We start from the raw sequence: 52,369 nt of genomic DNA, 5'->3' as shown, positions 1-52,369 counted from the left end.
TTTGCTAAGTAGAGAGATGACGTGCCATCTAAGTATTGCTTAGCAATGATACATTTTAGCTCTCGGCTATATTTGGACATAAAAAGACCCCCAATAATTGGTGTCCAACTATTGGGGGTCAGTTCATCATTAGGGGCTTTTTTGTACCTTGAATCTAATTTCTTATTCCTTACTTCTACAGCAGAACACCTTCCGCCTAGTCCTCTCGTCGATACTGATAAGACCACTCATACCTTATGGTTATTATCAATGGAACTTGTTTGAGGTCACACGCACAAAACCACAAATAATGTATGGTAATGACATAGATCTAATAATATTAATAATATTGTATTACTTAATTTTAATTGTTGATAACTCGCGTGTGCGAAAGGTAAAGGTAGGACTTAGGTATGATTCAAATCGTTATTGATGGGAAATATCGAATCGTCGAGCAAGGACAAACCGTTCTTGAGGCGGCAAAAACATGTGGTTTAGAGATCCCATCTTTATGTGGTTTGAACAAAACAGCGGATAAAGTACCGTGTGACTTGTGTGTTGTTGAAGTTGATGGCGTTGGTGTCACTCGTTCTTGTGAGCTTGAAGTGTCTAATGGATTGAATATTACCACCCAGTCAAAACAGTTAACGATTCATCGGCAAGACGCGTTGAACCGCATCATGACCGATCATTACGCCGATTGTGAAGCGCCATGCCAAACAGCGTGTCCTGCTGGGGTCGATATCCAATCTTATCTGCATCATATTGCTCAAAATGATCACATCAAAGCGATAGAGGTCATCAAAAAGACACTACCAATGCCCCTTTCGATTGGTCGAGTATGTCCTGCTTTCTGTGAAACGGAATGTCGTCGCAACTTGGTCGATGAATCCATCGCGATTCGTCAACTCAAACGACACGCTGCCGACGCAGATTTAGCTGCTCAAGAGAGCTACATGCCAACTAAGAAACCAATCAAAGGCAAGAGTATTGCGATTGTTGGTAGTGGCCCCGGTGGTCTTACGGCAGGTTATTACCTATCTAACGAAGGCTACGATGTCAGTGTTTATGAGTCGATGCCCAAAGCGGGAGGTTGGCTGCGTTACGGTATCCCTGAATATCGCTTACCTAAGTCGATTCTAGATAAAGAAATCGAACTGATGTGTCGTAATGGGATGTCGGTAGAGTGTGATAAAAAACTCGGTGTTGATTTTACACTGTCTGATTTGAGTAACGATTTTGATGCGGTTTGCTTAGCGGTTGGTGCATCGCAAGCAGTTGAAATGAATTATCCGGGCAGCGAGCTTGGCGGTTGTTATCTAGGCGTCGATTACCTGAAAGATTACGTGACCGACCAACAGTATGTCACTGGTAAAAAGGTTGCAGTGATCGGTGGCGGGAATACCGCGATTGACTGTGCTCGAACCGCAGTTCGTGATGGTGCGGATACCACGCTGATTTATCGTCGTACTCGAGATGAGATGCCAGCAGAAGATTACGAAATCGAAGAAGCTGAGCATGAAGGTGTGAAGTTCCATTTCTTAACCAACCCGGCAGAAAACATAGCCGATGAAAATGGTCATGTATCAGAAATACGATTAGAGCGTATGGCTTTGGGTCCGGCTGATGCTTCAGGTCGTCGCAGCCCTAAACCAACAGGCGAATTCTTTGTTGAAGCGTTTGATACGGTTATTGCTGCCGTGTCGCAAAAGCCGGATCTGAGCTTTATGGACAATGAAGCGATTGATATTCCTCTTACTCGTTGGAATACCGCTGATGCCGATCCGCAAACCATGCATACAGGTACTGGCAATATCTTTAGTATTGGTGATTTCCGACGCGGCCCTGCAACCGCAGTGGAAGCGGTGGGGGATGGGCGCATTGCTGCACAGGCGATTGATCGGTTCTTTCATGGCGATATGGATAACATTCCGGTTAAACCGTTTAATTCAAGAAAGCACAAGCAGCTCAAAGCGGTGGATCCTGAGCAATACAAATCCATACAGCGTATGGCGCGTAAGATCATGCCAGAGCTAACACCCGAGCAGCGTGAACAAAGCTTCGACGAAGTAGAAACAGGATTTGATAATGCCGATGCAATTGCGGAAGCAGCAAGATGTCTAGAATGTGGCTGCCAAGCCAATACCGATTGCGACCTACGAGACTACTCGACCGAATACAAGGCAACGCAAACACATCCAGAGTACAAAATCGATGTGGCTCCGAATGAGAGTTGGCAGGCGATTCGTGCAGAAGAAGCGAAGGTCGGTTTAACAAGACAAAAATTTGCAGTTGATGACAGTTCAGAATTTATTCTCTTTGATGCCAACCGCTGTATCAGTTGCGGGCAGTGTATCCAAGCGTGTCGTGAACAGAATGTCCATGGTGTTTTAAGCTTCATGAATCAATCTGATGGCAAGCCTGCATCAAGACCTGAATGTCGTCCTAATTTTGGGGCAGAAAAGACCTTAATGGGTGACTCAAACTGCGTTCAATGTGGATCGTGTATTCAGGCGTGTCCAACCGGTGCAATGGTGGATGCTCGTGATAGAAAGCAGGGAGACACAGACCTACTCAAGAAAGTCGATACCATCTGCACCTATTGCGGTGTGGGCTGTAAGCTAACCATGCATATCGATGAGCAGAAAAACAAAATCCGTTATATCGAAGGTGGTGACTCTCCGGTTAATGAGGGCATGTTGTGTGTTAAGGGGCGATTCGGCTTCGATTTTGTGGGCAGTGATGCGCGTTTAAGCACACCATTAATTCGTAAAGATGGCTGGTTGCAACCTGCAAGTTGGGAAGAAGCGATTAAGCTCATTGCTGATAAATTTACCGCGATTAAACAGGGCTTTGGTAGCAATGCTTTGGCGGGCTTCTCGTCGGCGAAAACCACCAATGAAGACAACTATGCCTTCCAAAAATTCATACGTCGCGAACTAGGTACTAATAACGTCGATCACTGTGCACGTCTTTGTCATGCTTCGACTGTTACAGGTTTAGAGGCTTCGCTGGGTAGCGGTGCAATGACCAATGATATTCCAAGTATCAAGCACTCAGATGTGATCTTTATTATCGGTTCAGACACGACTTCAGCACACCCAATTATTGGCTCGCACATCAAGCAAGCGGTGAGGCATGGTGGAGCACGATTGATCGTTGCTGATCCAAAACGAATCGATATTGCTGACCATGCTGAGCTTTACTTAGCGCACCGACCGGGCACCGATGTGATGCTGATTAATGGTGTGATACAGCAGATCATCAAACACGGTTGGTACGATCAAGATTATATTGATGATCGTGTTGATGGCTTTGATACCTTATTGCAGGAAGTCATGTCACCAAGCTACTCACTTGATAAGGTCGAATTGGTGACTGGCGTGAAAGCGGAAGATATCTTCGCGATGGCTCGCTTGATTGGTACTGCAGAACGCACCGCAGTGTATTATTCGATGGGTATTACGCAACACACTACTGGTCACGACAACGTACGTTCAATCGCTAATCTACAACTCTTGTGTGGCAACATTGGTATCGAAGGCGGTGGTATCAACCCATTACGTGGTCAATCCAATGTTCAGGGCGCGTGTGATATGGGGGCATTGCCGAACAACCTTCCAGGTTATCAGAAAGTGTATAACCCGATAGTTCGTCAAAAATTCGCGATGGAGTGGGGTGTTTCTGACTTACCAGCGGAAGCGGGGTTAACGCTCACCGAAATTATTGATGGAGCGTGCCATCGAGATGTTCGTGGTCTGTATGTCATGGGTGAGAACCCAGTGTTGAGTGACCCGAATCAAGCGCATGTAATTGAAGGCCTTGAAGCGTTAGATTTCCTAGTGGTTCAAGATATTTTCTTAACCGAAACCGCTCAGTATGCCGATGTGGTTCTGCCGTCTTGTTCGTTTGCTGAAAAGTCTGGCCACTTCACCAATACAGAGCGCCGAGTCCAACGTATTAATCTTGCTGTTAATCCGCCTGGTGACGCGAAAGAAGATTGGGTGATTATTCAAATGCTAGCCAATGCAATGGGCGGCGGTTGGGACTACAAAACCGTTGCTGATATCACCAATGAGATAGCACGTGTAACGCCGCAGTATGGTGGTTTACGTTGGGAGAATATTACGGTGAACGGCGTCCAATGGCCAAGTAATAGGAATAATCCTGACGGTACACGCATCATGCACCAGACTCAATTCACTCGCGGGCGTGGTCAAATGGAAGCGATTCCGTTTAGATACGCAGCAGAACTACCTGATGCGGAATACCCGCTAGTATTAACGACAGGTCGCATCCTAGAACAGTTCCACACCGGGACCATGACACGTAAAACCAAAGGGCTTGATAACTTGGCAGGACCACGTGCGATGGTGAGTGTTCATGATGCCGAAGCGTTAGGGATCTCGAATGGCCAGATGCTCAAAGTATCAACCCGTCGTGGAGAAATTGAAATCGCGGCATTTGTCACTAAGCGAATGCAAAAGGGGGTGGTATTTATTCCCTTCCATTTTGTCGAATCTCCAGTTAACCGCTTAACTACGACTGCAACCGATCCGCACGCGAAGATCCCAGAGTTTAAGGTGGCGGCAGTCCGCATTGACCCAATTCGTGAGTCTGAATCAGAAACAACAGAAGCTTAGTTCCGAGCGTTAAGCTAATTAACGATAGGCATTAAAAAGCCGCGTAACTCTCAGAGTTATGCGGCTTAATTTATTGAGCTAGATTCAGTATCAATGACTGAGTCGTTTCGCTTTTAATTTAGATGAGCTTAGTTTGAAGCGAGTTCGTTACCGTGAACACCAAATTGCTTTGCGGCGTATGCAACGCGCTCTGCAGGTTTTGGATATTCAGCTGGCGTGCCTAGGTTTTCAATATGATGCAAGCGAGGCAATAAACCCGCGCCGTTTGCAATCTGTATTGCTAATCCTGGACGAGCGTTTAACTCTAGTACCATTGGGCCTTCTTCTTGGTCTAAAACCATGTCAGTGCCCATGTAACCAAGGCCTGTCATTTCCCACGCGCTTGATGCTAGCGTAAGCAGTTTTTCCCAATGCGGTACTTGAAGTTGTGCCAACTCTTTGTCCGTGTCTGGGTGGTGAGTCACAGGGTGGTCAAATTGAACCGCACGAACGGCTTTACCCGTAGCGATACAGATGCCCACACCCACAGCGCCTTGGTGCAAGTTTGCCTTGCCGTCAGAAGCTGAAGTAGAAAGACGCATCATCGCCATCACAGGGTAGCCTTTGAATACGATAATTCGTACATCGGGCACACCTTCATAACTGAAGCCATCAAAACACTCGTCAAACTTGATGAGGTTTTCAACCACGGCTACGTCGTTCTTACCACCCAGTGAGAAAAGACCCGCTAGAGCGTTACTGATGTGACGCTCTACGTCTTCTTCATTGATAGTCGAACCTGATGGCTTGGTATAAACACCATCCTTGTGAGAAATAACAACAAGGATACCTTTACCACCACTACCTTGAGCGGGCTTGATTACAAACCCCGGCCACTCTTTAACCATCTTGTGGATTGTTTTTACTTCAGCTTGATGACCAATAACGCCAATCAGTGTTGGTACGGTTGCACCAGCTTGTTCAGCAATAATCTTAGTCTTAAGCTTGTCATCAACGAGTGGATACTTGGAACGATCATTGTAGCGACCAATATAGCTATGGTTACGCTTGTTCATTCCCATTATGCCTTTGTCTTTCAACTTAAACGGTGAAGTAAATTGATCAAACATAACTTAGTCCTCCGCTAGCGGTTTAAAGCGACGAAGCTCGGTTAGACGGTAGCCTGTGTAGTTACCTAGTAGCAAGATGGTCGCTAGAATAACAAGCTGTAAACCAATAAAGTTAAACGTTAAATGCTGGATGAACGGGTTAGTCATGCCTAAGTAAACAAGAACAGCGGTAAATAGAGAACCACCACCTTGTAGCACTACCTCTTTCGCCCCTTCTTCTTCCCAAAGGATAGACATACGTTCGATAGTCCAAGATAGGATAATCATTGGGAAGAACGTAATCGATAGACCTTCAGTCAGACCGACTTTAAACGCCACTACAGTAAACACAGAGATAATCATGATTACCGTAATGATTACGGCGGATATCCTGGCGACCAGTAGCAAGTTGAGCTTGGATAAGTAACTTCGAATAATAAGACCTGTACCTACGATAAGTAGGAAGCCGACAATACCCGTTACCAATTGTGTTTGTACAAAGGCTACTGCAATCAGTACAGGCATGAACGTACCAGACGTTTTCAGGCCGATGATGACACGTAGGAACACAACAATCAGAGCACCGATAGGAATCAGCATGATGGTTTTAAACATCGCTTGCTCTTCTAGCGGCAGACTATGAATGGAAAGGTTTAACAGTTGATCCGCAGAGACTTTACTGTTGGTTGCTTCAGTGGGAGTCACCTCCTGAGCAATCATCGAGAAGTGAACTTTACTGTTCTGACCGCCAACCACGTCTAATAGAGATACATTTGATTCATCCCAAATTAGCAGGTTTGGCTGAACTTGCTGTTCGCTTGATTCAGGAGAGAATAAAACCCATTGGTCGTTATCCCAGATCTGGTTCATTTGCTGGATAGATTGACGACGACGTCCATCTTCTAGCTCGATAACACCAACCACTTTATTGTGAATGTTTGCTGCTGAAAGTAGCTTGTGTGTTGCTTCAACTTTGCTCATGTTATTCAGAATCAGCGCAGAGTTTTGGCTGTCTGGATCATTAAGCGTTTTGATAAGTTCACGAGTGAAGGTGATGTTGTCTGCTGAGCGCTTGGTTGCTCGGTCAATCAGTGCCAACGCTGCCGCTTCTTCTGGACCATCAAAGCTTGGTTGCGTAATTTCACCTTCTGGTGGTATCGCATCAATTTTTGCTTGGTTATCAACTAGGAATTGAGTCTTGTAGTAGATAGTTTGCGGGCCATCAGCGTGGCGAATAGACCATTCTGCACGACGACCTGACTCGGTGTTCAAGTAAGAGATGCCGTAACCTGGAGATGAAGCTGACTCACCAATAAGTGTGTAATTAGATTGAGTGTGAGGAGCAGCTAATGAAACTTTTGCTTCTTTACCAACCGCATTGAACTCGATACGAGCTTCAACGTCCCAAACCTGCCTGGTTTCCCCTGGAGTCCAAGGTACGCCGTAGGTGGTATGTCTGAACATACTCAGTGTTATACCTGCCACGATGAGCAGGAAAATAGAGATATAAAATGGAATTCTTGACGTCATAGCTTACCCTACTATTGTTATTTAACTTCCGTTTGTACGTACTTTTTACTTACATCTACTAGCGCTATGTCTTTGATAAATTCGCGCCCTAGTAATACAGGGTGACTCATTTGAGAGCGATCCGCCAATGTAAATTGCGCTTTTTCATGGATATTTCCAACTTTTACCCATAATTCGATCACAGCTCGACGTTCTGTCTGGTCATTCGTTGACTGACGGATTTTTACATACCGCACAACGGGCGCTTCAATCCATTTTTGGTCTTCTACAGCTTGTGCTTTATCGGCCAAATGGAATCTCACCCAGTCTTTACCGTTACGTTCGAATTCTTTGATGTCGACAGCATTTAAAGAAGAGGTGGTTGCGCCAGTATCAACACGCGCATCAAAGCTCTGTTTGATCGAGTCGATAGACACTTTTTCGATTCCGCCAAGGATGGTCGGTTGTAACGTAGTGGTGACAGGAGTTGCGGCAACGACAACGGGTTCTTCTTGCTCTAGTTCTTCAATTACCTTGTGTTCCATACTGGTTAGGTGAACATCTAATTGACTAGAAAGAGTGGTGATTTCGTCTTCTAAGCTTTCAATATAATCACTTTGATTACTTAGTTGCAGTTCAAGATTTTGAACCTTATTTGCGATGTTTGTCTCTGAGCGGGCAATAGCGTCGAGAGTTTCTTGGTGGTAGGTAGCACCGTTCGTGAGGGTACAACCAGAGAGCAAACCAACCGCCACGATAGGCGATAATCGCTTAAACATATAAAAAACCTTTGAGAATTAGAGAATAGTTCAGACTATTTAGTAGTTTATCCCACAAAAAAGGACGCGTGAAGCATCCTATTGTAAGAGTCTGGTCATATTGAATCGCTATGTGAGCGCTACGAAAATTATTGTGATCTGAGTTCGTTCATTTGTTAAGCATGAGCACGGATTTTATACAATTCATGCTCTTGCTAATCAAAACTTACACATATAAATAACTAAGACTTAGTGACCACAGAGTTCATGGCTTTGGTCTTATAGAAATTACGGTTTCGTCGCAACAAGAACGGCACGTCTTGGTGCAGGGTGACCCTCAACCGTTTTACTTGGATCGTTCGGATCGAGGTAATCTGGAAGGGAGTTGTGTGTCATCCATTCTGTTGTGCGTTGTTCGCCAATCGTCGTGACATTTTCGTCAACGATACGCACGTCTTCAAAGCCAACCTGTTCTAGCCAGCGTTTCAGTGCGCGAGCAGAAGGGAAGAAGTACACATTTCTCATTTGCGCGTAACGGTCAACAGGGACCAATACCGCATTCTCGTCACCTTCAATCACCAAGGTTTCAAGAACCAGCTCACCGCCAGATGCCAATTGGTCTTTTAGCTGAATCAAGTGATCCAGTGGTGAACGACGGTGGTACAGCACACCCATGCTAAATACAGTATCGTAGGCTTCTAGTTTTGGCAGTTGCTCAATACCTAAAGGTAATAGGTGAGCACGTTGGTCATCGCCCATTAACTTACGAATCGCTTCAAACTGAACCAAGAATAGGTGAGAAGGGTCGATACCCACCGTTAGGCGTGCGCCTTCACCTAGCATGCGCCACATGTGGTAACCATTGCCACAACCTACATCGAGTACTGAACGGTTTTTAAGCGGTGAGATATGTGGAAGGACACGGTCCCATTTCCAGTCACTGCGCCACTCCGTATCGATATGAATATCGTGAACGGTGTAAGGACCCTTCCTCCACGGATGAAAGGTCTTTAGTAAGCTTTCTAACTTCTTAAGTTCACCCGTGTGAAATGGTGTCGAGCTACCAATGGTTACTGAGTTTTTCAGATCAACTTGGTTAGGCACGCCTTGAGGGATTTTATTCAGTGCACGTAACCAACGGTCGAAGTCACCGTGCTCTGCATTTTGCCAATCCGTCAGCTGTTGAGGAAGAACATTGAGCCACGGCTGTAGGCGAGTGTCTTGGGCAATGAGTTGATAAAAATTGGCAAAATTAAACATAGTTTTTCACTGAGTTAATAGGGTCAATAAACCCTAAAATAAAAATTAAATTTGTCATTCCCTACAGTGAGGGACGAACATGATAGGGAATCTCGGTTTATCGTACTTGATAGAGATCCCCAACTCGCTCGTTCCTCGCTCTTGAGGATGACGTTTTAGTTCGAGCTGACTGGGTATGTGCGCTATTTAATCGCGAACATTGAACCAAAGTTGAAGCATTGGAACCACACTTCGCTGCTTGAGAAGCCAATCTTATCAAAGCGTTCCTTGTGGACAGGGATCGAGTCTGGACGCATCACGTTTTCGATTGCACTGCGTTTTTGGCTTACTTCAAGCTCGCTGTATCCATTGGCACGTTTGAAATCATGGTGCAGGTCGATAAGCAGTTCATTTGAACTTTCATCTTCGAATACGTATTTTTCTGACAGAATTAAGATCCCGCCCGGGCGCAAGCCTGCATAAATTCTCTCAAGCAGAGCGTATCGGTCGTCGGGAGACAGAAATTGCAGCGTAAAGTTAAGAACCACAACAGAGGCGTCTTTAATTTCTACTTCACGGATGTCGGCTTCAATGACTTCAACTGGCGTGTCACTGCGATAAGCATTAACGTGCAACTTACAGCGTTCAACCATCGCTTGTGAATTATCAACAGCGAAAATGGTGCAGCCTTCTTGCTGAATATGGCGACGCATAGAAAGTGTCGCCGCGCCAAGAGAGCAGCCTAGGTCGTAAATATTTGAATGTGGCTTTACAAAGCGCTCAGCCAGCATGCCAATTGCGGAGATGATATTGCTATAGCCAGGCACCGAGCGTTGGATCATATCCGGAAATACTTCAGCAACCCTTGCATCAAAGGTGAAATCACCAATTTTATCAATAGGAGCGGAAAAGATATTGTCTGTGTTGCTCATGGCATTTTCTCTCGACAGTCAGCGTAATTGGCACAAAATTCATACCAAATAAAAGGGGACGTATTTTACGTAAAAAAAGCGCTACTGTCACGAAAACTGAGATTTAGCTCAAGGTTCGAAGTTACTGATAGGTGATGGGTTAAAACATCGAGATTTGATGATTGCCTTTCTGTGCTGGAAATTGAGCGAGGTCAGGCAAGATAAGTGACGTATTTTCAGACACTTGCTTTTGCAGCTGCTTATAAATAGCTATCGCAAGTTCAGGTGCGTGATTATTGTCTGGGGTGTGGATCATTAAATAGGGCTGTTTGCCTTCATTAAGCCAGCTTGGAATTTTGGCAAACCAAGGTTTAAAAAACTCAATATTAGGTTCTTGGTCTGGGTGACCAATAAATCGAACCATAGGGTTATTGGCGGTCGCAATCGCATGTACGGGAACGCGCGGCTTTTTCTGATGAGCATCGATAACGGCTTCCGTTGTTGGTGGTGCGGAGAAAACGGGGCGGCTATCCATAATAATGCGATTGATCCCTTCTTCTATTAACCAATGATTGAAGCGCTTTTCCGCATCGCCCTTATCAAAAAAACCAAGGTGACGAACCTCTACGCCGAGCTGCATATTTTTGGGGAACAAGGTACAAAACTTTTGCAGGGCAGGGAGCATACTAGGTTCAAAACTGTGTGGTAGCTGAATCGTCCATTGGCCAATACGGTCGTGCAGTGGCGACATGGTCATTAAAAACTCTTTGAGCTCTGCTTGGCAGTGCCTAAGTTGTTGCTGGTGGGTGATGAACTTTGGCAGCTTGAAGGTGAACCTAAAATCGTCATGACTGGCTGCTTTCCAGTTGTGAACGGTCGACATACTTGGTGTGGCGTAGAAGGTCGTGTTGCCTTCTACCGTATGAAAAACTTGTGTGTACTTCTCTAAGCGTTCAGCAGGTTTTGTTCCCTTACCATAGAACTGACTTTGCCACTCGGAATGAGACCACATGGTTAATCCAAGTCTTAGAGGTAAAGTTTCTGTTGTTATTACACGATCATCCATCTATTACACCGTTATTCATCACGCTATCAGTCATTACAAAAAGTTTTTGGTTTGAAACGAAAATCTACTTTACGAGAGTTTTGCTGATTAAGGTACTTTCGAGATATAATTAGCGCAATTTTTTCGGTTTTGATGAATCTTTGCGCACTTGATGGGCTAAAAAGCAGCAAAGCCAGATAAAACACAATAAATTCGAATGTGGAAGGTCGATTTTAAACGAGTTTCCGCGTATAAATGTTCCTTTGCTCTGTTGTGTGGAATGACCACTGACAGCTTGGAAACTAGTAAATAATTAAGAGATTGGGAAATTCATTATGCGTACCCATTACTGTGGTAACCTGAACAAGTCCCTGGCGGGACAAACTGTAGAATTGTGCGGCTGGGTAAACCGTCGCCGTGATTTAGGCGGTCTTATCTTTATCGATATGCGAGATCGTGAAGGCGTCGTTCAGGTTGTTGTCGATCCAGATATGAAAGATATCTTTCCGATCGCTAACCAACTACGTAATGAATTCTGTATCAAATTTACTGGTGAAGTACGTGTTCGTCCTGACAGCCAAGTAAATAAAGATATGGCGACAGGTGAAGTTGAGCTTTACGCGACTGGCCTAGAGATCATCAACCGTTCAGAAGCGCTTCCACTAGATTTCAACCAAACGAACTCTGAAGAACAGCGTCTAAAGTACCGTTACATCGATCTTCGTCGTCCAGAAATGAGCGATCGTATTAAGCTTCGTGCACGTGCTTCTAGCTTCGTTCGTCGTTTCCTAGACGAGAACCTATTCCTAGACATCGAAACACCAGTACTAACGAAAGCGACACCTGAAGGCGCTCGTGATTACCTAGTACCAAGCCGTGTTCACAAAGGTAGCTTCTACGCACTTCCTCAATCTCCTCAGCTGTTCAAACAATTGCTGATGATGTCTGGTTTTGACCGTTACTACCAAATCGTTAAATGTTTCCGTGATGAAGATTTACGTGCTGACCGTCAGCCTGAATTTACTCAAATCGATATCGAAACATCGTTCATGTCTTCTCAAGAAGTGCGCAACATCACTGAAAAGCTCGTTCACGATATGTGGAAAGAGCTTCTAGATGTTGAACTGGGCCAATTCCCAGTAATGCCTTTCTCTGAAGCGATTCGTCGTTTCGGTTCTGATAAGCCAGACCTACGTAACCCACTAGAATTAGTAGACGTTGCTGACTTAGTTAAAGACGTTGAGTTCAAAGTATTCTCTGGCCCTGCGAACGACGAAAAAGGTCGCGTAGCGGTTATCCGTGTACCGGGTGGCGCTAAGTTAACTCGTAAGCAAATCGACGGTTACGCTGAACATGTAGGTATCTACGGCGCGAAAGGTCTAGCTTGGATGAAGGTTAACGACCGTGCTGCTGGCATGGAAGGTATCCAATCTCCAGTTGCTAAGTTCCTAAACGAAGACGTGATCAACGGTCTTCTTGAGCGCACTCAAGCTGAATCTGGCGATATCATCCTATTTGGCGCAGATAAAGCGAACATCGTTGCTGAAGCAATGGGCGCACTTCGTATCAAGCTAGGTGATGACCTAGAGCTAACAGATAAGAAAGCGTGGGCTCCACTTTGGGTTATTGATTTCCCAATGTTCGAAGAAGATGGCGAAGGCAACCTTCACGCTATGCACCACCCATTCACATCACCACTTGGTGTGAACGCGGAAGAGCTAAAATCGAACCCAGCAGCAGCTAACTCTGATGCCTACGACATGGTAATCAACGGCTACGAAGTAGGCGGCGGTTCTGTACGTATTCACAGCGCAGAAATGCAAACGGCTGTATTCGGTATCCTAGGCATCGAAGCTAAAGAACAGCAAGAGAAGTTCGGTTTCCTACTTGAAGCGCTTAAGTACGGTACGCCACCTCACGCAGGTCTAGCATTCGGTCTTGACCGTTTAGCAATGCTTCTTTGTGGTACAGAGAACATCCGTGACGTTATCGCATTCCCGAAAACAACAGCTGCAGCATGTCTATTAACAGACGCGCCAAGCCTAGCAAACCCAGCATCACTGGAAGAGCTAGCAATCGCTGTTAACTTAGCGAAGAAAGAAGACTAATCAAACGATTAAGCTCAACTTTCTAATCAAGCAGTGAGTTTTCGATGAAGCTTAAGTCTTAAATAGCACTTAAGCTTTCAACAAAACTTAGTTTTTGATAGAACTTTTTCTTTCGCAGAACAACGAAATGCCCGTTAATTTGACGGGCATTTTTTTTTGCGTTCGATATACTAAGCTCATAAAGCATGTATAAATAATCAGTATTGAAGTTATGTCTATTATCTTAGGGATTGACCCTGGCTCTCGCATTACCGGCTATGGCGTGATTCGTCAAAATGGTCGCCATCTATATTACTTAGGTAGTGGTTGTATTCGCACTTCCGAAAAAGAACTGCCAGGTCGCTTAAAGCAAATCTATGCGGGCGTTAGTGAGATCATTACTCAGTTTCAGCCTGACGTATTCGCGATCGAACAAGTGTTCATGGCGAAAAATGCCGACTCTGCACTTAAACTTGGTCAAGCTCGTGGTAGTGCGATTGTAGCAGCGGTGAATGCAGATTTGCCCGTTCATGAATATGCGGCTCGTTTGATCAAACAAGCGGTGACAGGTAATGGCGGTGCTGATAAGTCGATGGTTCAGAACATGGTGATGAGCATGCTCAAGTTACCTGCCAAACCACAGGCTGATGCTGCCGATGCTCTCGGCGTAGCGATCACTCACGCTAACACCAATAAAACCTTGATTGCACTGGCAGGTAAAGCGACAGGTGCGAGAAAAGGACGCTACCGTTAATCCCCCCATCGCTTTCTAGAAGTTTTCTTTCGATGAGCCTTACGCCCCGTTTGGCTCATATCAAAACAATACGCACCTAAATCCTTGATGAAATGAGATCTTTCGAACAGAACCCAGATAATAACATTGCGTATCATTTAACATGTTATTAACATTGGTCGGAGGTCTAACAAGTTAATCAAGGATGATCACTGATGAACCCAATCAAGCTGTGGCGCACGCTGTTTCTCCCTAAAAGCAATGGGTGGAGTAACAACGAAGTCAGACAAGCCGATATCTTATTACTCTTCACTTTTATCGCATTCTTCGTAGGTGTCTATAGCTTAATCAAGTGGACTAAGCACGAAGAGCAACTTCTGATCGCCACATCTGTATTTCTTATCGTATTCGAACTGATCTCTGCACTGCTACTTCGTGTGACGAGTAAGCCAAGCCTTGCACTTAACTTTGGTTTTGTCGGCATGGCTGTCCACGCGTTGAACATCATCTATCAAAGTGGTGGGGTTGTGGCTTCCACCCAAGCTTATTGGGTGCCTTTGTTAGTGGTTGCTTTTTTCTTATCAGGAACCCGAATTGTCGCCTTAGTTTGGAGTGGGCTGGTTATCGGCGTGTCACTGGTAATGACCTCAGCACATCTCAATGGATTTGCATTTCCTCTACTTGAGCTAACCCCCGATGCGGTAGTGGTAGAAACTTGGTCTGGTGTGATTATGCCGCTGGTGGTGATCTGCATTGCCCAAGCCTTTACCGCTAAGCAAAAAGAGGTGGCAATCGAAATGGCAGAGGATGCGATTTCAGAAAGTCAACACGTTGCAAACCAAGCGACGCAAAGTGAAGGTCAGCTCTCTATCGTGCTCGACCAAGCCAATTCGAATTCGGAGAGTCTACAAGGTGTTTCGGTTCATTTAGACCAGCAGTCGCAAGATCTGCATGCTCAAGTTGAGGTGTTGAACATCAATTGTGAATCTCAGGCGAGTGCAGCAGAACAGATGAGCCAACAGCTACATCAAATGACTCAAGGTATCGAAGAATCCAATTCATTTGTGGGTGAACTGAAAGAGCGCAGTGAAGCGGTTGGAACCAAAGCGCAAAAGAGCTCTGAGTCACTAGAAGCCTCAACCAGTGCCATCAGCCAGATCATTCAAAGTAATCAAGAGATCATGAAAGTCGCCGATTTGATTACTTCCGTAGCCGAACAAACCAACCTATTAGCGCTCAACGCAGCAATAGAAGCCGCTCGCGCAGGTGAACAAGGACGAGGTTTTGCTGTGGTGGCCGATCAAGTGAGAGAGCTATCGGCGAAAAGCAGTCATTCAGCAATAGAAATTCGAACCTTGTTAGATCGCAGTAAAGAAGAAGTAGAAAACGGTCGAGCCATTATTGAAACTACGGCGAATGAAATGAACGGCATCATCTCAGAGGTGCAAACCATCTCAACAGATGTTAATCAGCTCACCAATATTATGGCAATGCAGATGAGCTCTCTGAAAGAACTCGATCTCGCGAGTTCAGAGGTGGCGCAGAGTGTTGCAGAAACTAAATCAGTATCGGGTTTAGTGGCCAATTATGGTTCTGAATTAACAGGCCATGTTACTTCGGTAAAAGAACTGGTTGAAAGCCTGAATAGTGTGGTTTCCCGAGCTAAGCAAGCTTAAATAAATCACCTTAATAAACACAAAGAACTGGATAAGCATCCAGTTCTTTTATATTCTGTCCCTCAAATAATATTCCATCAAGAGAGTGAATTGTGATCGGACGCCTACGCGGTACATTAATAGAAAAACAGCCACCAGAGTTGCTAATCGAAGTCAGTGGTGTTGGTTATGAAGTACAAATGCCAATGAGCTGTTTTTATGAATTACCAAACGTTGGCGAAGAGGCAATTATCTACACTCACTTTGTCGTACGTGAAGATGCGCAGCTACTTTATGGTTTCAATACGGTAAAAGAGCGTGCTCTGTTCCGTGAAGTCATCAAAGCAAATGGTGTAGGTCCTAAGCTAGGCCTTGGCATACTTTCAGGCATGACCGCTAGCCAGTTTGTTCAGAGTGTTGAACGTGAAGACATCTCTACGCTAGTTAAACTTCCGGGTGTGGGTAAGAAAACCGCAGAGCGTCTTGTCGTTGAAATGAAAGACCGCTTGAAAGGGTGGGGAGCAGGTGATCTGTTTACGCCTGCAACGGATGCAGCGCCTATGGACTCAATGCCAACAGTTCACGATGCTGAAGAAGAAGCAGTAAGCGCATTACTTGCACTGGGCTATAAACCAACTCAAGCCTCTAAAGTTGTTGCTCAAGTGGCTAAAGATGGCATGACAAGTGAACAATTGATTCGCGAAGCACTGAAGTCGATGGTTTAATACCTCATATACTTGTTCTACAAAATAGACTCATTCACTTTGCCTTTACACAGAGTCAAGAAGCGCAGAGTCAGGAAGAGCAGAGTTAGGAATAACAGAATTTATGATTGAAGCCGATCGCCTGATTGCACCGGATAATCCGGTCTTTAAAGATGAAGATGTCATTGATCGCGCAATACGCCCTAAAGCACTTGCCGACTATCAAGGTCAGGACCACGTTCGTAACCAGATGGAGATTTTCATTCAAGCCGCTCAAATGCGAAATGAAGCTCTGGATCATCTGTTGATTTTTGGCCCTCCCGGTTTAGGTAAAACCACGTTGGCAAACATTGTTGCCAATGAAATGGATGTGAGCATCCGTACCACTTCAGGCCCTGTTCTTGAGAAAGCCGGTGACCTTGCGGCGCTACTGACTAACCTTGAAGAAAATGATGTGCTGTTCATTGATGAGATCCACCGTCTAAGCCCAGTGGTTGAAGAGGTGTTGTATCCCGCAATGGAAGATTACCAATTAGATATCATGATTGGTGAAGGCCCTGCGGCACGTTCTATCAAGATTGATCTTCCTCCTTTCACTTTGATTGGCGCAACCACTCGCGCTGGCTCACTGACGTCTCCGTTACGTGACCGTTTCGGCATTACCCAGCGTCTTGAATACTACAAAGTAGAAGATCTTCAAAATATCGTTCAGCGCAGTGCAGATTGCCTTGGCCTATCTCTGGAGTCTGAAGGTGCATTAGAAATTGCTCGCCGTGCGCGTGGCACACCACGTATTGCTAACCGTCTACTACGTCGTGTTCGTGACTATGCGGAAGTGAAAGGCGATGGACATATCTGCCCAGACGTTGCAGATAAAGCACTCAACATGCTGGACGTTGACGCCAAAGGCTTTGACTACATGGATAGAAAGCTTCTGCTTGCGATCATGGAGAAGTTTGGTGGTGGTCCGGTTGGTATCGACAACATGGCAGCTGCGATTGGTGAAGAGAGAGACACCATTGAAGATGTGTTGGAACCTTACTTGATTCAGCAAGGTTACTTACAAAGAACGCCAAGAGGTCGAATCGCGACCGACAGAGCGTATTTACACTTTGGAATAGATAAACCGTCTAATCGTTAAATTATTCATTTTCAAAGATCCCAGTTGCATAAGCGCTGGGATTTTTTGCTTTTTATTGAATAACAACTCTTTGAGCGATTCGATAAAAAGGCTGAATAGCCTCTGTCAAAAATGAAAACTTTGATTGCAGGTTTGATTTAGCTAGCAAAAAATGAAATAAGTTGTCATATTTTTTGTTAATACTTTATAGGTAGTTGTAATTTGTATGTTGAAGTGGTGCTGAGCTTTTGTCACAGATATCATGCGCTGTTATTAACAGAGGCTAAATTGGTGTGATTTTAATCATGATTGTACAAAAATAACTCTAATTTGCTCGAATAAAATTGATACAAATCAACGCAAGGTTCTCCTATAAACCTTTTGAAACATACTGATTTTACCAGTAATATTAGCGCCAGCTATATTAGCTCATGCTTAACAATAATCTAACTATAACGGTACGTTTTTGCTACAAATTTCAATTTGTAATAACAATTACACAAATTGTTTTAACATGGATTTTTGCGGTGAATAATCACACAAGTGTCATTCAGCCGACACAAAGGAGTTACCATGATTGATGTTGTTGATCTGTCGCGATTGCAATTTGCATTTACAGCGATGTATCACTTCCTATTTGTTCCACTGACTTTAGGTATGGCATTTCTACTTGCCATTATGGAGTCAGTTTATGTAATGACTGGCAAGCAAATTTACAAGGACATGACTAAGTTCTGGGGTAAATTGTTTGGTATTAACTTTGCTCTTGGTGTAGCGACAGGCTTAACCATGGAGTTCCAGTTCGGTACTAACTGGTCTTACTATTCTCACTATGTTGGCGACATCTTTGGTGCTCCGCTGGCTATCGAAGCGCTTGTTGCATTCTTCCTAGAGTCTACTTTTGTTGGTCTTTTCTTCTTCGGTTGGGACAGATTGTCGAAGCGTCAGCACTTAGCGGTAACGTGGTTAGTAGCTCTTGGCTCTAACTTCTCAGCGCTTTGGATCTTGGTAGCGAACGGCTGGATGCAAAACCCAGTGGGTGCGGAATTTAACTTTGAAACCATGCGTATGGAAATGGTGAGCTTCGCTGAAGTTGTCCTAAACCCAGTAGCGCAGGTTAAATTCGTACACACAGTAGCGTCTGGTTACACTACGGGTGCAATGTTCATCCTTGGTATCAGCTCATACTACATTCTTAAAGGTCGTGACCTTGCCTTTGCTCGTCGTTCTTTTGCGATTGCAGCATCTTTCGGTATGGCGGCGATCTTGTCAGTAATCGTGCTAGGTGATGAATCTGGTTACGAGCTTGGTGAAGTTCAAAAAGTGAAGCTCGCTGCGGTAGAAGCCGAGTGGCACACTGAAGAAGCACCAGCAGCATTTACTGTTTTTGGTATTCCAAACCAAGAAACAATGAATACTGACTACGCAATTAAAATCCCTTACGTAATGGGTATCATCGCAACGCGTTCGCTTGATACTGAAGTAACGGGCCTGCGTGACTTACGTGATGATCACGTTGATCGTATCCGTACTGGTATGTACGCATACGAGCTACTTGAAAAGCTACGTTCAGGCGACAAGTCTGAAGAAAACATTGCAGCGTTCGACGAAGTGAAAGGTGACCTAGGTTACGGTCTGCTTCTTAAGCGCTACACAGACGACGTTGTTGATGCAACAGAAGACCAAATCCAAATGGCTGCGGATGATTCTATCCCAACTGTTTGGCCTCTATTCTGGTCATTCCGTCTGATGGTTGCTTGTGGCTTCATCATGCTGTTTGTATTCGGTGCGGCGTTTGTTCAAACGTGTCGTCAGAAGATCGAACAAAAACCATGGGTACTTAAAGCGGCGCTATTCTCAATCCCACTTCCTTGGATTGCGATTGAAGCAGGTTGGTTCGTTGCTGAGTTTGGTCGTCAGCCATGGGCGGTTGGTGAAATCCTACCGGTTAACGTTGCTGCATCAGCACTGACTATTGAACAGCTTTGGACTTCTCTATTCGCGATTCTTGCACTGTACACAGTGTTCTTGATTGCTGAAGTTTACCTAATGCTGAAATTCGCACGTAAAGGTCCAAGTAGCTTAAAGACAGGCCGTTACCACTTCGAACAAAACGATAACTCTGTTGAAGACAAAGTTAGCCGTTCAGTCGAAGTATAAGTGAGGGAATATTATGTTTGATTACGAAAGCTTACGACTTATTTGGTGGGTATTGATCGGTGTTCTACTGGTTGGTTTCGCCGTAACTGATGGCTTCGATATGGGTGTTGCAGCTCTTTCTCCTGTTATCGGTAAGAGCGACACTGAACGCCGTATTATGCTAAACACGATTGCCCCTCACTGGGATGGTAACCAAGTTTGGCTTATCACTGCGGGTGGCGCATTGTTTGCTGCATGGCCACTGGTTTACGCAACGTCGTTTTCTGGCTTCTACTTCGCAATGTACGCGACGTTAGCAGCGCTTTGGTTACGACCACTTGCTCTTGATTACCGTTCTAAGATCGAAGATCCAAAATGGCGCAAAACTTGGGACTACGCACTTTGCTTTAGTGGCACAGTACCACCAATCATCTTCGGTGTAGCATTTGGTAACCTATTACAAGGTGTTCCATTTGACCTGAACGAGTTTATGATGTCTAAGTACCATGGCACGTTCTTCGCTCTGCTAAACCCGTTTGCATTGCTTTGTGGTGTGTTGGCTCTAATGTTGTTCGTGATGCAAGGTGCAACATGGCTTCAAATGAAGACAACAGAAGAGCTGCACAGTCGCGCTCGTAACGTTGCTCAGATCACTGGCTTAATTGCTATTGCTCTGTTCATTATTGGTGGTTTCTGGGTTCAATCTATCGAAGGCTATGTTATTACAAGCACTATCGATACGTTTGCTGATTCAAACCCACTAAACAAAGAAGTATCACTTCAAGTTGGTGCTTGGATGACAAACTTCGAAACGTATCCAGCAATGTGGACTGCACCGATTCTTGGTGTAGTAATGCCACTGCTTGCTGTGATTGCATCTCGCTTTGAGCGTGGTGGTTTCGCATTCTTGTTCTCAAGCCTATCTAACGCTGGTGTTATTTTAACGGCTGGTTTTGCAATGTTCCCATTCGTAATGCCATCAAGCCTGAACCCTAGCCATAGTTTGACTATGTGGGATTCAACAGCGAGTGAGCTAACGCTTGGTCTTATGACCGGAGTTGCGGCGGTAATGGTTCCTGTGATTCTTGGCTACACAACTTGGACATACTACAAAATGTTCGGTCGTCTAGATAAGAAACACATCGAAGATAACGACGTTTCAGCTTACTAAGCTAGAAGTTAAATAACTTAGGAGAAATTTTATGTGGTATTTCGCATGGATTTTGGGTGTACTTCTAGCATGTGCATTCGGCATCATCAATGCTCTATGGTTAGAGCATTCAGAAATGATGGATAAAGACAGTGAGTAATCTCGCGGAGCAAATCGCTAAACTGCATCAACCAATGGATAAGATTCTGTTAAGAGTTTTATCCCTCGTATTGGGTTTCATGCATGTTGGTTTAGTGATGTGGGATCCTGAAGCGTATGCGACAAGTATCGGTGGCTTTAACGCGATCATCGGGCCAATGTTCATTTGGGCAGTGTGCTCAAGCATGGTTTACGGTATCGGATTTAAGCCTAGAGCTTGGATGTGGCAGCTACTGTTTAGCCCATACGTTTCACTCACAATTTTGCTCTACCTAACGACGCTGCGCCTTCTATAAAAGGCAAAGGATTTAGGTTCATAACAACGTGAACCTTTATACTTGTTGGGTTTTTAGCCAAAAAGAGGTCATCTTATACAGATGGCCTTTTTTTTCGTCTATTAAATCAAAAAATTCACAGCGATATACTATTAATGATAAGGAGTTAGGTTATAGTGAGATCTTTATCGTTTTGGATTGTGGTATCAAATTGCAGGGAATATCTAAGCCATTTACGTGGCCAGTGACAGTGTATTACGAAGACACCGATGCAGGTGGTGTTGTATACCATTCAAACTATCTTAAGTTTTTCGAACGCGCTCGAACTGAGATGTTGCGCTCAATTGGCGTCTCTCAGCAAGTCTTGTTAGAACAAAATATCGGTTTCGTAGTCCGACATATGGACATTGATTTTATTCAAGGTGCGCGACTTGATGATTCTTTACAAGTCATTACAAATATTTACGAGTTGAAGCGAGCTACCTTGGTCTTCTGTCAAGAGATCGTAAATCCTGATGGCAAGGCATTGTGTAAAGCAATGGTTAAGGTAGCATGTATCGATAATCAAAAAATGAAACCCAAAGCAATGCCAACATTTATTCTCACGGAGCTAACGAATAGTGACTGCTGAAATCTCAATCTTAGGCCTAATTTTAGAAGCTAGCTTACTAGTTAAGATGGTCATGCTGATTCTTATGGGCATGTCTGTTGTTTCTTGGGCAATGATCATAAAAAGAAGTAAAGTATTATCTCAAGCTTCTAAACAAACTGACGTATTTGAAGATAAGTTCTGGTCAGGCGTTGATCTCGCAAAACTGTACCAAGAGAGCAATAAGCGCAAAGACGAGCTTTTTGGTACTGAAGAAATTTTCTACGCAGGCTTTACTGAGTTTGCTCGCCTTCGTAAATCGAATGCAACATCTCCTGACTTCATTATGGAAGGTACTGGCCGTGCAATGCGCGTAGCGGTTGCCCGTGAAGTAGACGAGCTAGAAACCAACTTACCTTTCCTAGCAACGGTCGGTTCTATCAGTCCATACATCGGCCTATTTGGTACGGTTTGGGGCATCATGCACTCATTCATCGCATTAGGTGAAGTGAAGCAAGCGACATTAGCAATGGTTGCTCCTGGTATTGCAGAGGCACTGATCGCGACAGCAATGGGCCTATTTGCAGCAATTCCTGCTGTTATGGCTTACAACCGCTTTAGCAGTCGAGTCGGTAAGCTAGAGCACAACTATGCGACTTTCTCTGAAGAGTTCCACAGTATTCTTCACCGTCAAGCGATGGCTGGCAGGGAATAATAGATGGCCGGATACCAACCTAAAAAACGCAAAATGACAGCAGAGATTAACGTTGTACCTTACATCGACGTTATGCTTGTTTTGCTGATTATTTTTATGGTGACTTCGCCATTCGTTACTCAAGGCGTAGACGTTGAATTGCCTAAGGCTTCAACGGCTCAGTCTGCACAAGATCTATTGGGTGACGACAATGCGAGCTTTATTATCGTTGAAGTGAACAAAGACGGTGAGCTTGGTTTGAGTGTGAATAACGAAGAAGTACAGCGTGGCTTATCAATGGAAGACATTATCGTCAGAGTGAAAGCCGAGCTGTCTCTTAAGCCAAACTCTCCAGTGGCGGTTGGTGGTGATGCCGCAACGCCTTACGCTGAAGTGGTTTTATTACTTGATGAATTAAGCCGTGCAGGTGTGCCAAAGGTTGGCCTATTAACGGATATAAGGGAATAGCTCCGTAGCATTCATGAAAGCGAATAATAAGAAATCCAATAATTTTAGATCACCGCTTCTTATCTCTCTTGGGCTGCACGTCATCTTATTCGTTGCGCTTATTTGGGGGGCGGATTTCACGATGTCGGAACCAAAGCCTACTGGGCAGATGGTTCAAGCCGTGGTGATTGATCCTCAGTTGGTTCGCCAACAAGCTCAACAGATTCGCCAGCAAAGAGAAGCAGCGAGTAAGAAAGAGCAAGAGCGTCTAGACAAACTAAGACGCGAAAGCGAACGACTTGAAAAAAATCGTAAAGCTGAAGAAGAGAACATTCGAAAGCTGAAAGAAAAGCAAGCCAAAGAAGCGAAAGCCGCTCGCGAAGCTGAAAAGCGTCGAGTTGAGAATGAAAAACAACGTAAAGTTGAAGAGGCTCGTTTAAAGCAAGAACAAAAGAAAGCCGCTAAAGCAGAAGCTGATCGTAAATTGAAAGAAGCAGCGGTTGTGAAAGCGGAAAAAGAGCGCAAAGCCAAAGAAGTGGCGATTGCTAAAGCTGAACAAGAACGCGTGGCAAAAGAAAAGGCCGCGAAAGAAGCTGCAGATAAAGCTCGTAAAGAAAAAGAAGCCGCTGAACGTGCTGAAAAGCAACGTGTAGCGAAAGAGAAAGAAGCGGCAGCCGCAGCGGAGAAAGCGCGCAAAGCAAAAGAAGCTGCAGCAAAAGCTGAAAAAGAGCGTAAACAGCAAGAAGCAGCATTGAACGACATCTTTGCTGGACTGGAGACTGAATCGACTCAAAACTCTTCAGCAAGACAACAGTTTATTAGTGATGAAGCACAGCGTTACGGCGCTATTTATACCCAACTGATTCAGCAGAACCTGTTGTTAGAAGACAGCTATAGAGGACGCTCATGTCGAGTGAACCTTAAGCTGATTCCAACGGGCTCTAACGCGATATTGGGTAGCTTAAGTATCTTAGATGGCGATAGCCGTTTATGTGCAGCAACCAAGCGTGCTGTGGCACAAGTGCAATCTTACCCGTTGCCGAAAGACCCAGACATTGTGAAATCACTGAAAGACATTAACTTAACTGTATCACCAGAGTAAAAGGACGAACTTGTGTTAAAGAAACTATTACTGAGTTTTGTTTTCTTAATAGCTACAAGCAGCCAGTTTGCACACGCGGCACTGGAGCTGGTTATTACAGACGGTATTAACTCCGCAAGACCTATCGCTATTGTCCCTTTCCGTTGGGAAGGTGCAGAGCCATTGCCACACGATGTATCAGCGGTTATTGCTTCTGACTTACAACGCAGTGGTAAATTCAGCCCAGTTGCAACAAGCAAGATGCCACAGACGCCTTACAGCGAAAGTGAGGTGGATTTTGATGCTTGGACTAACTTAGGCGTTGATTCATTGCTAACCGGTAGCATCACTAAAAATGCTGAAGGGCAATATGTAGTCAACTACCAGTTGATTGACATTGTTCGTGGTCAACTGACCAAAGGACAAAGCCGTGCACTCAGCGATGAAGGCCAATTAGTACTTTCTAAAGATCACGTGTTGTTCAATAAGAAAGCGACGGTTCCGGGTAAACGCTTGAGAGAGTACGCACACCGTATTTCTGATTTAGTGTATGAAGAACTAACTGGTGAGAAAGGCGCGTTTTTAACTCGTATTTCTTATGTGGTAGTGAACGACAAAGATAAATACCCATACCAACTTCGTGTTGCTGACTACGATGGTTTTAACGAGCGCTTGGTGCTTCGTTCTAAGCAACCTCTAATGTCACCGGCATGGTCACCAGATGGCAAAAAGCTTGCTTATGTGAGTTTCCAAAATGGCCAAGCTGAAATATTCATCATGAATATTTACACGGGTGAGCGTGAGAAAGTAACGTCATACCCTCGTCATAATGGTGCGCCAAGATTCTCGCCAGATGGTAAAACATTGGCATTGGTATTGTCTAAAACAGGCAGCCTTCAGGTGTACACACTTGACCTTGCTAGCCGTAAGCTGACTCAAATTACCCGCGGCCGTTCTAATAACACGGAACCATTCTGGTACCCAGATGGCAAGTCTCTTATTTTCACATCGGATCGTGGTGGTAAACCACAGATTTATAATGTAAATTTGTCCAATAATTCGACATCTCGTATTACTTGGCAAGGTAGCCAAAACTTAGGTGGCCAGATCACCCCTGATGGTCGATTCCTAATCATGGTTAATCGTAGCAACTCAGGTTTTAACTTGGCTAAGCAAGATTTGGAAACCGGTGCGGTTCAGGTGCTAACAAAGACATTGTTAGATGAATCTCCAAGTATTGCACCAAATGGGGGTATGGTTATCTATAGCTCTATTTACAACAAAACTAACGTACTATCGATGGTTTCTATCGATGGCCGTTTTAAAGCTAGATTACCGGCAACCAACGGACGTGTAAGAGCGCCTGCATGGTCACCGTTCCTCTAGTTAGAGTGATACATTCTTTTAGCTATTGATAGTGTTAACTATTGTGGCAATTAACTATCTATAGCACTTAGTCGCTGTAGAAACTAAGTTTGATAACGTAAGGAAAAAAAGATGCAACTTAACAAAGTTCTTAAAGGCTTGATGATTGCACTACCAGTGATGGCAGTAACGGCATGTAGCTCAACTGATGAAGCAACATCTGCAACTTCAGGTACTGAAAGCAACCAAACAACTTCAGGTTCAGAAGGCAACGTAGACACAACTGTTGTAACGCCAATTGATGCTAACGCTCAACTGTCTGAGCAAGAGCTTAAAGAGCAAGCGCTACGCGAAACTCAAACAATCTACTTTGCATTCGATAACTCTACTATCGCTGGCGACTACGAAGAAATTCTAGCAGCTCACGCAGCTTACCTAAGCAACAACGTTGACATGAACGTTACTATTGAAGGTCACGCTGACGAACGCGGTACTCCTGAGTACAACATCGCACTTGGCGAGCGTCGTGCACAAGCTGTAGCGAAATACCTACAAGCTCTAGGTGTTCAAGCAGACCAAATCTCTATCGTAAGCTACGGTGAAGAGAAGCCACTTCTTCTAGGTCAATCTGAAGATGTGTACGCTAAAAACCGTCGCGCAGTACTAGTTTACTAATTTTAGTAGACTATATAATTGAGGAATTGCCTCATGTTCAGTAACACAAAGCGAGTCATTTTGCTTTCGTTACTGGCAAGTGCAGCGAACACTACGTTCGCTGCACCAGCTCCAGTATCCGATCTCAATAGCACCGCAACCAATTCATCATCTTCCTCTCGAGCAGCGTCTGCATCTAACGAATCAGATATTGAGCGTTTAGAGCGCCTGCTTCAAAATCGCAATCTCGTTCAGCTTCAAATGCAACAGCAAATCGACGACATGGCACTGGAGATCAGTGAACTTCGTGGTGAGCTGGAACGAAACAGTTACGATATGAAGCAAATGCTAGAGCGCCAACGTGAACTGTTCATTGAACTGGATCGTGTAAGAGGCGAGGTGAAAGCAGCAGGAACAGCAACGGTAGCAGTAGCGGCGAGCGAAGGCTCTAAAGACGCTTCTGGTACGTTCAGTACTGATGTGGATGAGCAAACCGCTTATCAAAATGCTGTAGATATGATTCTAAAGCAACGAGACTACACGGGTGCTATCGCAGCATTTCAAAAGTTTCAAAAAGACTTCCCAGATTCAACCTTCACACCTAACTCACACTACTGGTTAGGTCAGCTTTATTTTGCTAAGAAGCAAGATAAAGAAGCCGTGAAGAGCTTTGCCGCTGTTGTGTCATACAAAGACTCAAATAAGCGAGCAGATGCACTGGTTAAGCTTGGTGACATAGCTGCACGCAACAACAACGCGACGCAAGCTAAGAAATATTACCAACAAGTCGTTACCGAGTACCCAAACAGTGCTTCGGCTAAAGTGGCTAAAACCCACTTATAAAACAAAATAGGGGTGCTCAGGTACCTCTTTTTTATACCTGCTTACTTCCTTTTAATATTTACTCAGTAGGTTTGTGACGCCAACGCATCACCTTGTTTATGCGTTTTAAGTATTAGCTAGTCACCGCTTGCAACCAATCCTTTTTGATCCCAATCGCTGTCCTGTGTAGAATACTCTAATCCTCGGAAGAAGTTGCGTAGAGCAAGAGCAATGAGTCATATACTAGATAAAATCGATACAGTTTACCCGTTTCCGCCTAAGCCAGTTCCATTGAGCGACGCTCAGAAACAGGCCCACATCGCAAACATCAAAAAACTACTTCAAGAAAAAGATGCAGTTCTAATTGCACACTACTACACCGATCCTGAAATTCAGGCTCTGGCAGAAGAAACTGGTGGTTTCGTTGGCGATTCATTAGAAATGGCTAAGTTTGGTAACCGTCATTCAGCAAGCACTTTGATCATCGCTGGTGTTCGTTTTATGGGTGAGTCTGCAAAGATCCTTACCCCTGAAAAACGCATTTTAATGCCAACGCTTGAAGCTGAATGTTCACTTGATCTTGGCTGTCCTGCGGATAAGTTTACAGAATTTTGTGATGCTCACCCCGACCACACAGTGGTTGTATACGCGAACACCTCTGCGGCTGTTAAAGCACGTGCAGACTGGGTCGTTACGTCGAGCATCGCTTTAGAAATTGTTGAAAGCTTAGATGCTGAAGGCAAACCCATTATTTGGGGCCCAGACCGTCACCTAGGTTCTTACATCGCAAATCAAACTGGCGCTGACATGTTGCTTTGGCAAGGTGAGTGTATCGTTCATGATGAGTTCTCAGCGGATGCTCTGAAGAAAATGAAATCGGTATATCCAGAAGCCGCTATTTTGGTTCACCCAGAATCACCGGCAAGTGTTGTTGAACTGGCTGATGCTGTGGGTTCAACAAGCCAACTGATCAAGAAAGCGAAAGAGCTGCCTCATCCACAGATGATTGTCGCGACTGACAAAGGTATTTTCTTCAAGATGCAGCAATTGGTTCCTGAAAAAGAACTGATTGAAGCGCCGACTGCGGGTGCTGGTGCAACTTGTCGCAGCTGCGCACACTGTCCTTGGATGGCTATGAATGGCCTTGAAGCGATTGAAAATGCACTAGAGCATGGTGGTGAGCAACATGAAATCTTCGTTTCTGACGAATTACGCGTTAAGTCTCTTATTCCATTGAACCGTATGCTAGATTTTGCAGAGCAGTTAAATGTGCAGGTAAAAGGTAACGCGTAAGCCGTTCTTTTATCTAACGTACGAAAAACCAGCCAATAGTGCTGGTTTTTTTGTACCTGAGTATTAGACTTAAGTTAACTTAATCTCATCTCATTAGCTGCTGTTTGCAATAGATATTACCAATCGTAACAATACCACCAATAGCAATACCTATAATAGTAAAGAACGGGTTACCCTATAGACAATCCAATATCTATCAGTTAACAAGTCCTGATTTTCATGAATATGGTAAGTCTGAGATAGAGTGTTCACGACTCAGTTATAGCCATTCCGAACTAGGCGCTTTAGGGATAGAGCAATATTCTATTTTTGGTGTCAATGATGGCGGAATGGTAGGCTACCGCTTAGCAGCTCAGAGTTGAGTAGGATTATGTACTCAGCATGCCAATCATCTACTAAAGTACCTCTCTAAAGCTCTTAACTCTGTCTTCGATTAGCTCTACATAAGCATAATTCTGTCTTATTTTTCAAATTTTTGTCTCAATCCCTCTTCATGAATGGGGCACTCGTTAGCTGCCCTAACCATCAAAAATCAGAATTCTCGACTTAGGATATTGCAATAATGATAATTGTTATCAATATCAAATGAGAATGCTTTACATTTAAATATGCAACCGATAAGGTACGGTTGAAATTCGTCAGGACATTGAAAGGATGTTCATTTTTCAACTTATTCGTTGAGTGATTTCAGGGCTTGTCCAATGTGACGATTTTTAGTCGGAATTTTGGCTTATGTATTAAAGCAGTGGTCAATAAGGAGCAGAGGAAGTAAAGATCTTACTCGTTTTGAGTTGTTGTGTTTTTAACACCTTTGAATGTCTTCCCTAGTTCTCCTTATATGCAGTTACATGAGTCACTTAAAGTTAATGTTATATCAAGGAGAATTTTAAATGACAGCATTCCGCCCCGTGGCAGTGAATGAGCTAGGAAATAGCAGATTCAAACGACGCACCTTATCTTTAGTTATCATGGGACTTTGTGTAAGTGGTCAAGCTTTTGCCGCGGCAAACAAAAATAATGAAACTACCGTTAGTGAAGATAAAACTATTTTTGAAGTCACAGTATACGGTGAGAAAATAGAACGTTCGATTTATGATACTGGCTCAAGCGTGCATGTGTATGATGAAGACCGTATCGCGAGTACTCCAGGTGCATCTGAGGTTGATGATCTGCTGCAGCTAATCCCAAACATTGTAGATTCAGGTCAGGGTAATAACCTACCATCGATTCGTGGTGTTGATGGTTCAGGTCCTTCGTTCGGTGGCCTAGCAGCCTTTGGTGGGTCTATGCCAAGGTTGAACCTTTCAATTGATGGACGTTCACTCAGCTATTCTGAAGTCGCGTTTGGCCCTCGCTCTTTATGGGATATGCAGCAAGCGGAAGTTTATCTAGGGCCGCAAAGCTATGTTCAAGGTCGAAATGCCTCCGCTGGTGCAATCGTTTTAAAATCTAATGATCCGACTTACGATTTTGAGAGCAAAGTAAAGGCTGCTATTGGTCAACAAGACTATTCTCAGACCGCTGCGGTTATCTCAGCGCCAATACTGGAAGATCAATTAGCCTTTAGATTGAGTGTTGATCAGCAAAAACGCAGTAGTTATGCAGACCTTACTTCCTATGAACCTGTCGGTGACCCTAATCGCATTGAGATGACCACTGCCCGAGGTAAGTTTTTACTCGAACCTGAAGGTCTTCCAGGGTTCAAGACGACGCTAACGATTGCCCATATGGATACTATTGGGCCTCAATCTGAATCTCAGCAAACAAATATTAATAGAGCAATTTACAAAACCCAGTCAACAAGCGGTATTTGGGATGTGTCTTATGACATCTCAGATACGTTAGTGTTTGAAAATAATTTGATTTATACCGATCGTACGTACGACAGAATCACTGACCCTGCAGGAAGAAAACAGGATTTCAAATCGAAGGGTAACGAGTTCCAAATAGAGCCTTTGGTTCGATTTGATTCGCTCAGCGAAGATCTCTCTGGTTTGTTTGGTTTACGCTACTTCAAATCTGAAGATAACGACGTATTTGAACAGACCGGATCATCTATTCCGATGGAAGGTGATAATCGCGCTATTTCGGCATTCGCTGAAGTGACTTACTTGGTGATGCCGAGCATCGAAGTTGTAGCGGCAGGGCGATTCGAGCGTGAAGACAAGAAACGTTATGTTGCCCCAGGTCCTTTCGGCTTAGATTATGATGAAACATCAAATGTATTCCTTCCTAAACTTGAAGTTGCATATAAGCCTGAATCAGATCAAACCGTAGGTATACGAGCGGCTAAAGGCTTTAACTCTGGAGGTGGAGGTGTTGGTTTTAATAATCAAACGTGGGCATTTTCTTCATATACGTATGAAGACGAATACGTTTGGAACTATGAATTCTTCACTCGCCATAGTCTACTAGATAATGAACTTGAGTTAACCACTAACGTCTTCTATAACGACTATGATAATTTCCAAGTATTGGAGACTTCATCGCAAGGTGATGTGAAAGTTGATAATGTTGATGGGGCATATACTTATGGTGCAGAGCTAGGAAGCCGTTGGTTAACAACATCTAACCTAGAGCTGTTAGCTTCACTTGGTTTGTTAAAAACAAGCTACAAAGATCATGCTAATGACTCAAAAGAGCTCGCCCGTGCTCCTTCATTGACTGCAAGCTTCGGTGCTTTATACATGTTTGCTGAGAATTTCGAGTTGAGTGGTAATGCGAATTATACTGGAGGGTACTTCAGTGACGTTGAAAACTCAGCGAACCAGAGTATTGATGCTTACTGGGTTGCAAATGCACAAGTTGCCTATGTGTTTACTAACGGACGTATGTCTTTATTCGCTACAAACTTGTTTGATTCTCAGAAAGAAACATTTAATTTCGGTGGAGACGATATTACGAAGCAAGCACCTCGCCAAATTGGTGGTTCAGTAGAATTGTACTTCTAATCGGTTAGATAAAATAAAAAGCCTTGTTCAAAGCAAGGCATTTATTTTGAGAACATAGCATCGAGGCTTTAAGAGTAACCTTCTGATCACTGGGAGAGGCTCCCACCAAAGTCATGCTTCCCCCTCAATACTGTATCTTTAAGAGGAAGATTGATGAGCGATCAACCAGTGCGTTTATATCCGATGTTGTTGGACTTTGTTCGAAAAGAGAAGATCTCAAAGCATCTGCTGCGAGTGACCGTTACAGGCGACTCTTTAAAAGGGTTCCCTGAAGACCAAAATGGTACACACATAAAAGTGTTTTTACCCAATCGGGAGAGTGAAGTTTTACAGTTACCCTACCGAGAAGGTGAAACTGTGATTTGGCCTGAGCATAAACCCGTGCCTCGAGCCTATACCGTCAGAAATTATCGAGCGGATGTGAATGAACTTGATATCGATTTCGTGATCCACGGAACCGATTCTCCCGGCGGTGGGTGGGCGATTAAAGCAGAACAAGGTTTCCAAATTGGCGTTGTAGGTCCTGCTGGGCCTGAGCCATTAATTGAACCCGCAGATTGGCATATTATTGCGGGAGACCTAACAGCAGTGCCAGCCATTAGTGCTATTTTGGAGAGTCTTCCCTCTGACACTCAAGGCTATGTATTTATCGAGATAGAGGATGCTGCAGATAAACATGATATTAAGCATCCGAAAGGTCTGGTTTTGAAGTGGCTAATGAGAGACGAAAAGAGTGATCAATATCTATTGAGCAAAGCCATTTCCGGCTTAATTGCACCTAATGGATCTCACTCGCTTTCGGCTTTCGTTGCGGGTGAAAATGAAAGCGTGATTGCGTGTCGTAAAGCGCTTAAACAAGAGTACAAGCTGTCTAGAAAAGATATGTATGCGATTCCTTACTGGAAACGAGGTAAGGATGAAGAAGCGTACCATGATGAACGTCATGAAGTTATGGATGAAGAGTACTAATCAGCTTTATTGAATTTACTCTACAGATGTTTCAGCCGTGATTTTCCTGACTTAGTAATCACCAAAGCAAGACCATTTAATTCACTAAACGCAGACTAAATGAAGTGCAAATAGTAAATGAGAATCAATATAATTTTAAAAATCATTGTTGTGTTTTTGATTTCAGCTTCGGCTTCTGTTTTAGCAGAAGCCGAAATGACATCTCAAAATACTTATCCCAAGACTTTCGTTAATGCGGATGGCTCACAGACAGTGATCCCATCTAAACCAACTCGAATCCTTTCTACCTCGGTGACGATTAGTGGGACGCTACTGGCGATTGATGCTCCTTTAGCCGCAACAGCACTCACTTATGAAGGGAAATTTTTTAGTCAATGGGCAGATATTGCTGAACAGAGAAGCGTGGAAAAGGCATGGCCTGCCGGCAGCGTTGATTTAGAGTCTGCCTATATCTATGAACCTGATTTGATTGTTGTAGCATGGCGCGGTGGTGATTCGGCGAGAGATCAAATAGCTGAATTTAAGCAAATAGCACCAACCATTATTTTGGATTACACCGCACAATCATGGCAAGACTTAGCTTTGAGGCTTGGACAGGCGACAGGGTTAGAAGAACAAGCCCAACAAAAAATTAGCCAGTTTGAGTTGTTCGTTAACCAGAGTAAAAACAAACTACAGATACCAGAAGGCGAAACCAATATTGTGGCGTATTTTGGACCTGGAGCAACCAATGCTATCGCATTAGAGGACGGCGTTCATGCGGACTTGCTCACTGACCTCGGTTTCAAAATGGAAGTGCAAAATCGTCAATGGCATGACAACACCGTGCCTTTATCAGACTTTATGCGCGTCCACTTTGAACTGCTGACTCAACTTAAAGCTGATACGACATTTTTGCTAGAAGCGAGTGATGACAGCGCTAATCGATTCATGCATGACCCAATCTTGATCAACCTTCCGTCCGTCCAGAATAAACAAGTCTTTGGCCTAGGTGAGAATTCATTTCGTATCGATATGTATAGTGCCACTGAAATCGTTAATGACATTGTTCAGCTTTTTGAACGAGATACAAATGCAGGTTAATGGCTAATGCCAATGGAAAATGGGTAAAGGATGTCCGTGATGACAAGTATTACTGGTCCTGCAGAAGCATTTGAACAGATAAGAAATGGACAACGACGACGATGGTTGATGGCGGGATTCGTGTTGTTATTTTTTACCTCGTGTTTTAGCCTATTTATCGGCACGCATTACATATCGCCGGTAGTGACTTTGGATGCGATTTTTTCTTTTGATCCAACCAACAGTGATCATCTATTGGTTGTCCATCTTCGAATTCCACGCACCTTGTTAGCTTTAGTTGTTGGCGGTGCGCTTGGTGTTGCAGGCGTTATCATGCAAGGCTTAACTCGTAACCCATTAGCAGACCCTGGGATACTCGGTGTCAATGCGGGGGCGACATTTGCCATAGTCTCAGCGATAGCCTTTCTGGGCATCCATGATATGGCCTATGTGATGTGGTTTGGTTTACTTGGGGCGACTGTTTCCGGAGCGGGTGTGTTTGCCCTTGCTGGGGTAAATAAAGGGGTTAACCCTGTAAGAGTTGTATTGGCGGGAACAGCTTTGTCGGTTGTGTTGCTTGCACTGACTCATATGATCACAATAAACAGTAATGAAATGGTGTTTGAACAATATAGACATTGGGCTGTGGGGTCATTTCAAGGGCGAGGTTACGATGTCTTGATCCCGGCTTCCATGTTAATAGCCATTGGATTAGTAATCGCATTTTCATTAAGTAAAGCCTTAGATACTGTCTCGTTAGGGGACGATATTGGTCACGCCTTAGGTGTTAACCCGATCAAAATATGGTGTTTTGCTTCTATTGCTATTGTGGTTTTAGCGGGGACTTCTACTGCGGCTGCTGGTCCTATCAGCTTTGTTGGTCTTACTGCCCCTCATATTGCAAGGATGGCGGCGGGGCCGGATCATAAATGGTTGATGCCTTTCTCTTTACTGATTGCATCCATTCTGGCGGTTGTCGCCGATGTGCTAGGCCGGATCGTCGGGTATCCCAATGAGATCAGTGTAGGCATTATGATTGCTCTAATCGGTGGGCCATTCTTTGTATTCTTAGTGAAACGTTGGAAGATATCTCCCCTATGATGATTGAGCCTTACACTCTTCAAAATTCTGGCTCGGGAAGTATTGTACGCTTCGGTCAGTTTTCTTTCTGTTATCAACCGTCTCATATACTTGTCGCTTTGATTTTGTTGATATCAGTTTGCGCTATTGCAACTTATTCCATGACATTGGGTAAGTTTAATATCTCGTTGCCTCAAGTGGCCGATATCATTCTTGGGGTTGGAGAGGGGGGCGTAAAAGAGCGAATAATTCTTAACATAAGACTACCTAAGGTTCTTACTGCGGTCTTTGTTGGGGCTGCGTTAGGCATTTCTGGTGCGGTATTTCAATCGGTATCAAGAAATGCTCTTGGTTCTCCAGATGTCATTGGCTTCACTACGGGGGCTGCGACCGGTGCAATTGCTCAAATAGTTTTGTTTGAGCAAGGGGCAATAGAAGTTGCAATCGCGGCGATAGTCGGCGGAGTAATCACGGCCGTTATCGTTTACTTACTCGCGGTAAAAGCAGGAGTGGTTGGAGGGTATCGCTTAATACTCACTGGTATTGGGATCGGGTCCATTTTGAGTGCGCTGAACAGCCTGATGTTAGTTAAGGGTAATTTGGACAATGCCATTTTGGCTAATCTATGGCTTGCAGGATCACTGCATGCTAGGACATGGACACATGTTTATCCTGTACTTATAGGGGTATTTCTCCTCCTCCCTTTTATGATGATGCTAAAGCGTGCGCTTGCCATGATAGAGATGGGGGATGACATCGCAACTCAGCTGGGTATCCGAGTAGAGCGAGTCCGTCTTTCTATGATTTTCTGTGCTGTGGTCTTAGCCGCATTCGCGACAGGAGCTGCTGGGCCTATTGCCTTTATTGCCCTTGCTGCTCCTCAATTAGTTGGTCGATTGAGAAAGTCGCGAGCATTATCCTTGTTCTCCTCAGCTCTTATGGGCGCGTTGTTGGTCTTAACTGCGGACGTTTTAATTCAATGGTTGCCTTTTCAAGCAAGCGTGCCCATAGGCAGGATGACGGGTATTGTTGGTGGCATATATTTAATTTGGCTATTGACCCGATCTCGCCAGTTTTAGGCATAGGTACGCATACGACTAATGAGAGCGATACTTCTTAAGTTTACCGATTATTTGTCAAGTATATGAGTGTTAAAGCAAAACTCGTTTTACCGAGTTAGATCAGTACTCAAAAGTGACAAGTTGGTCCAATTGGTTATGGGGTACCCAACTGAACTTGAAATCGTGTAACGCTGCCTATTTTAGCCCCGAAGAAACCATGCGTAACCTTGAGCAGCATCAAGTCTATTCTTGATGCTGCGCTTTCCCAAGTAACTGAATAGCTAGAGCTAATTAGTTAAGTAATCAAACCGCTAAATAAGCAAATAGCTAAAGGTTACTTAGGGGATATTGTTTAACTTAAATGAATCAGAAGTTTATGAGCCTATCGACACCGATTAAATCCAACATTACCTCTCGACTAAACGGAAATAACCTTAAACTTGCATACGAGAATCGCGTTATTTGTGAAAGTCTTGAACTTCATATTCCTGAAGATAAATTTACGGTCATTGTCGGACCCAACGGGTGCGGAAAGTCTACCTTATTGAGAAGCTTATGCCGTTTGTTGAAACCTTCTCAAGGTCAAATTTGTCTTGATGGTCAGAATATTCAAAAGGTGCCAGCTAAAGAGTTGGCGAGAGAGTTAGGGTTACTGCCACAAAGCTCACAAGCTCCTGAAGGGATTCGAGTCGTTGATTTGGTGGCAAGAGGTCGCTATCCGCATCAAAAACTGTTCAAGCAATGGAGCTCAGATGATCAAGAGGCGGTCTTCCAAGCGATGGAAGATACTGGTGTCATCGATTTAGCTGAGAGGCAGGTCGATGAACTATCAGGAGGTCAGAAACAACGAGTTTGGATCGCCATGGTATTAGCGCAAAAGACACCGATAGTATTACTTGATGAGCCGACAACTTATTTGGACGTTGCACACCAGATCGATTTGTTGGAGTTGTTCCGAAGCCTCAATAGAGAGAAAAAGCACACTATCGTTGCCGTGCTGCATGATTTGAATCAAGCCTGTCGTTATGCGGATCATCTGATTGCATTTGCTGGTGGAGAAATTGTCGCACAAGGCGAACCTAAATCTTTAATTGACGCTAAACTCGTTAAGCAAGTATTTGGCTTAGATAGCGTTATTATTGATGATCCTGTAAGTCATACTCCATTAATTGTGCCTCTGGGGAAGTAACTCGTATGACTTTTTTGCAATTGCTCACCTTTGGCTCGCAAAATATTAAGGTTTGGCAGTACCACTTTGAACGACAAAGGTATACAGATTGCCTTTTTCAAGAACTTGACGTCGCGTTACCAAATGAAATGAAGCGTGCAGTGACTAAACGAAAAGCGGAGTTTATTGCCGGTCGTAGGGCGGCATTGCACGCATTACGCATTGAAGGGTGTGATTGCCTCGAACTGCCCATCGGTGAACACCGATCACCGGTTTGGCCCGAGGGTTGGATTGGAAGCATTTCTCATACCGATGATCTAGCGGTAGCGACGGTCAGTTCATTAAGCGACGTGAGCCTTGTTGGTTTGGATGTTGAAGAGCTCATCAACGAAAACCAGGTTATGTCACTCATGCCTATGTTTGTTAGCCCTCAAGAAATAAAGCACTTAGCCAGGACTCACCTTCCCATCCAATGGTTTGTCACCTTAGTGTTCTCTGCTAAGGAAAGTATTTTTAAAGCCATCTACCCCCATGTTAAGACTTACTTAGAGTTCAGTGACTCAAAGTTAATGAGTATCGATATGGATAAAGGCGAGGCACATTTTCAACTGTGTGAACGCGGAGAAAAGGTGTTTGGTGAAGCACTAATTCTATGTGTGTATTTCTTTTTTAAGCAGGGTAAAGCTTATACATTGGTATGCGAACCTCGTCAGGTTTGATTAACTCCAAGAAATTGTTTGTATATATTTCTAAGCCTTTTTGCACCTAATTGTCGACTATTGGTATTGTTTTGGGTTCATGTGCCTTTTTCTTAAGATACATCTTGTTGATATCGCGTATTTTTTCTAGCATGTAACTAAGAGAAATGGATTAGAGGCTCGAATGATAATCTGGTTACAACTCAAACGCTGGATCAAAGCAAACATCTTTGTTTTGAATGGCAAAAACTTACTGTTCACTTTTCTTGGCTACATAGTTCTATCGTGGTCGATGCTGTATTTGGCGGGTGAAACAGATTTAACCAGTTCGGTTACCGTATTTGCTTACTACTTGGTGGTGACGGCTTCTACAGTTGGTTATGGTGATTTGTCACCAACCACAGCTGCGGGGCAGTGGATAGTCATTCTATTTGTGATTCCGGGTGGACTCAGCCTTTTTGCCGCATTACTCGGTAAAGTGGCAACAGAAGGTGTTGAATATTGGCGAGCGGGCTTGCTAGGGAAAAGGAGAGTTAGAGTGGACAACCACATTTTGATGTTGGGATGGAATGAACAAAGAACTATTCACCTCATCCGCATGCTGCAACACGAAGAAACGGGTAAGCGACCAATCGTATTATGTACTCGTTCAGATATCGAAAACCCGTTACCCGGTGAAATCAATTTCGTTAAAGTAAACAGCTACACAGATGGCAAAGAGATGGAGAAAACGGGTATTGAGTCTGCGAGTTGCATCCTGATTGATAACCCAGAAGACGACATTACCCTGTCTGCAGCACTTTACTGTGCTAACCGAAATCCGAAAGCTCACTTACTGGTTTATTTTAAAGATGAAGCGCTGAGCGACCTGCTACACAAACATTGTCCAAACTCTGAATGTATTCCGGCTGTGGGTGCAGAGATGCTAGCAAAGGCTGCGGTAGACCCAGGTTCAAGTGCGCTTCATCAAGAGCTATTGAGCTCAACAAGAGGTATGACACAATATTCAACGTATTTCCCTGAAGACGCTGAGCCTGTCACCGTCGCGCCTATTTTCTCTGTGTTTAAAGAGAAGTACAAAGCAACGCTGATCGCGATTGATACGGGGAGTGGTATAGAACTTAACCCAGAACTAGACCAAGTGGTCAGCAGCGGTACTAAACTATTTTATATCGCCGACGAGCGAATTGATGACTTCGATTGGAAAGGCTTCTAGAGCTACAATTTTGATCTCGTCCAACAACGAAAAAAGGCCTCATTGTGAGGCCTTTTGGGTATGTATAAAGCTAACTTTTATTGAGCTTCAGCCAGGGCAATACCACGCTGCGTTAATCCGCAAAGCATTACAGGAACAGCGTTAAAGATCTCTTCGAATTGCTCTAGGCCTTCGATGCCTTGCTCTGCAAGTGTCGCAATTGACGTTTCTGGATCGTAAAGCATGCTCAGTGAAAGCAACACACCGCCCACGAGTGCGTTGTCTTCGCTTTCTTCAGGCATCAATGTTTCCCAGTCATCACGGGCGATCTGCCAGCCTTGAAGTAAGCCTTCACAGAAATCGCGAGCAGCGGTATTCACCACTTCTGCATCATCCAATTGGCAAGCTTCAGGCCAAACCCACGTTCCTTCAATTAGTTCAGGACGTGTTTTATTCCAAAGCGTGATGATAACTTCAATGTAGCTCTCTAGCTGCTCACCATCCGTAAAAGGCGCGACTTCTTCGCCACCCCATAAGAACGGTAGCCACTCATGAGGGGTTAACACATTAGGTGCCGCTGCCATTGCAGTGACAAAGCCCATTGTTTTGTGTTCTGTGATTAGCTTTCCTTCCAACTCTGGAAGCGCAAGAATATCTTGTAAAGTCAAAGTGAGGTACCGTAAAAGGGAACATATTTGCGCTTATAGTACCAATGAACTTGTGCCAATCAAGCTTCAATCTAAAAAGGCTTGATGTCATGGATGATAAACACTAGGTTTAACAGAAAAGAAAACAATAAAAGAATTATGCAGATACGGTCGTCTTTAAAGAAAAAAAGTATGGTAGCGCTTGGGTTATACCTTGCGATGTTTATTGCCATTGTCGGTAGTGTGACGTATTACGTCGTAGAATCCCCTGTGCGCGCCAAATTACAACAAAACCTCGACTTGCGTACGCAACTTTTATCCGCATTGATTACAGAGCCGCTCAGCAGCTCTCAAGGTTTTGTAGACAGTCTCGTTGGGTTTGCGCAAGCGCATCGTAACGGTGATGATGTTATTCCGCTCTTTAAATTCATGTTGGCGGCGAGCGACGATACGATCGTCAGTGCTGGAATTTGGCCTGAACCTTATGCGCTTGACCCTAAAAAGCTTCTTAACAGCCACTTTTTCAATAAAGCCGACGATGGAAAAATTGATCAGCTGTTTTCTTATAACAATCCTAAAAATACCCCTTATCAAGAAGAGTATTGGTACACCTCTGTAGTCAACAAAAAACAAGGAACGATCTCTTGGAGCGATGTCTATATCGACCCATACACACACGTTCGAATGATTACTGCTTCATCGCCTTATTATTACGACGGCATTTTTGCTGGCGTAGCGACGGTGGATCTCTCACTTGAAGAGTTGCTAGGTTTTATCAAGAACCACGCCGAAGAATACAATCTTGGCATTATGCTCAGAGATAAGCTCAATCAAGTGTTGGTTTCGCATAACTTCAATCTCGTTGAAGGGATCTACATCAGTAGCAATCAATTTGGTGATTTCGGTTGGCAAGTGGATGTGGTTAATTCTAAGTCACGTGTAGCAGACGAAGTATTTCGTCAGGTGATGAGTATTGAGGGTGGTATTGTTCCGCTATTGCTACTTTGTGTGATGGCGGGCTACTACTTATTGAACCGTTATTTGATTAGCCCAATTACAACGATTGCTGCACAGGTAGATAGCTCGAAAGCAGGCGAAATCATAGATGTTGACTACTCAAGTGAAGACGAAATTGGTCACTTAATTAAAACGTTCAACGAAAAGACCATTTATCTCGAAGCGGAAAAGGTTAAAGCTCAGGCATCCACCAATGCAAAAACCGCTTTCCTTGCGACCCTGTCACATGAAATTCGTACTCCTATGAATGGGGTATTGGGTACTGCTCAGATCCTATTAAAAACGCCTTTAAATTCTGAACAAGAGAAGCATCTCAAGAGTTTGTATGAGTCCGGTGATCACATGATGACCTTACTTAACGAAATCTTAGACTTTTCGAAGATCGAGCAGGGCAGGTTGGATCTTGATGAGACTCGCTTCCCACTCGATTCGATCATCGGCAGTATCAACAGTGTCTACTTCACACTCTCTTCAGAGAAAGGACTTCAATTCAAAGTGTACTCTGAGGTGCCTTCTGGTCGTTGGTACTTCTCAGATAAAGCACGTCTACGACAAATCTTGTTTAATCTTTTGAACAACGCGGTGAAGTTTACTTCCAGAGGCTTTGTCGAGGTGTACCTGAAAGAAGTCATAGAGGGGAGTGACACCTATCTTAGTATTCGAGTTCGCGACACCGGAATTGGTATTTCTAAGGAAGCTCAAAAGCGCATTTTCAAACCTTTCGAACAAGCGGAGTCTTCCACAACAAGGCGTTTTGGCGGTACAGGCCTTGGCTTAGCGATAGTGAAGAAAATTGCCCAACTCATGGATGGCAGTATTACCGTCACCAGTGAAGAAGGGATAGGCACGAGCTTTGATGTTCGCTTGAAGATTCAGCCATGCCAGCCTGGCGAGATAGAGAGCTTGCCACATAAGAAGTTGGACTACTCAGGCTTAAAAGTATTGATTGTCGAGGATAACCGAACCAATACGGTGATCATTGAAACCTTCATGAGCAGCAAAGGTTTCACTTGTAAGAGCGTCGAAAATGGTGAACTTGCAATACAAGCCGTGGTTGCTGAGCGCTTTGATTTGGTACTCATGGATAATCATATGCCTGTGATGGATGGCGTTGAATCAACCACTGCGATTCGTGCTTTGATAGGTGATGTGTCATCGGTACTGGTATTTGGTTGTACGGCTGATGTCTTTAAAGAGACTCGCGAACGTATGCTGGGGGCGGGTGTGGACTACATTATCGCTAAGCCGATTGATGAGCGTGAACTGGATGACGCCTTGTTCCGCTATTCAAATAAGCTTTACCAATACCATGAAGTAAAAGCGGATTCTCTCGAAAGCCAAGATGTAAAAAAACACGACTCGAAAAGTAAAAGCGAGTCACTGCCTAAACCTGATCTGCGAAATAAAGATAACACCGAAGAGCTATTGGTGACGCTGTATGTGGCGCTAGAAGACAACAACCTAGAACTGATTCAATTTGCACTAGAGAGTCTACGTGCCCACGTTGAACCTATGAACAACGCTGAACTTACTGAACAAGTCGATAAAGCGCTAGAGCAGGTTTCTTTAGGAGCACCACCTACACAAGATGTCATTAATATCATTACCGTAAATCTACCGATGGCTTAAATGTTGTTTAATTACGGTAAGTAAATGACGAATTGTCCAACATTTGACCTTGGTTTGATTTTTTGGTGGAAGCTACTGCTTTTGAAGAGGTTTTTGGTTGTTAATTTACAACTTGATTTTTAATTTGGAATGTATGACTGCTAATCTTATGATTTAATAGCGACATTATCTGGCAGGGTGTAAATACACCTTGTTTATATGTTACTAATTCACTCAATAGGCAGTGATATATTTTAGGTTTGGCGTCGATGAAGTCTCGTGGTCCATTTTGTATTCGAAACGCAGCTGCGGATACATTTGCTATGGTCGTTTTCTGTTTTATTTCAGGCATGATCGTAGAAGTGTTTATTTCTGGTATGACATTTGAGCAGTCTCTCGCTTCTCGAACGTTATCTATCCCAGTGAACATTGCTATTGCTTGGCCTTATGGTCTTTTTCGTGATTGGTTTTTACGTAATGGTGCAAAGCTTTCACAAAGTCCGTTGATGAAGAATATTTCTGACCTTTTAGCTTACGTGTTGTTCCAGTCGCCTGTGTATGCCGGTATTTTATTGGCGGTGGGTGCTTCAAGCGACCAGATCGTTACGGCTGTAACCAGTAATGCGGTTATCTCGTGTGGTATGGGCGTACTTTATGGCTACTTCCTAGATATGTGCCGTAAATGGTTTCGAGTTCCGGGCTACTATCAACAAGCTTAAGAAAAGCAACAAGCGTAAGTGCAGCGAAAGAATGAAATTTGGTTTGTTTTTGATCTAATGAGTTAATTTGTAATCGAACAAACTGAAAAAGGCACTTTTTTTGACAAAGCCCCTTGACCAAAGCAAGCAGAATCAATAAAGTAGCGCCTCGTTGAGTGACAAGCTCAACACACAATTTGTGGAAGGATGGCTGAGTGGCTTAAGGCGCTCGCCTGGAAAGCGAGTATACGTTTATAGCGTATCTGGGGTTCAAATCCCCATCCTTCCACCACTATTCAAAACCCTAGCAGAAATGCTGGGGTTTTCTCGTTTTAGAGCCCCTATATTTCACGTCATCTACATCCATCCCTAGTATCAGTCCCTTTAATCATTTCTTTACAGTTATTTCCTCTATTAATGGCGTCGTAGAATGAACCATATTTGGTGTTTTTATCATCGATAAACGCTTGATCTTTTGGTATGAATCTAGATTATTAATAGTACGAAATATTATTAATAATCTAACTATTAGGAATTCATTACCCCATGACAGAAACCCTAGTTTCTCCAATGCTCTCTTTTACTATCGCGATTTCGTTACTGTTTATCGGTAAAGGTTTGATTGAACGATCTGAAGTATTAAGAAAGTATTCACTACCAGAGCCTGTGATTGGTGGCTTTGTTTGTGCTGCGACCGTAGCGGCGCTTTACTATATTTTTGAAATCCAAATCACCTTTAGCCTAGATGTCAGAGACTTTTTACTTCTCTACTTTTTTGCTGGTATCGGACTCCAAGCGGATATTAAGACACTGATTAAGGGTGGGCGTCCGTTGTTCATTCTATTGTTTCTTGCTGCCGTCTTTATCGTTCTGCAAAACGTGGTAGGGATGGCTGTAGCTTCTGGCTTTGGAATGGATGCGAAAGCAGGCTTGCTGTCCGGCTCTGTTAGTTTGATAGGTGGCGTAGGAACAACGTTAGCGTGGGCGCCAATGTTTGTGGAAGAGTTCGGTATCGCTAACGCGCTAGAGCTAGGTGTGGCGTCAAACACGGTTGGTTTGATTGCTGCGTGTGTGATTGGTGGCCCGATTGCCAACTACCTACTCAATAAACACAAAGTGAGCCCATCCAATGAAGAAGAAGTGACAGTTGGTGCATACCAAGAAAGTGAAACTCGCACTGAATTGAGCCATTACGGTGTCTTGTGGGCGTGGTTGATTCTCAACTTAACACTGATGCTCGGTTACAGCCTGAGCGAAGTTATCGATTCGATGGGCTTAAAACTACCGTTATTCGTAAGCTGCTTAATTGCCGGTATCCTCATAGGAAACATTGGTCGAGCATTGTTCAAGAAGCGTCGTACACAAGAGAAAATTGCTCAAGGCCGCAAAGGCTTAGCGATGATATCTGATATCTGCTTAGGTATGTTCTTGACCATGGCCTTGATGGGGCTGCGTATCTGGGATCTCGATGGACTGTTTGGCTATATCTCTGTTGTCATGAGTATCCAGATCCTGCTTTCACTGCTGTTTACGATATTCGTCGTTTATTACCTAATGGGACGAAACTATGATTCTGTGGTGATATGTTCAGGCTTCGGTGGTATCACTCTTGGCTCGACAGCAACTGCAATTGTTAACATGACCGCGGTAACTCACCGCTATGGCGCAAGCCCACAAGCATTCATTGTGGTGCCATTAGTGTGTGGTTTCTTTGTTGATTTGATTAACGCGTTAGTGATCAGTTTCTTTGTTGGTCTGTAGTGACTTCCTAGTACTTTCTTGTCATTAACTAGAGACAACTCTCAGTAGCTTGCTCGATTGAGTGAGCGCTTTGATTCTTGGGTGACTAGCTCGAAAATACGCCATATTTTTCTATCAATCTGTATCTTTTGTCTACTAATTTTTGAGAATATCGTATTTATTAAACCTTATATTTTCATGCTGACCGCTTCTTCCTCTCTATTCTTTTTTGTAGTTGTAATATTATAAATAAGGTTGACTTTTCGTGAGAAAAATCTCTTACGATCATATTTATAATATCTTCGATTTTTGTTTTTTATTCTAAATTAATTAAAAACTTTGATTGTTTTTAGTGTAACTAATAAACACAAATTAAGTTTTTAGTATAAAAATTTCAATTAGTTTATTGTTATGGTTTCTTTGTGATGGGCGTTGAAATAGTTTATTTTTCAACCGTACATCTACTTATTATGATTTTTATCACACTTATAAAAAATATAATAAATTAAATTTTACGGTTTTTTTTGTTTTCTGCTTAAAAGATTAAGTCAATTTAAACAGTTGGTTATATTGTTGCTTTTGTCATTTGCGTTTCTTGGTGAGTGTTAATTGAACAGAGAAAAAATTAACATCATAAATTTTTGATCGAAAATTAACCATTCTGCTGGTGTGGTAATTTGAATGTTATTAAATGAAGATATAACATGCCGGCAAATTTATTAGACCTTGATGCCATATGTTTACAAATATAAAAAAAATCCTTGTACTTTTTGTGTTTTTTGGGATCGCTTTTACCACTGGCTGTCAGTCAACTAAGCCAACTTGGTATTCGAAACCTCAAGCAGATACTAACGAGTATATCTATGCGGTGGCACAGGCAAGAACTCTGTCTCACGCAAAAAAAATTGCAGTGAACAATATTAATGAGAAGCTTTGGACTCAAGTTGAATCTTCTTTTTATATGCGTGAAACCGCGCGTGACACGAATGGTACCGGGTTTTCAAATAGCTTAGTAGACAACAAAGTAAATACGAAAACCGAATCATTGACCCTTAATGGTATTGAATATGTACAGATGGAAGAGAACGCTCTCGGGGCATTTGTCGAAGTTAAAATAAAGAAGAATTTAGTGACTCAGCAGTTAATACGTGAAATTCAAGATATTAACCGCAAAGCACAGAGAGAAATCGCAGCCCTAAAACATGAAGATAAACTGCTTTGGTGGCTGGATAACCGTAACGCACATCAAACGCAGCAGGATGCATCAGTGCGTATTGCGATGTTGTCGCCTTTAAACCCGACCTATCAAGCTGACATCAGTTCAATTGAACAACTGGTTGTTACTCATCAAAAAGTAAGCAGTGAGATCAATATTCGCCTTTCGTCTGATCGAGAGTCGAGCAAGGCCGTCCAGTTATTAGGCAACCAACTTTCTGTATTTAATATTGCCACATCGACATCTAAGAAAAAGAACCAAACACATATTCTGAAGGTGGATTCAGAGCGACGAAGAAATAAAGTAGGTGATGCATTTATTTCAACACTGGTTTCGAATATCAAAGTTGTCAACATGAATTCGAAAACAGTATCTCGCAGTGAAATTATTTCTACGGGTAATTCTGTCACTAATTACACATATGCCGACGAAGGGGCTGCTCGCCATTTCGATGAGCAAGTAAAAGAAAAAGGGATTTGGGCAGCGCTAGGTTTAATCAAATAGCAAACTCCAGATTCTAAAAAAATAAAATAAAACAAACATGTTCGGAGCGAATAAATGTTAAAGAAAACGTTAATGGCTAGCGCTGTACTGGCAACTTTGTCTGGTTGTGCGTCAGTGAGTGAAGTATGTACGCCTGATACACGCGTAGAAATCGAAGCCGCTGACATTCAGTTGCCTTCTTCAGACGATACTAAGGTGGTTGTTCTTCCAGTTGACCTTGAGTTCAAAAATTCGGCATCGAAAAAGATGCAGGCAGCAATGCGAAATGCATTAGAAACTCAAATCGATGAAACCGGTGCAAACCTTGTTGACCGTAAAATTGCCAACAAAGCAAAAAGCGAAATTAAACTAGCAGAGCAGAGTGGTCGCCTAAGCAGCAAAGGCGTTCCAATTGCTGATTATGCAATCATCACGGAAATTACCAGTGCCGACCTAAGCACGTCATTCAGTGAGCGTCGTACTTACGAGAATGATGAAGGTGAAACTAAGGTTGTTCCAGCGTCATGCAGTTATGATTTTGATGTAGAAGCGATTGCGAAAGTAGTGGCGTTACCAAGCATGGAAGTGATGAAGCGTATTAAACTTGAAGGCGATTTTTACTCGTCTTCAGAGACCAGCAATTCTCGTTGCCCGGTAAGTGAATCAGGTTACGGCGCAATGGCTGCGAAAGCGGCTGCAGAAGCCGTAAAGTATTCTACTGACTTGGGCAAAATGTTGGCGGCAAGTGCTCCGGTTTTAGAGATGCGCCAGTGTGCAGCTGGGACTCAAGTACGTGTTGCAATGGGCAAACAAAAGAAAATTAAACCGGGTACAGATATTCTGTTTTCAAATGCAATGAAATCGATGGAAGGCGAAACTGAAATTTTCCCAATCGGTGAAGGCTACGTTGTAAACAACGAAGTTAATGCGGTGACCGACAAGTACTCTTGGGTTGTGATTGACGAAGAAGTCTCACTAAAAATGAAAAAAGGCACAATGGGTAAAGTCGACGCATCAAGTATAGAGTGCGCAATTACTGATATTCCATGCCAACTGGAAAAAGCTGAAAGAGCCGTTAAGGAAATCTAATAACTTATGAAAAAATTACTTATTGCTACCTCATTGGTAACAGTTTTAGCTGGCTGTCAAAGCAACAATGCGACCGTTAAAGAGACGCAAAACTTTGCGCCTTGTACTTTCCCTGATGCACCTACTGTATCAGCTCCGGGTTGGATCTGCGATGTGATTCCTACTGATATCGCTACTGCTGCCAAGGGCTACGCAAAGAAAAGCGCTGCGGGTATGAGTGTTATGCGCAAGATTGCTGTAAATGATGCGCGTGTAAACCTTGCTGCTGAATTCGAAACTGACGTAAGCAACTTATTCCAAGCTGCGACAGAGGGCGTAACATCAACCTCTTCTGCTGAAGGTTTAACGTTAGTAACAGAAGAAGTTAAAGAGACGTTTGAAAATATCACTAAGTCCGTAGTGAACAAAACGCTCACAAACAGCCGTGTCATTGTAAGTCAAGCTAGCCCTACTGGTGGCTTGTACGTTCTAGTTGGCATGGACCAAGCGGCTTATGATGCGAACATGAATAAGGTTATCGACGAAGTCGGTGGTGAAGATTCTGCACTTTGGGATCAATTCAACAACGAGAAAGCAGCTACAGATCTTGCAGCGGCATTCGATGCTTTGAAAAAATAATCGTGGTATGACGATTAGTTAAAGTGAAAAGGCCGCCGATTGAGTGGCCTTTTGTTTCTATGTATTTTAGGACGAGACAATGCAATCTCGGAGTTAGTTATGTATAAAACGATCACCAAAACAGGGTTAGCGATAGCAATCTCTATGGCAATTAGTTTCCCTACGCTTGCGGTGTCAGATAACCAAAAACAGCAGTTAAACAATGCAGTGGTTAATGCCAGTCAATCCCAAGAAGAAAGGCTCAAAGAGTTCCATGCTTATGTAAATGCGTATTTGGATGAGTATGAACAATGGCGTGACGAATACACCAATCAGCTTGATGAACGTCGTACAGACCTTATTAAAACGTGGGGTGAAGGGGAGGTTTCTTCTCAAACCACACAAGTTGAATACTCGCAAGATGATCAAGTTAAAACCGCTGTGGATTATGAAAATAATACGGCGACCGTTTCTGTTTTAGTTGATAAAGACAGCAGTGCAGAAGAGATTGATGATCTTGTAAAGGGAATCCCGGTAGAAGTTGCAGGGCAAGTGGTAGAGCTATCAGACTTGAAAGCTCAAGACCACGAGGTTTTGTATTCTTGGGAAAAAGAGCAACAAGAAAAGGATTTTGTAATCGAACAGACGCAAAGTCAAATGAATGAGCTTGATGTTCAAGCTGAGCGCCTTATTCAATCAAACACGGGCATTCCAGATTCATTCATTTATCAGCGTGCTCACAACAAAAAACTGGCACTCCTGAGCAAAGCGCAACAGCGTATTGCAGCACAGACTAAGCTGTACGATGAAATGCGTGCTAAACACGGAATTGAAGTAACACGACTAGAACCTCAGGTTGAAATCGTTGAACTGGTTGAAAAAGTAGAATCCCCTAAGGAAGTCGTGAAATCAGAGCCAGTTGCAGAACCAAAGCAACCTTCGAAAGTGGTTCAAATGACCGTAGAGGACGCAGCTGAAAAAGCACCTGAAACTCACGCTGTGAAACCTAAGCCTGTAGTGGAAGTGGCTGCTACGCCAGTGAAACCTAAAAAGGTGGTCACCTACAAAGTTAAACTTCCTGAAAACAGCTTAAAAGCGCGTGCAAGCAAGTACAGTTCTTTAGCTGAGAAAGAAAGTAAAAACTGGGAAATAGATGCAGCACTGATTATGGCAATTATGCATTCTGAATCCGCTTTTCGCCCTGATGCTAAATCACACGTACCGGCGTTTGGTTTGATGCAAGTGGTACCAACCAGTGCGGGGCATGACGTGAACAAACAAGTTCGCAATATCGATGCGCCAATGAAGGTTTCGGACTTGTATCAGCCTGTCATCAATGTTGAAACCGGTACCGCTTATTTGGATATCCTAAACAGTAAGTATCTGCGTAAGATTGAGAATGATGAAAGTCGTTTGTACTGTGTGATTGCGGCTTATAACACTGGCGCTGGTAACGTTGCCCGGGCATTCAACAAAGATCGCTCAACGAGTATCGGCAAAGCATCCAAAGTGATCAACAAAATGACTCCACAAGAGGTGTATAACCACCTAGTTGCGAAGTTGCCATACGATGAAACGAAAAATTACTTGAAGAAAGTGAACAGCCGTATTGCATTATATAAGTAAAGCTTTTTGAAGCACTTGCGAAAAGCATGTGCTTTAACTTTTTGAAGAGGTGAGATTAAATATGTTTAAGATTTTCGCTTTATTTTTCATCGCTATTGGTATTTACCTAGGCCTTAATTACAGCGACGAAATTGAAGATATCATGGATACCGATGCGTTTGAGCGAGTACAGGAACGTGCTGAAGACGGCAAAGATGCATTGATGGATACAATTGATGAGATTAAAGGTTAAAAATGTCGGAAGAACAGAGTGCTGATATTTCTAAAGATATTCAAGAGGAATTACAAGAACTCCAAGATGCACAAGAATCACTGCTAGAAGAGCAAAAGAAAGGCGGCCTAGCTCGTACTATAGGTTTGGTCTCGGTTATTTCTATTGCTTTGGGTGGCTTTAATGACAGCTTTGATGCATTGGAAAAGATGTTCGACTTTGGCCTTTCTCAAATGACGGATATTCCATCTCATAGAAAGCTAGAGAGAATATATATTCGTTCATCCGCTGAAGCTTTGGATCAAACGTTTGGCGCACCGGTATATATAAAACGCTCAAGTAGTGATGATGTGATCAAATATTATCAAGATGATAATTTCATACTGTCTGCGATTACTAGAGATAACGCTATTGTCGCTTACCTTGTCTTCCCTGATGAAGGTTTTGTACCTCAAACGCTTGAACATTCAGGTGGTTCAGAGTTTTTTAATCAGCCTTTTAATGCCATTGAAAGTGTCAATGAAATCCGAGCGTCGTTCGCTAGAACCGGTAATTATTACATTGAAGAAAACAACGGCGGGGAATTCGGATATCTCTATTCTTCAATCAGTGGCGTCAGTGAATTTATTACGCCAATGACAAAAAGCAATAGGAATTTGCTGGCTGCTGTAGTTGACTCGTTAACGATGGACGAAGATGTCGTTTCTAGCGTCCAGTCTTTGAGATTGAGCGCCAAACCAAACTTCTATGGTTACAGTACATTAGGTGTAGACGCCCTCGAAGAAGCGATTTTATCGAACACAGAGTATCGTTTGATTCATAAGAGTTAAGCATTAACACATCAGCTCTAGCTTCTTACACAGCTAGAGCTTTTATTAGCAGTTGGATTATGGCAAATTCAAAGTTCGATACCTTTCTAGAAAGACTCAAAGGCAATAAACGAATCATTGTCCAAGCTCATGACTTCCCTGACCATGATGCATTGTCTTCGGCGTACGCTCTGGCTTATCTATTAAAAAAGAAAGGCTTTCATCCATTTATTACCTTTCATGGTTACATCGATAGAGTGTCACTTAGGAACCTAATTGATTGGTTGGAGATTCCAATCTATGAACCAAAAGACTTGAAGCTACAACCTGACGACAAGATTATTGTTGTTGATGGCTGTATCGGTGAAAAGAACGTTACTGACGTTCCAGGTTTAGAAGTCGCAGTGATTGATCACCACCAAGTCAAAGTACCTGATTTTGTATGGTACTCAGATGTGCGAGCAAATTATGGCGCAACAGCAACCATGATGGTCGAGTATTACTGCTATTTTTCTTTGCCGATGCCACAAAAAGTTGCAACAGCACTATTGGTCGGTTTGAGCTTTGATACCGCTAACTTTACTCGAGCTGTGGGAGCTGCTGACCTAAAAGCACTGTTGTATCTTCAGGCGAAGGCCGACAATAGTATGGTCAACAAGATTTGTCGTAATCAGGTCGAGTTCCATGAGTTGCAACTTTTCAATTCGATGCTGACAAACTTACGCCGTGAAAAAAATGCAGCATTTGCGGTGCTTCCTGAAGGTTGTCCTAAAAATATGCTCGGTGTATTAGGTGATTTTCTATTAAGTGTTGATGAGCTTGATATCGTAGTGCTTACTGCGAAGAGTCATGAGAAAACCTTTATCTCTCTTCGTTCAGAGTGTTCCAATAACAATGTCGCAAATATAGTTAAAAGGGCACTGAACGATAAAGGGATCGGTTTTGGAGGTGGGCATTCTCACATGGCTGGTGGCATCATCAACAATCAGTTTCAACTCAATGATGACCTTGATTATGTCTATGACTTGATTCGACCGAACCTAGTACTCAGCGTTTAAACGGTTGATGTGCAGGCTTGAAGTGACTCGGTGCACAAGTTAGTAAGTGCAAACACGATCTTGATAAATTGGGATACATGTTCGCAGTAAATTTGTGAGACGCTTGAATCAGTGTCAGTTGAATCACAAGGAAGTTGAATGCACCACTTTAATATCCGCGCGCTGGAATACCTTAATGCTTTATCGAAATACGGGTCGTTACGTAAGGCGTCTAAGATGATGAACGTTGATCCTGCGGCAATGAGTCGAATGCTGACACAGTTAGAAGCGCAAGCGGAAATGAAAGTATGGGAGCGCAACAACCGCCAATCACTGTTAACCGAAGCGGGTAATGAGCTGTTGAATTACTACCGTTCCATTGTTCGTGGCGAGGCCGCAGTGCTTGCGCGACTAACCAAGCTTAAAAACCTCAAAGGAGGCAATGTCAGCATTGCCATCGGTGAAGGGTTTATTACCAACTTGGTGTCAAAGCCGATGCAAACCTTCATGACTCGTTATCCTGATATCAATCTTTCTATTGAGATTGCGGGTGCATTGGACGCCGTAAAAATGTTGGAAGATCAACAGATCGATTTCGCGATTACCTATGCTTCTGCACCGCACCCCAAACTGCACTCACACGTTGAACGTAGCCATCCGCTCGAATTGATTGCTCCGAAAGGGCATTTCCTTACGATGAAAGAATCGCCTGTGGTAATGCAAGATATTCAAGACGCTTCTCTCGCCTTAATCGATAATTCGACCGGCATGGGGAGGCTGGTAAAGCAGGCCGAACAAATTTCCCATCTTACCTTGCAGCCCAAGCTTCAAACCAATTCGGTAACCGCACTGACTAACTTTGTTTCAGCAGGGTTGGGCGTAACCTTTATGCCCAAACTCACCGTGATCGATGAGATCAAGTCAGGGCAGATCGAAGTGGTTGCGACCGAGTTGGAGATGCTATCGAAGGCGACGGTTAAGGTTCAATCTTTGAAAGGTCGCGCACTTACTTTACAGGCCGAAACCTTGTTAGATTTCTTACTCGAGAACGCCACTTTCTTGAGTCATGACGCTTACAATATTTAGATATGGTGTTTTTTAACAAATTGTTGTTTTTGTTGTTGGCAAGCCAGCGGTTAATCTGAAGTGACCCCGTAAAGTTGGACATTTCTGTTAAGCGGCTTTCAAGGCCTGAGTTCGATATTCTATCGGAGTCAGGCCTTTTAGTTTCACTTTTATACGTTTGGTATTGTAGTACTCGATGTATT

The 52,369-nt window shown here is 43.6% G+C and carries 45 protein-coding genes, 1 tRNA gene and 1 pseudogene; 38 read left to right on the top strand and 9 right to left on the bottom strand.

Annotation, left to right across the window (positions count from 1 at the left end; translation table 11 throughout):
* Nucleotides 1-80, bottom strand: a pseudogene (locus tag L3V36_RS23985) (helix-turn-helix domain-containing protein); the annotation flags it as partial.
* A 312-nt stretch (nucleotides 81-392) separates the two neighbouring features.
* Between L3V36_RS23985 and fdhF the strand changes: the two are divergent.
* Entirely contained in the window at nucleotides 393-4,622 is a 4,230-nt protein-coding gene (fdhF, locus tag L3V36_RS22455) for a formate dehydrogenase subunit alpha (RefSeq protein ID WP_208775675.1), read from the top strand.
* 128 nt (nucleotides 4,623-4,750) lie between these two features.
* Here the strand turns inward: fdhF and L3V36_RS22450 are convergent, their stop codons facing one another.
* The 6 genes from L3V36_RS22450 to L3V36_RS22425 form a co-directional block, all read right to left on the bottom strand.
* Entirely contained in the window at nucleotides 4,751-5,731 is a 981-nt protein-coding gene (locus tag L3V36_RS22450) for an alpha-L-glutamate ligase-like protein (protein WP_004736463.1), read from the bottom strand.
* A 3-nt stretch (nucleotides 5,732-5,734) separates the two neighbouring features.
* Nucleotides 5,735-7,240, bottom strand: a complete 1,506-nt coding sequence (locus L3V36_RS22445; protein ID WP_004736464.1) for an inactive transglutaminase family protein — start codon at nucleotides 7,238-7,240, stop codon at nucleotides 5,735-5,737.
* Nucleotides 7,241-7,257: 17 nt separating this feature from the next.
* The gene (locus L3V36_RS22440; RefSeq protein WP_004736465.1) at nucleotides 7,258-7,998 is read right to left on the bottom strand and encodes an ATP-dependent zinc protease; all 741 of its coding nucleotides are present in this window, start codon (nucleotides 7,996-7,998) and stop codon (nucleotides 7,258-7,260) included.
* Between the two features lie 267 nt (nucleotides 7,999-8,265).
* Complete coding sequence (cmoB, locus tag L3V36_RS22435) at nucleotides 8,266-9,237, bottom strand: tRNA 5-methoxyuridine(34)/uridine 5-oxyacetic acid(34) synthase CmoB (protein WP_102455585.1); 972 nt, start codon at nucleotides 9,235-9,237, stop codon at nucleotides 8,266-8,268.
* A 182-nt stretch (nucleotides 9,238-9,419) separates the two neighbouring features.
* The gene (cmoA, locus tag L3V36_RS22430) at nucleotides 9,420-10,148 is read right to left on the bottom strand and encodes a carboxy-S-adenosyl-L-methionine synthase CmoA (RefSeq protein WP_017078176.1); all 729 of its coding nucleotides are present in this window, start codon (nucleotides 10,146-10,148) and stop codon (nucleotides 9,420-9,422) included.
* Nucleotides 10,149-10,287: 139 nt separating this feature from the next.
* A complete protein-coding gene (locus L3V36_RS22425; RefSeq protein WP_102557822.1) occupies nucleotides 10,288-11,193 on the bottom strand; it encodes a DUF72 domain-containing protein in 906 nt (301 codons plus the stop codon).
* A gap of 314 nt (nucleotides 11,194-11,507) precedes the next feature.
* Here L3V36_RS22425 and aspS point away from each other — a divergent pair, with 314 nt between their 5' ends.
* From aspS to L3V36_RS22300, 25 genes are all read left to right on the top strand, one after another.
* Nucleotides 11,508-13,280 carry an aspartate--tRNA ligase gene (gene aspS, locus L3V36_RS22420; RefSeq protein WP_004736469.1) on the top strand — a complete coding sequence of 591 codons (1,773 nt, stop codon included), beginning with the start codon at nucleotides 11,508-11,510 and terminating at the stop codon, nucleotides 13,278-13,280.
* Nucleotides 13,281-13,491: 211 nt separating this feature from the next.
* Nucleotides 13,492-14,013, top strand: a complete 522-nt coding sequence (gene ruvC, locus L3V36_RS22415) for a crossover junction endodeoxyribonuclease RuvC (RefSeq protein WP_008219936.1) — start codon at nucleotides 13,492-13,494, stop codon at nucleotides 14,011-14,013.
* Nucleotides 14,014-14,207: 194 nt separating this feature from the next.
* Entirely contained in the window at nucleotides 14,208-15,668 is a 1,461-nt protein-coding gene (locus tag L3V36_RS22410; RefSeq protein ID WP_102447648.1) for a methyl-accepting chemotaxis protein, read from the top strand.
* Between the two features lie 92 nt (nucleotides 15,669-15,760).
* Entirely contained in the window at nucleotides 15,761-16,372 is a 612-nt protein-coding gene (ruvA, locus tag L3V36_RS22405; RefSeq protein WP_017076435.1) for a Holliday junction branch migration protein RuvA, read from the top strand.
* 103 nt (nucleotides 16,373-16,475) lie between these two features.
* The gene (gene ruvB, locus L3V36_RS22400; protein ID WP_017083931.1) at nucleotides 16,476-17,492 is read left to right on the top strand and encodes a Holliday junction branch migration DNA helicase RuvB; all 1,017 of its coding nucleotides are present in this window, start codon (nucleotides 16,476-16,478) and stop codon (nucleotides 17,490-17,492) included.
* A 552-nt stretch (nucleotides 17,493-18,044) separates the two neighbouring features.
* Nucleotides 18,045-19,631, top strand: coding sequence for a cytochrome ubiquinol oxidase subunit I (gene cydA, locus L3V36_RS22395; protein WP_004736475.1), 1,587 nt, complete (start codon nucleotides 18,045-18,047; stop codon nucleotides 19,629-19,631).
* A 13-nt stretch (nucleotides 19,632-19,644) separates the two neighbouring features.
* Nucleotides 19,645-20,781: a cytochrome d ubiquinol oxidase subunit II gene (cydB, locus tag L3V36_RS22390; RefSeq protein ID WP_102447649.1), complete on the top strand. Its 1,137-nt coding sequence runs from the start codon at nucleotides 19,645-19,647 to the stop codon at nucleotides 20,779-20,781.
* 31 nt (nucleotides 20,782-20,812) lie between these two features.
* A complete protein-coding gene (gene cydX, locus L3V36_RS22385) occupies nucleotides 20,813-20,920 on the top strand; it encodes a cytochrome bd-I oxidase subunit CydX (protein WP_000270284.1) in 108 nt (35 codons plus the stop codon).
* Nucleotides 20,913-21,215: a cyd operon protein YbgE gene (gene ybgE / locus L3V36_RS22380; protein WP_102447650.1), complete on the top strand. Its 303-nt coding sequence runs from the start codon at nucleotides 20,913-20,915 to the stop codon at nucleotides 21,213-21,215. The genes cydX and ybgE overlap by 8 nt, the downstream gene beginning before the upstream one ends.
* Before the next feature lie 172 nt (nucleotides 21,216-21,387).
* Complete coding sequence (gene ybgC / locus L3V36_RS22375; RefSeq protein WP_017078182.1) at nucleotides 21,388-21,825, top strand: tol-pal system-associated acyl-CoA thioesterase; 438 nt, start codon at nucleotides 21,388-21,390, stop codon at nucleotides 21,823-21,825.
* Nucleotides 21,815-22,498, top strand: coding sequence for a protein TolQ (gene tolQ / locus L3V36_RS22370; RefSeq protein ID WP_208775674.1), 684 nt, complete (start codon nucleotides 21,815-21,817; stop codon nucleotides 22,496-22,498). The genes ybgC and tolQ overlap by 11 nt, the downstream gene beginning before the upstream one ends.
* Nucleotides 22,499-22,501: 3 nt before the next feature.
* Entirely contained in the window at nucleotides 22,502-22,945 is a 444-nt protein-coding gene (gene tolR, locus L3V36_RS22365; RefSeq protein ID WP_004736481.1) for a protein TolR, read from the top strand.
* Nucleotides 22,946-22,958: 13 nt separating this feature from the next.
* Nucleotides 22,959-24,026, top strand: a complete 1,068-nt coding sequence (gene tolA, locus L3V36_RS22360) for a cell envelope integrity protein TolA (RefSeq protein ID WP_065681578.1) — start codon at nucleotides 22,959-22,961, stop codon at nucleotides 24,024-24,026.
* Between the two features lie 12 nt (nucleotides 24,027-24,038).
* Nucleotides 24,039-25,391 carry a Tol-Pal system beta propeller repeat protein TolB gene (gene tolB / locus L3V36_RS22355; RefSeq protein ID WP_017078184.1) on the top strand — a complete coding sequence of 451 codons (1,353 nt, stop codon included), beginning with the start codon at nucleotides 24,039-24,041 and terminating at the stop codon, nucleotides 25,389-25,391.
* Between the two features lie 111 nt (nucleotides 25,392-25,502).
* Nucleotides 25,503-26,045 (top strand): peptidoglycan-associated lipoprotein Pal, encoded by a 543-nt coding sequence (gene pal / locus L3V36_RS22350; protein ID WP_004736484.1) that lies wholly within the window; start codon nucleotides 25,503-25,505, stop codon nucleotides 26,043-26,045.
* A gap of 33 nt (nucleotides 26,046-26,078) precedes the next feature.
* Nucleotides 26,079-26,867: a tol-pal system protein YbgF gene (gene ybgF / locus L3V36_RS22345; protein ID WP_061021792.1), complete on the top strand. Its 789-nt coding sequence runs from the start codon at nucleotides 26,079-26,081 to the stop codon at nucleotides 26,865-26,867.
* Nucleotides 26,868-27,077: 210 nt separating this feature from the next.
* Entirely contained in the window at nucleotides 27,078-28,139 is a 1,062-nt protein-coding gene (nadA, locus tag L3V36_RS22340; RefSeq protein WP_004736488.1) for a quinolinate synthase NadA, read from the top strand.
* A gap of 890 nt (nucleotides 28,140-29,029) precedes the next feature.
* Nucleotides 29,030-31,090, top strand: a complete 2,061-nt coding sequence (locus tag L3V36_RS22335; protein WP_102447651.1) for a TonB-dependent receptor plug domain-containing protein — start codon at nucleotides 29,030-29,032, stop codon at nucleotides 31,088-31,090.
* Between the two features lie 153 nt (nucleotides 31,091-31,243).
* A complete protein-coding gene (locus L3V36_RS22330) occupies nucleotides 31,244-32,059 on the top strand; it encodes a siderophore-interacting protein (protein ID WP_102447652.1) in 816 nt (271 codons plus the stop codon).
* A gap of 117 nt (nucleotides 32,060-32,176) precedes the next feature.
* On the top strand, nucleotides 32,177-33,142 hold the full coding sequence (fepB, locus tag L3V36_RS22325) for a Fe2+-enterobactin ABC transporter substrate-binding protein (protein WP_102447653.1): 966 nt from the start codon (nucleotides 32,177-32,179) through the stop codon (nucleotides 33,140-33,142).
* Nucleotides 33,143-33,181: 39 nt separating this feature from the next.
* Nucleotides 33,182-34,222 (top strand): iron ABC transporter permease, encoded by a 1,041-nt coding sequence (locus L3V36_RS22320; protein WP_102447654.1) that lies wholly within the window; start codon nucleotides 33,182-33,184, stop codon nucleotides 34,220-34,222.
* Nucleotides 34,219-35,280, top strand: a complete 1,062-nt coding sequence (locus L3V36_RS22315) for an iron chelate uptake ABC transporter family permease subunit (RefSeq protein ID WP_102447655.1) — start codon at nucleotides 34,219-34,221, stop codon at nucleotides 35,278-35,280. Before L3V36_RS22320 ends, L3V36_RS22315 begins: the two co-directional genes overlap by 4 nt.
* A gap of 358 nt (nucleotides 35,281-35,638) precedes the next feature.
* On the top strand, nucleotides 35,639-36,451 hold the full coding sequence (locus tag L3V36_RS22310) for an ABC transporter ATP-binding protein (RefSeq protein WP_102447656.1): 813 nt from the start codon (nucleotides 35,639-35,641) through the stop codon (nucleotides 36,449-36,451).
* Nucleotides 36,452-36,456: 5 nt separating this feature from the next.
* Nucleotides 36,457-37,149: a 4'-phosphopantetheinyl transferase superfamily protein gene (locus L3V36_RS22305; RefSeq protein WP_102447657.1), complete on the top strand. Its 693-nt coding sequence runs from the start codon at nucleotides 36,457-36,459 to the stop codon at nucleotides 37,147-37,149.
* Between the two features lie 163 nt (nucleotides 37,150-37,312).
* Nucleotides 37,313-38,344 (top strand): potassium channel family protein, encoded by a 1,032-nt coding sequence (locus L3V36_RS22300; protein WP_004736489.1) that lies wholly within the window; start codon nucleotides 37,313-37,315, stop codon nucleotides 38,342-38,344.
* A gap of 77 nt (nucleotides 38,345-38,421) precedes the next feature.
* Here L3V36_RS22300 and L3V36_RS22295 read toward each other — a convergent pair whose 3' ends face one another.
* The gene (locus L3V36_RS22295; protein WP_017083925.1) at nucleotides 38,422-38,991 is read right to left on the bottom strand and encodes a UPF0149 family protein; all 570 of its coding nucleotides are present in this window, start codon (nucleotides 38,989-38,991) and stop codon (nucleotides 38,422-38,424) included.
* 171 nt (nucleotides 38,992-39,162) lie between these two features.
* On the opposite strand from L3V36_RS22295, the gene L3V36_RS22290 reads away from it, so the two are divergent.
* The 12 genes from L3V36_RS22290 to L3V36_RS22235 all read left to right on the top strand — a co-directional run bounded on the left by L3V36_RS22290 (nucleotide 39,163) and on the right by L3V36_RS22235 (nucleotide 52,187).
* On the top strand, nucleotides 39,163-41,616 hold the full coding sequence (locus L3V36_RS22290; RefSeq protein WP_017094437.1) for a hybrid sensor histidine kinase/response regulator: 2,454 nt from the start codon (nucleotides 39,163-39,165) through the stop codon (nucleotides 41,614-41,616).
* 248 nt (nucleotides 41,617-41,864) lie between these two features.
* Entirely contained in the window at nucleotides 41,865-42,314 is a 450-nt protein-coding gene (locus L3V36_RS22285) for an L-alanine exporter AlaE (protein ID WP_017094438.1), read from the top strand.
* 180 nt (nucleotides 42,315-42,494) lie between these two features.
* Nucleotides 42,495-42,585, top strand: a tRNA-Ser gene (locus L3V36_RS22280).
* Between the two features lie 254 nt (nucleotides 42,586-42,839).
* On the top strand, nucleotides 42,840-44,054 hold the full coding sequence (gene gltS, locus L3V36_RS22275) for a sodium/glutamate symporter (RefSeq protein WP_017094439.1): 1,215 nt from the start codon (nucleotides 42,840-42,842) through the stop codon (nucleotides 44,052-44,054).
* A 715-nt stretch (nucleotides 44,055-44,769) separates the two neighbouring features.
* Nucleotides 44,770-45,753 carry an LPP20 family lipoprotein gene (locus tag L3V36_RS22270; protein WP_017094440.1) on the top strand — a complete coding sequence of 328 codons (984 nt, stop codon included), beginning with the start codon at nucleotides 44,770-44,772 and terminating at the stop codon, nucleotides 45,751-45,753.
* Nucleotides 45,754-45,807: 54 nt separating this feature from the next.
* Nucleotides 45,808-46,821, top strand: a complete 1,014-nt coding sequence (locus tag L3V36_RS22265) for a hypothetical protein (protein ID WP_237296718.1) — start codon at nucleotides 45,808-45,810, stop codon at nucleotides 46,819-46,821.
* 6 nt (nucleotides 46,822-46,827) lie between these two features.
* Complete coding sequence (locus L3V36_RS22260; protein ID WP_065681562.1) at nucleotides 46,828-47,439, top strand: lipoprotein; 612 nt, start codon at nucleotides 46,828-46,830, stop codon at nucleotides 47,437-47,439.
* Between the two features lie 99 nt (nucleotides 47,440-47,538).
* Nucleotides 47,539-49,044, top strand: coding sequence for a transglycosylase SLT domain-containing protein (locus L3V36_RS22255; protein ID WP_102447658.1), 1,506 nt, complete (start codon nucleotides 47,539-47,541; stop codon nucleotides 49,042-49,044).
* Between the two features lie 61 nt (nucleotides 49,045-49,105).
* The gene (locus tag L3V36_RS22250; protein WP_017062056.1) at nucleotides 49,106-49,276 is read left to right on the top strand and encodes a hypothetical protein; all 171 of its coding nucleotides are present in this window, start codon (nucleotides 49,106-49,108) and stop codon (nucleotides 49,274-49,276) included.
* A gap of 2 nt (nucleotides 49,277-49,278) precedes the next feature.
* Nucleotides 49,279-50,085 carry an ETEC_3214 domain-containing protein gene (locus tag L3V36_RS22245; protein WP_076648193.1) on the top strand — a complete coding sequence of 269 codons (807 nt, stop codon included), beginning with the start codon at nucleotides 49,279-49,281 and terminating at the stop codon, nucleotides 50,083-50,085.
* Nucleotides 50,086-50,144: 59 nt separating this feature from the next.
* Nucleotides 50,145-51,122: a DHH family phosphoesterase gene (locus L3V36_RS22240; RefSeq protein WP_102447659.1), complete on the top strand. Its 978-nt coding sequence runs from the start codon at nucleotides 50,145-50,147 to the stop codon at nucleotides 51,120-51,122.
* Nucleotides 51,123-51,260: 138 nt separating this feature from the next.
* On the top strand, nucleotides 51,261-52,187 hold the full coding sequence (locus tag L3V36_RS22235; protein WP_017083922.1) for a LysR family transcriptional regulator: 927 nt from the start codon (nucleotides 51,261-51,263) through the stop codon (nucleotides 52,185-52,187).
* An 87-nt stretch (nucleotides 52,188-52,274) separates the two neighbouring features.
* Here the strand turns inward: L3V36_RS22235 and L3V36_RS22230 are convergent.
* The coding region (locus L3V36_RS22230; RefSeq protein WP_133146159.1) for an IS3 family transposase at nucleotides 52,275-52,369 on the bottom strand (95 nt) is incomplete at its 5' end.

This window comes from Vibrio sp. G-C-1 (genome assembly GCF_021728015.1).
Taxonomy (GTDB): domain Bacteria; phylum Pseudomonadota; class Gammaproteobacteria; order Enterobacterales; family Vibrionaceae; genus Vibrio; species Vibrio splendidus.
The sequence above is the reverse complement of the archived record's forward strand: the minus strand, read 5'-3'. Positions and strand labels throughout refer to the sequence as shown.

Bases quoted from the DNA above. Each gene is read 5' to 3' on its own strand.
- fdhF (WP_208775675.1), top strand. From the start codon at position 393: ATGATTCAAATCGTTATTGATGGGAAATATCGAATCGTCGAGCAAGGA.
- L3V36_RS22450 (WP_004736463.1), bottom strand. From the start codon at position 5,731: ATGTTTGATCAATTTACTTCACCGTTTAAGTTGAAAGACAAAGGCATA.
- L3V36_RS22445 (WP_004736464.1), bottom strand. From the start codon at position 7,240: ATGACGTCAAGAATTCCATTTTATATCTCTATTTTCCTGCTCATCGTG.
- L3V36_RS22440 (WP_004736465.1), bottom strand. From the start codon at position 7,998: ATGTTTAAGCGATTATCGCCTATCGTGGCGGTTGGTTTGCTCTCTGGT.
- cmoB (WP_102455585.1), bottom strand. From the start codon at position 9,237: ATGTTTAATTTTGCCAATTTTTATCAACTCATTGCCCAAGACACTCGC.
- cmoA (WP_017078176.1), bottom strand. From the start codon at position 10,148: ATGAGCAACACAGACAATATCTTTTCCGCTCCTATTGATAAAATTGGT.
- L3V36_RS22425 (WP_102557822.1), bottom strand. From the start codon at position 11,193: ATGGATGATCGTGTAATAACAACAGAAACTTTACCTCTAAGACTTGGA.
- aspS (WP_004736469.1), top strand. From the start codon at position 11,508: ATGCGTACCCATTACTGTGGTAACCTGAACAAGTCCCTGGCGGGACAA.
- ruvC (WP_008219936.1), top strand. From the start codon at position 13,492: ATGTCTATTATCTTAGGGATTGACCCTGGCTCTCGCATTACCGGCTAT.
- L3V36_RS22410 (WP_102447648.1), top strand. From the start codon at position 14,208: ATGAACCCAATCAAGCTGTGGCGCACGCTGTTTCTCCCTAAAAGCAAT.
- ruvB (WP_017083931.1), top strand. From the start codon at position 16,476: ATGATTGAAGCCGATCGCCTGATTGCACCGGATAATCCGGTCTTTAAA.
- cydA (WP_004736475.1), top strand. From the start codon at position 18,045: ATGATTGATGTTGTTGATCTGTCGCGATTGCAATTTGCATTTACAGCG.
- cydB (WP_102447649.1), top strand. From the start codon at position 19,645: ATGTTTGATTACGAAAGCTTACGACTTATTTGGTGGGTATTGATCGGT.
- cydX (WP_000270284.1), top strand. From the start codon at position 20,813: ATGTGGTATTTCGCATGGATTTTGGGTGTACTTCTAGCATGTGCATTC.
- tolR (WP_004736481.1), top strand. From the start codon at position 22,502: ATGGCCGGATACCAACCTAAAAAACGCAAAATGACAGCAGAGATTAAC.
- tolA (WP_065681578.1), top strand. From the start codon at position 22,959: ATGAAAGCGAATAATAAGAAATCCAATAATTTTAGATCACCGCTTCTT.
- pal (WP_004736484.1), top strand. From the start codon at position 25,503: ATGCAACTTAACAAAGTTCTTAAAGGCTTGATGATTGCACTACCAGTG.
- ybgF (WP_061021792.1), top strand. From the start codon at position 26,079: ATGTTCAGTAACACAAAGCGAGTCATTTTGCTTTCGTTACTGGCAAGT.
- nadA (WP_004736488.1), top strand. From the start codon at position 27,078: ATGAGTCATATACTAGATAAAATCGATACAGTTTACCCGTTTCCGCCT.
- L3V36_RS22335 (WP_102447651.1), top strand. From the start codon at position 29,030: ATGACAGCATTCCGCCCCGTGGCAGTGAATGAGCTAGGAAATAGCAGA.
- L3V36_RS22330 (WP_102447652.1), top strand. From the start codon at position 31,244: ATGAGCGATCAACCAGTGCGTTTATATCCGATGTTGTTGGACTTTGTT.
- fepB (WP_102447653.1), top strand. From the start codon at position 32,177: ATGAGAATCAATATAATTTTAAAAATCATTGTTGTGTTTTTGATTTCA.
- L3V36_RS22320 (WP_102447654.1), top strand. From the start codon at position 33,182: ATGACAAGTATTACTGGTCCTGCAGAAGCATTTGAACAGATAAGAAAT.
- L3V36_RS22315 (WP_102447655.1), top strand. From the start codon at position 34,219: ATGATGATTGAGCCTTACACTCTTCAAAATTCTGGCTCGGGAAGTATT.
- L3V36_RS22310 (WP_102447656.1), top strand. From the start codon at position 35,639: ATGAGCCTATCGACACCGATTAAATCCAACATTACCTCTCGACTAAAC.
- L3V36_RS22305 (WP_102447657.1), top strand. From the start codon at position 36,457: ATGACTTTTTTGCAATTGCTCACCTTTGGCTCGCAAAATATTAAGGTT.
- L3V36_RS22300 (WP_004736489.1), top strand. From the start codon at position 37,313: ATGATAATCTGGTTACAACTCAAACGCTGGATCAAAGCAAACATCTTT.
- L3V36_RS22290 (WP_017094437.1), top strand. From the start codon at position 39,163: ATGGTAGCGCTTGGGTTATACCTTGCGATGTTTATTGCCATTGTCGGT.
- L3V36_RS22285 (WP_017094438.1), top strand. From the start codon at position 41,865: ATGAAGTCTCGTGGTCCATTTTGTATTCGAAACGCAGCTGCGGATACA.
- gltS (WP_017094439.1), top strand. From the start codon at position 42,840: ATGACAGAAACCCTAGTTTCTCCAATGCTCTCTTTTACTATCGCGATT.
- L3V36_RS22270 (WP_017094440.1), top strand. From the start codon at position 44,770: ATGTTTACAAATATAAAAAAAATCCTTGTACTTTTTGTGTTTTTTGGG.
- L3V36_RS22265 (WP_237296718.1), top strand. From the start codon at position 45,808: ATGTTAAAGAAAACGTTAATGGCTAGCGCTGTACTGGCAACTTTGTCT.
- L3V36_RS22260 (WP_065681562.1), top strand. From the start codon at position 46,828: ATGAAAAAATTACTTATTGCTACCTCATTGGTAACAGTTTTAGCTGGC.
- L3V36_RS22255 (WP_102447658.1), top strand. From the start codon at position 47,539: ATGTATAAAACGATCACCAAAACAGGGTTAGCGATAGCAATCTCTATG.
- L3V36_RS22250 (WP_017062056.1), top strand. From the start codon at position 49,106: ATGTTTAAGATTTTCGCTTTATTTTTCATCGCTATTGGTATTTACCTA.
- L3V36_RS22245 (WP_076648193.1), top strand. From the start codon at position 49,279: ATGTCGGAAGAACAGAGTGCTGATATTTCTAAAGATATTCAAGAGGAA.
- L3V36_RS22240 (WP_102447659.1), top strand. From the start codon at position 50,145: ATGGCAAATTCAAAGTTCGATACCTTTCTAGAAAGACTCAAAGGCAAT.
- L3V36_RS22235 (WP_017083922.1), top strand. From the start codon at position 51,261: ATGCACCACTTTAATATCCGCGCGCTGGAATACCTTAATGCTTTATCG.